We start from the raw sequence: 54403 nt of genomic DNA on the forward strand, positions 1-54403 counted from the left end.
CAGGGCCGCGGTCACGCGGGCCTGCAGCTCGGTGTAGTAGCCGCGGCGCGCGGCGGTGGCGGCGCTGGCGCTGGCCGTGCCGGTGGCCGCGGCAGCCGGCGCGGACCCGGCGTCCGGCGCCTCGGGCCGCATCAGCATGAAGGCCGCCTGCGAGGTGTAGCGCACCACGATGCCGCTGCCCGCGAGCAGCTCGCGCAGCGCGGCCTCGGGCGTGCGCTCGCCCTGCAGCGGGCCGGCCATGCGGCCCTCGGCGATCGCGTCGTCGTAGAGCAGCGACTGGCCGGTCTGCGCATGGAAGCGGCTCAGCGCGGCGGCCAGCGGCAGGCGCGGGATGTCGAAGCGCATCGGCGCCGCGGGGTCGGCCACGGGGTCGGCCGCGGTGGTGCGCGGCGCGTCGGCGCGCGCGGCCGGCATGCCGCTCAGGAGCACCGCCACCGCCATCAGTCCCGCCGCGAGCTGTGAACCCGCTGCGGGCATGCCGGATCGAGGATGGAGGTGCGGGGAAGGTGCATGCGCGGCGAGTTCGAAAGGGGCCGGGCCGCGGACATCGGGACCATCGCAGCCTGGGCGAGCCGGATGGTGACCGCGCGAGATGACGAAATCGTGTCCGAACGATGACGGCCGGCCCCGCGCCGGACCGGCCGGCGCGGGCTCAGCCGCCGGAACGCGCGGCGGCGAGCTGCCGTTCCAGGGCCTCGCGGGCCCGGCGCGCCGCCTCGGCATCGACCTGTGCCTCCAGCACCCGGACCAGTTGCTCGAGCTGTGTCGCGCCGAGCCCGACGTTCATCGCGATGCGCAGGTGGGCCTGGAGTTGCGGCTCGACGCCCGCGAGCGCCGACAGCATGCCGATGGTGGCGAGCTCGCGGCTTTGCCAGTCGAGGTTGTCGCGCTCGAACAGGTCGCCGAACAGATGGGTCTTGAGGAACTCGTCGATGGCCGGGGCGAAGTCGAACAGCGGGCCCCGGACCGGTCCGCCCGAGAGCTTCGTCTGGTTGGCGGTGCCGGCCGCGAGCAGGGCATCGCCCCGCGGAACGGGCCGCGACGGCAGCGGTCCTTCGCGGTCCCGCAGGCCGCGTTGCCGACGCGCCTCGAGCACCTTCATCAGCTCGCCCAGCGCATTGAGGCTGCGCGGAAAGCCCGCATAGGCGTAGACCTGCACCAGGAGCTCCTTGAGCTCGTTGACGCCCAGGCCGGCGTCGAGGCCCCGCTGCAGCGCGGCGGACAGGCGCGCGATGTCGCCGCTCGCGGCGAAAGCCGCGATCGGAACGATCGCCTGCTGGCGCGCGCTCAGGGATCCGGTGCCGGCGGGCGCGGCGTTCACGGGCGCGGCATGGCAGGCGGCGGCCAGGCCCAGGGCGGAGGCGAGCGCGCTCCTGCGGGACCGGTCAACGCTGGGGGTATTGCGCATCGGACACCTTCTCGAGCCATTCGACGTTCCTGCCATCGACCGTGCCGGTGACGGCCAGGTGCGTCATCGCGGTGCCGGGCGCCGCGCCGTGCCAGTGCTTGACGCCCGGCGGGCACCAGACGACATCGCCGGGCCGGATCTCCCGCACCGGCCGGCCCCACTCCTGGGTCAGGCCGACGCCCGAGGTCACGACCAGGCGCTGCCCGGCCGGGTGCATGTGCCAGGCCGAGCGCGCGCCGGGCTCGAAGGTGACGAGGCCACCGGAGGCGTTGAGGGTCTCGCTGGCCGGCCAGACCGGATCGATGCGCACGCGGCCGGTGAAGTACTCGGCGGGCCCGGCCACCGAGGCCTGGCTGCCGGCGCGCGCGATCTGCTGGGCCTCGGCAACGGCTGGCGCGTTTTCGACGGCGCCGGCACTCAGGCCGTGGAGTGCCGCCAGGCAGAAGGCGGCTTGGAGGGGACGATGGCACATGGAGAGTTCCTGGGAAATGGACCGATGCCCGAACTCTAGGAAGCGCGCCATTGGTTGAGAAGACTGCAAAATCGGGATGCACTTGTGAATCCAGTTCACCAATTCATCCGTGACCACCGAGAACCTCAACGACCTGCAAGCCTTCGTCGTCGTCGCGCGCGAACGCAGCTTCACGCGCGCGGCCGCGCAGATCGGCGTCTCGCGCTCGGCGCTCAGCCATTCGATGCTGGCGCTCGAAGCCCGGCTCGGCGTGCGGCTGCTGACGCGCACCACGCGCAGCGTCTCGGTGACCGATGCCGGCGCGCGGCTGCTGAACACGCTGGCGCCGCGGCTGCAGGAGATCGCGCAGGAGCTCGAATCGCTGAGCGCGATGCGCGACAAGCCGGCCGGCACGGTGCGCATCACGGCGCACGACCATGCCATTGCCACGGTCCTGTGGCCGCGGCTGCTGCCGCTGCTGCGGGAGCATCCCGACATCGAGATCGAGTTCAGCGTGGACTACGCGCTGACCGACATCGCGGCCCGGCGCTTCGACGCGGGCGTGCGCCTGGGCAGCAGCGTCGACAAGGACATGGTGGCCGTGGCGATCGCGCCGCCGCTGCGCATGGCGGTGGCCGCCTCGCCCGGCTACCTGGCCGGCAAGCCGCTGCCGCTGGTGCCCGGCGACCTCACGGCGCACCGCTGCGTGAACCTGCGGCTGGCCACGCACGGCGGCCTGTATGCGTGGGACTTCGAGAAGGACGGCGAGGCGCTCGGCGTCCGGGTGCGCGGACAGGCGACGTTCAACAACACCTACCTGATGCTCCAGGCGGCGCTGGACGGCCTGGGCTTCGCCTGCGTGCCCCTCGACATCATGGCGCCGCACATCGCGCAGGGAACGCTGGTGCCGGTGCTGCGGGACTGGTGGCCGACCTTCCCCGGCTATCACCTCTACCACGCCAACCGTCGCCAGCTGTCGCCGGCACTGGCGCTGGTGATCGAGGCCCTGCGCTACCGGGCACCGCGCGGCAGTTGAGGCCGCGCGGGCGCTCAGCCCAGCCTGCGCCGGCCGCGCACGCGCTCGTAGCGGTAGACGCGAAAGCCCTCGTCCTGCACGAAGCCCACGGGCTCCCAGCCGCGCGTGAGCGCGCAGTCGGTGATCTGGGCCATCTGCACGCCCAGGTAATCCTGCAGCCCGTCGTCGACCGCGAGCTCGAACTTGCGCAGCTCGCGGTCCAGCGCCTCGATGGCCGCGATCGCGGCTTCGACGCTGGCGAAGGGCCGGCGCCGCGCGAGGCCGGTGGCGGGCGCCGCGGGCGCGGCCGCGCGGCGCGGCTTGGGACCGAAGTCCACGCTGATGCCGCCCTCGACGCTGTCGAGGCTGCCCATCAAGGTGACGTGGCCCATGATGTTCATGCCATGAACCCGACGTTGCGCGGATACGCGATGCCATTCGCCGTGCGTCCGAAGTTCTTCAGGTTCGGCAGGATCTCGTCGAGCTGGCTGTCGGGCACGCCGAACCAGCGCGCGAGCGTGGCGGCGTACTGGTCGACCGAGGTGGTGGGCAGCAGCCGGCCCTGCCCCACGTGCCACTGGTCGGCATCGGCCGCGGTGTTGCCGATGCTCACGGGCGGCGGCGTGCCGTAGATCGCCCTGCCCTTGACCGCGCCGCCGACCACGAAGTGGTGGCCGCCCCAGCCGTGGTCGGAGCCGTCGCTGTTGTACGAGAGCGTGCGGCCGAAGTCGGAGGCCGTGAAGGCCGTGACCTGCTCGGCCAGGCCCAGCGCCGCCATCTGGCGATGGAAGGCGGCCATCGCGTCGGACAGCCGCTGCATCAGGCCGGGCTGGTTGGCGATCAGGCTGTCGTGCAGGTCGAAGCCGCCCATCGAGACGAAGAACACCTGGCGCTTCACGCCCAGCGAGGCGCGGCCGCGGATCAGGCGCGCGACCATCTTGAGCTGGCTCGCGAGGCCGTTGTTGGCCGGGAAGGCGCCGGCGGGAAAGTCGCTCTGGATCGCCGCCGTGACCTGGCCCTCGGCCTTGACCGCGCGCCGCACCACCTTGCTGTACTCCTCCTCGAGCGTGTGACCGCGCGACTGCTGCGCGAGCTGCTGCATCGCGGCCTTGACGGTGTCGGAGCCGAACAGGTTGCCGGTGTTGTCGCCCACGCTGTAGATGCGCACCGCGCCGCCGGTGCCGACCTGGTACTGCAGCGCCCGGTCGCCCGAGAGGAACACGGCATTGCCCGCGACCGACATGCAGGTGAACAGCGCGCCGGTGTTGCCCGACAGCACGAGGTCGCCGATGTTGCCGCCCCAGCCCACGGTCGAGCCCTCGGGCGAGGACGACTGCCAGACCGACTGCTGGTCGTTGTGCGAGAACAGCTTGGGCGGCACCGGCCAGGCCTTGCGGTTGCCGCTGTCGTACTGGGCGCGCGTGATCGGCGCGATCAGCGGGCCGACGTTGAGCTGCACCGCCACCTTGCCTTCGCCGTGGAACAGGTCGGCCAGCGCGGTCATCGACGGATGCAGCGCGTACTGCCGCCCGCCCGGCAAGGCCTGCGTGGGCGCGAGCAAGGTGGGCAGCAGCTGGGCGCGCGGGATCGCGATGCCGCCGCCGGCATCGCCGTTGCCGCCGCGGATCTGGCTGTACTTGCCGTAGCTGTCGGTGTCGCAAGTGACGACCGTGTTGGCGTAGTCGTTGCCGCCGTAGAGGAAGACGCAGACCAGCGCCTTGTAATCGTCGCCGGGCGCGGCCTGGGCCGCGGCCTCGCCCATGGTCGCGAGGTTGAGCGCGAACGGCAGCGCGGTGCCGGCCATCGCGAGCTGGCCCGAGCGGCGCAGGAAGGCGCGCCGGGTGTGGCGCGCGGGATCGATCAGATGCATGGGCGCCGCTCCTGGCTGGCCGTGTTCGTCGGGGTCATGGGGTTCATTTCTGCACCAGGTATTCGGGCGCGCCCATCACCAGCATCACGGCGGCGCAGACGCGGTTGAGCCGGGCGCCCTCGCTGCTGCTGGCGTTGAGCGCGGGCGTGGCGAGCGCATTGACGATCAGGCTCACGGTGGCGTTCGAGAGCTGGTTGCCGGTCAGCAGCAGGTCGAGCCGCTTCACGAGCGCCGCGGGATCGAGCGCCAGCGCCTTCTCGGCCGCGTAGGCGGCGCGCACGTCGCCGTTGTCGATGCCGTAGGGCAGCGCGTTCTGCAGGAAGTTGAGGTAGCCGCCCACGCTGGACTCGTTGACGATCTGGAACTCGGGCGCCACCAGCTTGCGCTCGGCGATGGCGGTGGCCGGCGGCACGTAGCCGGGCCTGAAGTAGTTGAAGACCGAAGGCGAGCGCAGCGGGCTCTGGCCCAGCCCGTAGCTGGCATTGCTCTGGTCGCCGATGCGCCAGGTGCCCTTGGTGGAGCTCACGCCGAAGCTGCGGCCCCATTGCGCCAGCCGCAGCATCGGTTCGCGCAGGCGGCCGAAGTCGGGGCTGGCCAGGCCGGCCGGCCCGCGTGCCTCGTCGTCGATCAGCACGGCGGCGAACACCGCCTTCATGTCGCCGCGCACGCCCGCGCCGTTGTCGGCGAAGGCCGCGGCCACGCGCTTCACATAGGCCGGGCTCGGGTTGCTCGTGACCAGCCGCTGGATCAGTTGCCGCCCGATGAAGGGGCCGACGTTCGGGTGGTTGAACAGCGTGTCGAGCGCGATCTTGAGCGCGGCGGCGCCGGGCGTGTTGGCGGGCACGGTGGCGCCGAGGAACTTCGCCTCGAGCATCGAGTGGCGGCTCGCGTCGAGCACCATCGGCCGGGTGGTCCAGTCCCTGGTCTCGACGGTGTAGCTCGCACCCGGCGGGCGGAAGCCGTTCTGCTCGCCGGGCTTGATGTCGAGGTCGTAGCCGGTGAACACGCGCGCGAGCTGGCTCACGTCGTTCTGCGTGTAGCTGTCGAGCGGCTGGCCGTCGGCGCCGGTCTTCGGCGTGCCGTCGGCCTCGAGCTGCTGCAGGCCGATGCTCATGAGCTGCATGACCTCGCGCGCATAGTTCTCGTCGGGCTGGCGGCCGCGGTTGTTCTCCTTCTGGTTGCCGCGCGTGTTGAGGTAGAAGCCCATCGCGGGATTGAGCGTCACGGCCTCGAGCAGCTGGCGGAAGTTGCCGGTGGCGCCGGCGGCCAGCATGTCCCAGTACTGGGCCATCATGTGCGTCGGCCAGCTCGAGCCGATGTCGTTGGCCGAGACCACGAAGATCTCGCTGAGCGCGAGCGCCATGCGCTTGCGCACCGCGTCGCCCGACAGCATGAGCTGGCGCCAGACGGTGGCGTCGATGTCGGTGCCGTTGTAGGGCTGGCTCTCGACCCATTCCCAGGCGGTCTGGGTGCGCGGCGCGTTGAACTGCTGCTCGAGCCAGGGCAGGTAGCCGAGGCTGCGCACCGTGGCGATCTCCGCCTCGGAGGCCGAGAACTGTGCCTGCAGCAGGAAGCGCGCGGCTTCCGCGTCGCTCCTGGCTTGCAGGTAGTGGTAGGGACCCGTGTCGGCGGGCGCGGACGTATCGGGCTGCGGATTGCCGCCGCCAGCCGCGCCGGGGAAGATGCCGCCGCCCGCGCCACCGCCGCCTCCTCCACCGCCACAGCCCGCGATCAGCGCCGGCATCGCGAACAGCGCGAAGCCCTTCAGCGCCCCGGCCGATCCTTCGGCGCCGGGCGTGCCGTCGCCGTCCCGCGCCAGCGGCGCATCCTCCATCCCATGAGCCGCTGCCTGCTGGCCGGCTTCTTCCGTGTCGAACATGACCCTCGCTCCTGCGGCGCCCGCGCGCCGATGGAGGTCAGGAGGCAAGGCTCATGCCCTACCGGTTTCCGTGGATCGAGGGGCCGAAATCGACGGACTTTCGGCTTAGAAATGTGAACTTGTGTGACTTTTTCGTCGCTCAGGAAACATAATTTGACAATTCCTGCCCTGAATTGTCTTCAGCAAGCGCTCAGGAGGACACTGCGCGTGTCAGTCGTCGTCCCCGTCGTCGTTGGGCGCGCGGTACGGGTAGCCGGGACCGTAGTAGAGCCGGCCCGGCGGCGGCGCGATCAGCGGTGCCGGCCGGTAGTACACGGGCGGCGGCGGGCGGTAATACACCGGCGGTGGCGGCGCGTAGTAGATCGGCGCGGGCTCGTAGTAGACCGGCGGCGGCGCGTAGTACGGCGGCGGATAGCCCGCGCCGGGCGTGCCGATCTCGATCGACCAGTGGCCGCGCGCGTTCGCGGCACCGGCCGCGCACAGCGAGGCGAGCGCCACGGCGGCGAGCGCGGCCACGTGCAGGCCGCGCGACGAAAAGGAAGAAGGCTTGAGGTTCACTGAGGGCTCCCGGTGCGGGCTGGCTGGAAACGACCGCCAACGGCGGTCCTATGCACGAGCAACGCCCGGCCCCCGCGCGCCGTGCACGTCCGGCCACCGCTTCTGGTAGCCAAACGTGACGGGGCCGGCGCCGTTCAGCCGACCGTGCGGCGCGACAGCAGCACGTCGCCGCCCATGGTGTTGAAGGCGATGGTGGGCGCGCTGAAATCGCTGAGCGGCGCGCCGAGGCCGATCTCGCCGCTGCCGTGCAGCACGCACTCCTCGCGCCGCAGCGCGATCTCGCTGCTGGGCCCGGCGTTGCCGTGGAAGCGCACCCAGGTGCCGTAGGTGCTGAGGTCGGTCAGCACGCAGCTGCCCTGGCGCAGCTCGATGCGCGCGTGCAGCCGCGACACGCGCGGATCGTTGACCACGAACTCGGCGTCGTCGACGCGGCCCAGGTGGATCGGCAGCTGCTCGGTGCGGAACATCGAGCGCACGTCGAGCCAGCTCAGCTCGATCTGGCCGAAGTTCGAATCGGCATGGCGCCCCGCCATCAGCGCGGCCGGGACGGTCAGCGAGGCGGTGACGTCCTCCTGCCAGTCGATGCGGTGCACCACCGACAGCTCGCTGCGGCCGCGGATGTTGATCGGGCCGAGGTCGCGGTGATGGACCGCGCCTTCGCGCAACTGGACGATCACCGATTCGGTGGCCCAGATCTGGCTCGGCCCCGCGAGATCGCTCAGGCGCGAGGCCAGGTTGACCGCGTCGCCGAAGCAGTCGCCGTCGACCTCGAGCACCTCGTCGCTGGCCACGCCGATCTGCAGCTCCATGCGCAGCGGCGCGGGCCAGGCCAGCAGGCGCTTCTGGTGCTGGCGCTGCAGCTCGATCACCGACTGGATCGCGCCCGCGCCCTCGGCGAACAGCGCGAGCACGCCATCGCCGAGCGACTTGACCACGCGGCCGCCATGCTTCTCGCACACCGCCCCGATCCATTGCGTCAGGCGCGTCACCGTCTCCGTGGCCCGGGCATTGCCCATGGCCTCGAAGACCCGGGTACTGCCGGTCAGGTCCGCAAACACCACAGTGGAGTTGACAACCATGTTCTGAATCCGGCCTCACCGCCGTTGTTTTGTGTTGTATCTATCTCCGACCGGACACGGAGAACGCCGAAATCCGGTCATCCCTGGACGGGTTTGTACCGTCAAATCCTTCACCAAGTCGCACTATTCTGAAGAGGAAGAGTGAGGCGTCGGACAAATACTGCGAGCACTGTAGGAATAATCCCGCAATTGCATTAATACTTAAGAAAACACTCTTCAGTTTTTGCTCGAACTGCTACGTAAAGTGTGTTGTTTTCAAACAAGAAACAATGTTCCACAACTTGTCTCTTGATCACCGCCCGATTAAGGTAACCGCCAATCCTGTTCTCGGTGTTACGTAACTCGCCATGACGATCCTCCGCCGCCTGCTTCGTCTGCTGCACCTGTCGGGTGCCGGCAACGCACGCACCAAGGACCTTCAGCTCGGCCGCATCCGCAGCGCGATGCTGTCGCTGCTCCCCTCGCAAGGCGGCCACTCCGTGCAGCGCGTGAGCCAGCGCGTGCGCTTCGCCGCCGATGTCGAAACCCTCTGGTACCTGCGCCAGGACGTGATGACCGCGCTCAGCGCGATCGACGGCGAAACCGCCGCGCGCCGCAAGATGAAGGGCATCAACAGCATGTTCGAAGGCGGCCTGCCAGGCTCGATGGGACCGCGCGCGCACCAGCGCATTCCCCACCACTGATGTGACGGATGGCAGGCGGTCGCGAGCTGCCTGCCGTTCGCTTCGAGGCGGCCTCCGGGCTGCCTTTTTTTTGCGCCGCGCGGGCGCGCTTCAGTGGTCGTGGCCGTGGTCGTGCGCGTGATGCGCATGGCCGTGATCGTGGCCATGGGACCGCGCGCCGCCGTGCGGATGGTGGCCCCAGACCATGAACACGTCGCGCCCGTCGGCCGCGAGCTCGACCTTCGCGCCCACCGGCAGCAGCACCTTGGTCGGCACATGGCCGAACGGCAGGCCCGCGATCACCTGCACCTTGCGCAATTGCGCGCGCAGCCGGTCGATCACCGTGTCGAGGCCGAAGCCGCGGTCGTAGCCCGGCACCTTGCGCATGCCGGTGAACTGGCCGAAGACGATGGCGCGCTGGCGGCCGAGCACGCCGGCCATGCGCAACTGCTCGAGCATGCGCTCGATGCGGTAGGGATGCTCGTTGATGTCCTCGATGAACAGCACGCCCTGGTCGACCGCCGGAAAGTACGGCGTGCCGAGCAGGCTGGTCAGCACGCAGAGGTTGCCGCCCCACAGCACCGCATCGTGCACGGGCTTGAACTTGAGCGCCGCGTCGCGCACCGGCATGCGCCAGCCCGTGCCCTCGCCCTGTCCGCTCGCGAGGTCGTCGAAGCAGGCTTCCATGATGTCGTCGGGCCCGGCCTCGGCGCCGAAATCCTCGCCCACCGCGGGGCCGGCCCAGGTCACGGCGCCGGTCTTGGCGAGCAGCGCGTTCTGCAGCGCGGTGAAGTCGCTGAGGCCGACGAACTCGGTGCCGCGCTCGATGGCCTTGGCCAGCTTCTTGAACGGCACGCCGTCGAGGATGCGCGTGAGGCCGTAGCCGCCGCGCGCGATCAGCGCGATGTCGGCTCCGCTCGCGGCCGCGCGCGCGATGGCCGCGAGGCGCGTCGCGTCGTCGCCGGCGAAGCGCTGGTGGAAGGACAGCGCGGCCTCGTCGACCTCGACCTCGTGGCCCAGGGCCTTCAGGCGCGCCACGCCGCGCCGGAACGCGGCCTTGTCGCGCACCGCGCTGGAGGGGGAATAGATGTAGATGTGCTTGTTGCTCACGGCGTCGAGTATCCCATCGCGGCCCGCGCCGCCTCTGCCAGTGCCAGCGCCTGCGCGCGGTCCGGCCCCGAGGACCGGGCCAGCGGGCCGAGCGCGCGCAGCGCGGCCTCGAAGCCGCGGTCGGGGAACGGCGCGCGCCAGGCATCGCGCACGCGCTCGCCGCCATCGGGCGCGGCCAGCAGCGCCGCGAAGCGGCCCGCGGGCGCGGCCGCATGCAGGGCCGCCGCCAGGTTCGCGCCGGCCTGCGAATGCACGAGCAGCATCGGCGAAGGCGGCAGCCGGTCCAGCCATTCGAGCAGCACGTCGCGATGCCATTCGAGGCTGTGCGCGGCTTCGCGCTTGGGCTTGTCGCTCTTCCCGAAGCCGATCAGGTCGGGCACCCGCACGCGCAGCCCGGGCAGGCCCACGAGGTGGCGGAAGGCATAGCCCCATTCGCCGGGACCGTGCAGGCACAGGCAGGCCACGCCGTCGGCCGGCCCTTCGTCCACGTAGTGCAGGCGCCAGCCGCGCTGCGACGGCAGGTCCTGCACGTGGTGCGGCGCGAAGGCATAGTCGGCCAGCGCCGCGAAGCGCTCGGGCGACGTGCGCAGCGCGTCGTCGCGCAGCGGCTGCGCCTGCTCGCGCGCGGCCGCGCGCCGTTGCTGGAAGAAGTCCTGCAGCAGCGCCGCGCAGTCGGCCGCCAGCACGCCGCCCTGCACCTGCGTCTGGTGGTTGAGCCGGGGCAGCGCGAACAGGTCGAGCACCGAACCCGCAGCGCCGGTCTTGGGATCGGCGGCGCCATAGACCACGCGCGCGAGCCGCGCATGCAGCATCGCGCCCGCGCACATCGCGCAGGGCTCGAGCGTGACGAACAGCTCGCAGCCCTCGAGTCGGTAGTTGCGCAGCGCCTCGGCGCCGGCGCGCAGCGCGTTGATCTCGGCATGGCCGCTGGGATCGTGGCCGCCCACGGGCGTGTTGCGGCCGGTGGCGATCACGCGGCCGTCCTTCACCAGCACCGCGCCCACGGGCACCTCGCCGGCCTCGGCCGCGCGCCGCGCCTCGGCGAGCGCGAGCGCCATGAAGCCGTCGTCGGTCAAGGGCTCACTCGTCATCGGGCATCTTGCGTTGCGACTGCTGCATCGCGGCGTCGAGGGCCTGCCTGTACTGGTCCTGCACCTGGCGGGCCTGGTCGCGCACCGGGGCCGGGGCCGTCGAGCCATCGGCGGAGACGGGCGCGGCCGTGCCGGCGAACTGCTTCTTCGCGACCAGCGCGACGATTGCGAGCGCGATCACGAGGCCGATCAGTCCGAGGCCGCGCATCTCAGCGGCCTTTCGCGCGGGCGGTGGTGTCGACGGAAAGCGGCATGGCGGAGTCTCGGGCAGCAAAAGCCCGATTCTCCCTCGCAACTAGCGCGCGCCCGCGGCCCTCAGTTGATCGGCCATCGCCGTATAGCCGCGCGCCACCGCGAGCTGCAGCGGCGTGCGCCCCTGCCGGTCGGCCAGCGAGAGATTCGCGCCCGCGCCGATCAGCGCGGCCAGCGTGCGCTGGTGCCGCTCGCCGCCATCGCCCAGCACCACCGCCTCGATGGCGGCGGTCCAGTGCAGGTTGTTGACATGGTCGAGCGGCGCGCCGGCCGCGATCAGCTGGCGCACCACCTCGTCGTGGCCCAGGTGCGCGGCCGCGATCAGCGCGGTGCCGTCGTAGCGGCTCGTGACCTGCTTCGCGCTCGCGCCCAGCGACAGCAGCAGCGCCAGCGTGGCCGGGTCGTCGGCCACCGCGGCGATGGTCACGGCGTCGTAGCGGTCGTCCTCGAGCACGTCGAGCGAAGCACCGGCCTGCGCCAGCAGGCGGATCGCCTCGCGCTGGCGCGCATGCGTGGCCACCTGCAGCGCCGTGCGGCCGCGTGCATCGCGCGCATCGAGCCTGGCGCCGCCCGCGACCAGCGTGCGCAGCCGCGGCAGGTCGCCCTGCCAGGCCGCGCGGTGCAGGCCCTCGTAGGCCTTGGCCTCGGCCACGGTGGGCGCGACCTGGGCCCCGGCCGCGCCCGGCACGCCCGCGACCAGCGCGAGCGCCAGACCGGCGGCGAGCCGAAGCGCGCGCGCCGTTCTCATCCCAGCAGGCCCTTGACCTTCTCGAGCGCGGCGTTCGCGCACTGTTCGTCGAGGTGGCCGCCGGGCGCGCCGCCCACGCCCACCGCGCCGATCACCTCGTTGCCCGACTTCACTGGCACGCCGCCGCCCAGCAGCAGGAAGCCCGGCAGGTAGACCAGGTTCGCGGCGCCGGGGTTCTTCTGCGCGTTCTCCATCATGGCCTGCGTGGGGCTCTTGGCCGAGGCCGAGGTCCAGGCCTTGCGCTCGCTCGAGGCCAGCGTGTGCGGACCGGCGTTGTCGGCGCGCTGCACGGCGCGCACGGTGCCGGCGCGGTCGACCACGGTGGCGGCCACGTTGTAGCCGTTGGCGGCGCAGGCGGCGACGGCCTCGGCGGCGATCTGGTTGGCCAGCGCGAGCGAGATGTTGCGCTCGGTGCGCACCGCGGCGGGCGCGGCGGTCTGGGCCTGGGCCAGGGTGGATGCGGCCAGGCCGACGACGGCGGCAGCGAGGGTGGCGAGGCGAAGCGACGAATGCATGAAGGGGTCTCCAGTGAGTGGCGCCGGCCCGTTGCCGGCGGCTGCGCCACTGTAGGAAAGGCGCGTCGGCGCGGCCATTCGTACGGCTGCGGGGCGCGCTCCGTAGTTCTACGGAGCCTCGCTATCGACCAGCAGCGCGTAGCGCCGGATCAGTTGCGCCAGCGAATCGCTCTCGAGCTTGGCGAACAGGTTCGCGCGATGCGTCTCCACCGTGCGCGGCGACAGCGCGAGCTCGCGCGCGATCTCCTTGTTGGTGAGGCCGGCGACGATGAAGGCCAGCACCTCGCGCTCGCGCTCCGACAGTTGCGCCACCCGCTCGCGCGCCGCCTGGTCGGCCTGCGAACGCTCGCGCGAGCGCACGTGCTGGCGCACTGCCTGCTGCAGCGCCTCGAGCAGTTGTTCGTCGTCGACCGGCTTCTCGAGGAACTCGGCCGCGCCGGCCTTGAAGGCACGGCGGCACATCTCGACCGTGCCATGGCCGGTCAGCATGATCACGGGCTGGTCCACGCCCTGCGCCACCAGCCGGTCGAGCACGGTCAGTCCGCCGATGCCGGGCATGCGCACGTCGAGCACGATCGCGCCGATGCCCGTGCGGTCGAAGCCCGCGAGGAAGGCCTGCGGATCGGCCCAGGCCTGCACGCGCAGGCCCACGGTGCCGATCAGCAGCGCGAGGCTCTCGCGCACGGCCTGGTCGTCGTCGATCAGGTGCACCAGCGGGGATTGGGGCTGGACGTTCATCGGGCGCTTTCTTCCAGCCGCAGCCGCAGGGTGAAGCGCGCGCCGCGCGGCAGCGCATGGGCGGCCTCGAGGCTGCCGCCCATGCCGCTGGCCAGCGTCTCGCTGAGGCTCAGGCCCAGTCCCAGGCCGCCTTCGCGCGTGCTGAAGAAGGGTTCGAACAGCCGCGGCAAGGCCTCGGGCGCGATGCCCCGGCCGCTGTCGACGATGGCCAGCGTGCCTTCCTGGCCCTGGCGCGCGAGCTCGACCTCGATGCGCCGTTCGCCCGCCGGCACGCCCTCGAGCGCCTGCAGCGCGTTCATCAGCAGGTTGTGCACGATCTGCTCGAGCGCCACCGGCTCGCCGAGCACGCGCAGCGGCGGCTGGGCCGCGGCATCGAAGCGCACGGCGACGCCGCGCTGCTCGAACTCGGGCGCCAGCAGGTGCATCGCATCGCGCACCACCTCGTGCAGCGCCAGCGGGCGCAGTTCGCCGCCGGCCTCGGGCCGCTCGATCACGCGCCGCAGCCGCCCCACCACGCCGGCGGCGCGCCGCGCCTGTTCGACCGCCTGGCCCATGGCGCCACGCGCGGTGGCGATGTCGGGCGGATCCTCGTCGAGCAGCCGGCGCGCGGCCTGCGCATTGGCGAGCACGGCCGTCAGCGGCTGGTTGAGTTCGTGCGCGAGGCCGGCCGACAGCTCGCCGAGCGCATTGAGCCGCGCGACCTGGCCCAGGCGCAGCAGTTCTTCCGCGCGGCGGCGCGCCACGCGCTGGCGCCTTGCGGTCCACAGGCCCGCGACCAGCAGCGCCATCGCCAGCGTCCACAGCGCGATCGCGCGCCAGGGCAGCTCGGACCAGCCCACCTGGCGCTGCGCGACGAGGTCGAAGGGCTGGCTCGGCGAGGCCAGCACCTTGGTGAAGTCGAAGCGCCAGCCGCCCTCGCCGATGCGCCCCGGCTGCAGCACCAGTTGCTGGCCATCGCGCTGCAGGCTCAATCGCACGGGGCTTTGCTGCGGGTTCATGGGCCAGTCGCGCCAGGGCACCGTGCCCGCGAGGTCGATGGCCAGCGCATAGCTCACCGGGTCGGCGCCGATCGCCAGCAGGTAGCGCCCGTGCGGCAGGTCGAGCGCCGCGAACTCTGCGCGATGCAGTTCGCGCGAGCGCGCCTCGGCCCGCGCCAGCGCCTCGGCCTGCGGCCCCGGCGGCCAGGCCTCGCCGCGCGCGCGCCGCTGCACGCCGAGGATCGACGAGTACACGGCGGGCAGCCGCTGCTCTGGACGGTCGGCGCCACCGCCGCTCGCGGGCTCGAGCAATGCGAGCGTGGCCAGCACCGCGTCGTACTGCACCACCTGCTGGCTCATCAGGCGGTGCGCGATGCGCGCGTCGGTGTCGAAGGCTTGGTGCAGCCGCTCGATCTCCGCGCGCGCGAGCCAGACCGCGCCCATGGCCGACAGCGCCAGCCAGGCCAGCCACCATCCGCCGCGGGTGCGCAACCACTGTTTCATGGCGCGGATTGTGCCCGGCAGGCAGGCGCCGGCCGGGCGAGAATGCGCGCCCGAGGCATCAGTGCAATGCAGGACCATCTTTTCCCCGACCTCCCCGGATCTCCCCCTTCGGCGCCGCCCGCGCCCGCGGACGATGCGCCGGCTCCGAAGAAATCGCGCGGCGGCACCGTGCAGCCGGCGCCCGCCGATCCCGCGCTGGTCGACCTCGCGCTGCAGCTGCCGCCGCAGTTGCGCTTCGGCGGCTCGTCGTGGAACTACCCGGGATGGGCCGGCCTCGTGTGGGACGGCGAGTACGCCGAGGCCGTGCTGTCGAAGAACGGGCTCGCGGCCTATGGCCAGCATCCGCTGTTCCGCACCGTGAGCCTGGACCGCAACTTCTACCGCGCGCTCACCGCGAGCCAGTACGCGCGCTATGCCGCGATGGTGCCCGACGACTTCCGCTTCGTGGTGAAGGCGCCGAGCGTGGTGACCGATGCCACGGTGCGCGACGAGAGCGGCCGCGGCACGCAGATCAATCCGGCCTTCCTCAGCGCCGAGCTCGCGGTACGCGAATTCGCCGAGCCCGCGCTGCAGGGCCTGGGCCACCGCATCGGCGCGCTGGTGTTCCAGCTGAGCCCGCTGCCGCGGCCCGTGCTGGCCGACGTGCCGCTGCTGCTCGAGCGCCTCGCCGCGATGATCGCCGCGCTGCCGCCGCTCACGCCGACCGCGCCCGACGCGGTGGTCGCGGTCGAGGTGCGCGACCCGCAGCTCATGACGCCCGAGTTCGCCGCCATGCTGCGCAGCGTGGGCGCCACCTGGTGCCTGGGCCTGCACGCGAAGATGCCGCCGATCGAGGACCAGCTGCCGATGCTGCGCGCGCTGTGGCCGCGCCCGCTGGTGTGCCGCTGGAACCTGCACCGGCGCCACGGCCGCTACGGCTACGAGGACGCCGAGAAGCTCTACGGCCCGTTCGACAAGATCGTCGACCCCGATCCCGAGACGCGCCAGGCGCTGGCGCGCGTGATCGCGGGCACCGTGAAGGCCGGGCAGAACGCCTTCGTCACCGTGAGCAACAACGCCGAGGGCTGCGCGCCGCGCACCGTGGCGACCCTGGCGCAGGAAGTGGCGGACCTGCTGCTGCGCTGAGTCAGTCGACCGCGACGGTCATCTCGACCTCGACCGTCGCGTTCTTCGGCAGCGCATAGACGCCGACCGCCGTGCGTACATGCACGCCCGCGTCGCCGAACACCTCGTGCAGCAGGTCCGAGGCCGCGTCGGCCACCTCGCTGTGCAGCGTGAAGTCGGCGCTGCACTGCACGAACACGCCCACGCGCAGCACCTGGCGCACCGCGTCGAGCGAGCCGAGCTCGCGGCGCAGGATCGCGAGCGCGCGCAGCGCGCAGATCTGCGCGCCCTCGCGCGCCTGCTCGAGCGACACGGTATCGCCCGCGCGGCCCTTGACCATCACCGTGGTGCCCACGCGCGGCACCTGGCCGCTGATGTAGACGGTGTTGCCGTCGCGCACGGCCGACGCATAGTGGCCGCCGACGCGGATCTCGCCCTCGAAGCTGTGGCCGAGCTCGGCGGCGATGCGGTCGGCGGTCTGTTGGCGATGGGCGGAGGCGGTCATGGGCGGAATTTCCAGCTGAAAGAAAAGGCGCCATCTTCGCCGCACCGGCGCGCCGCGAACAGATACAGAGCCCGCGAAATGCAGCCGCAACAGAGGCCGCGCGCAAGCCCTGGTCCGAGGCTTCGAGGGGCTTGCCAAGGCCCTCGCTTTCACTCGTGCGAGACTCGCCGCTGAAGGAGAGTTACAGATGAATACATTTCTATTCGTGGTCGTTCTGGCGACCCTCGCCCTGCTCCTGGTCGTGCTGATCGCGCAGAAGCGCAACGACAGCCGCGGCGGTTTCGTCGAACGCCCGCGTCCGCGCGCGCCGCTCAACGAACGCCAGCAGGCCATGTACCACCGCCTGGTGCAGACGCTGCCCGACCTCGTGGTACTGCCGCAGGTGAGCTTCGGCGCCCTGCTCACCGCGCGCACCCGCGCCGCGCGCAGCGGCTTCGGCCGCAAGATCGCCGACTTCGTCATCTGCGACCGCAACTTCGAGGTGGTGGCCGTGGTCGGACTCGACGAGAAGGCCGGCCGCAAGGAACGCGCGCTGCGCGAGGCCCACGATGCGCTGCTGGTCGATGCCGGCTACCGCGTGCTGCGCTATGCGCGCGTGCCCGACGTGGGCCGCGTCGAGGCCGACTTCGATCCCTCGCTGGCCACGCCGCGGCTGCAGCTCGGCCCGCGCTTCCTCGAGGCGATGGCGCTCGAGCGGCCGGCCTTCAAGGCCTCGACGCACCAGTGGCATCCGTCGAAGGCCAGGCGCCGGCGCCGCGAGCGCCAGCTGCCCGCCGCCGTTCAGGCCTCGAACGCGAGGTAGACCCGCCCGTCCTCGATCTTCACCGGGTAGCTGCGCAGGTCCTCGGTGAGCGGCGCGCACATCGCCTTGCCGCTGCGCACGTCGAAGCGGCCCTGGTGCAGCGGGCACTCGATCTCGTGGCCCTCGAGGAAGCCGTCGCACAGCCGCGCATGGCCGTGGGTGCAGATGTTGTCGGTGGCATGGATGCCGTCCTCGGTGCCGTAGAGCGCGATGTCGCGGCCCTGCACGTCGATGCCGATCACGTCGTCGGCGGGGACGTCGTCCACCGCCGCGGCGTCGATCCAGGTGATCGTGGTCATGTTCTTTTCCTTCGTGGCGTGGGTGGCTGTCAGTCGGGCTTGAGGCCCGTGCGCTCGATCACCGGCTTCCAGCGCCGCAGTTCCTCGCCCATGAACTTCGAGAGCGCCTCGGGCGTGCTGCCCACGGGATCGAAGTACGCGGTCTGCAGGCGCTTTAGCACCTCGGGGTCCTTGAGCACCGCGGCGATCTCGCGGCTCATGCGCTGCACGATCGCATCGGGCGTGCCCTTGGGCGCCATGTAGGCGAACCACGGCACGGCCTGGATGTCGGGCAGGCCCGATTCGCGCAGGGTCGGCAGCTCGGGCAGCAGCCCCGAGCGCTCGGCCGAGGTCACGGCGATGGCCTTGAGCCGGCCGGCCTTGGCCTGCGGCATCACCGACACCGGCGGCAGGCAGGCGAACTGCACGTCGCCCTGGATGATCGCGGTGACGGCCTGGCCCGAGGACGCATAGGGAATGTGGACCGCGAAGGACCGGGTCTTGAGCTTGATGAGTTCCACGCCCAGGTGCGAGATCGAGCCGTTGCCGGTCGAGGCGAAGTTGAACTGGCCGGGGTTGCGCTTCAGCGCCTCGAGCCAGGACTTGACCGAGTCGACGTTCATGCCGTTCGACACCGCGCACACATTGGGCGTGGTGGCCGCGAGCGACACCGGCACCAGGTCCTTGAACGGGTCGTAGGGCAGGTTCTTGTAGAGGATGGTGTTGTAGACCAGCGGCGCGTTGACCGAGAGCAGGAAGGTGTAGCCGTCGGGCGCGGCCTTCGAGGCCTGGTCGGTGCCGCTGTTGCCGCCCGCGCCGGGCTTGTTCTCCACGATCAGCGGCTGGCCGATGCGCGAGGCGAGCTTGTCGTTGACGATGCGCGCGAGGATGTCGGGCGAGGCGCCCGCGGCGAAGGGCACGATCACGCGCACGGGGCGCTGCGGCCAGTCCTGGGCCTGGGCCGTGATGGCGATGGCGGCCGTGGCCGCGAACACGAGCAAGGTTTTCATGGCCGCGCCTCCACGTCCATCATGCCCAGGTGATCCTGCTGCTCGCGCGCGATGAAGCCCGCGATCAATGCGCGGTAGGCGGCCTCCACCACCTCGGGATAGGCGCCCTCCTGCTCGGCCAGCGCCCTTACCTTGTCGATCACTTCCTGCTGGCGCTGGGGCGCCGAGACCTGGAAGGCATCGCGCTTGAAGCGCGCCGCGTCCTTCACGTAGCGGCCGCGCTCGGCCAGCAGCGCGACGATTTTGCGGTCGAGCGCGTCGATGTTCTCGCGCACCTCGGCGAGGTTGGCGCACAGTGGCCGGTAGGCCGGGTCGGTGAAGCGGCGCAGCGGCGCGCCGTGGGTCTCGGGTTCTTTGTCCTGCATGGCTCAGATCGGATAGATGATGGAATTCGGGATCATTTCGCTGTCGAACACGCACAGGCGCGACGCGAACTTCAGGCCTTCGGGCGTGGACACCACGCGGTCGATGTAGCGGCCCACGTTGAACACGGTCGAGGGCCCGTCGAGCTTGGTGCGGAACACCGCGTAGTTGGCCTCGCTGCGGATGGTGCCGTCGTCGTCGACGCCGTGCACCACCGGCAGCCCGACCACGTGGCGCTGGTAGTAGGGGTCGTGGAACAGCGTCTCCTGGATGCCGTAGACGCGGTCCTCGAGCATGCCGCGGCTCTCGAAGGACAGCGTGGCCAGCGGCAGGCCGCGCTCGTGGTTCTCGCGCGGCTGCAGCCGGTAGCTGCACTGCTCGGTGAAGAAGGCCGGCCACAGGCTCCACTGGCCCGAATCGACCGCATGGGCATAGGCCGCATAGAGCCGGGCCAGCTCGAGGTAGGCGGCGGGGTCGAGCTGCTTCATGCGGCCTCCATCACTTCGCGCCAGTAGCGGTACATGCCGCGGATCAGCGTCTCGGTCACCATGTGGTCGGTGTTCTCGACCTCGTGCCCGCCGAGCTCGGCCAGCGTGCGGTGGTAGGGCTTCTGCTCGAAGCCCTGCTGCGAGAACTCGATCACCTCGCCGTCGTCGGCCGACACGAAGCCCGCCGGCCCGAACAGGTTGGCCTGGCGCAGGCGGCGCTGCGTCATCTCCTCGCTGTCGTCCTCGAAGCCGAAATGGGTCCAGACGAAATCGAAGGCATCGTGGCCCACGGGCTGGATGTGGCGCGTCGACACGCTGTTGACCTGCTGCTGCAGGATCAGGCTCGGGAACAGCGTCATCATCACCGCGGTCGGCCCGCCCCACCAGGGCTCGGGCACGATGTCGAGGAAGCGCGGGTCCTTGAGCTGCATGCTCTCCTTGAAGCTGGAGACCTGCGTCACCTGCGCGGCCTTGCCCGCGCTGCCGCGCGTGGAGATCATCGCGGCGTGGCGCCCGCGCGCATCCATCTTGAGCTCCGACTTGTTGTCGGCGCGCCAGAGCCCGAAGGTCACGAACCAGGTGTGGAGCAGGCCCGGGTGGTACGGGTCCTTGATGTTCTCCTGCATCAGCTTCCAGTTGCCGGGGATGCGCTGGCGGCTGTAGCCGAGGATGGTGAGCTTGCGGCCGTCGAACAACCGGTCGAAGTAGCGCAAGATCTCGGGGCCGAGGAAGTCCTCGAAGGACTCGATGCCATGGTCGAAGGAGGCGAACACCACGCCGCCGCGCCGCGCCACCTTGAGCTTGTTGAGGCCGTTCTCCTCGAGCTTGAAGTCGCCGGGCATGCCGCCGTTGACCTTGCCGTCCTGCTTCACGCCGCGGCGGAACGGCACGCCCTGCAGGTCGCCCTTGAGCGAGTAGTTCCACTGGTGGTAGGGGCAGACGAAATCCTTGCGGTTGCCCTGGCGCTCGCGGCAGAACTGCATGCCGCGGTGCGCGCAGACGTTCTCCACCACGTGGATCTCGCCCTCCATGTCGCGCACCAGGATCACCGAGCGCTCGCCGATGGCGGTGCGCTTGAAGTCGCCGGGGTTCGGGATCTCGGCCTCGAGGCCGACGTAGCACCAGTGCTTCTCGTAGAAGAAGCGCTGCAGCTCCTTCCGGTGCAGTTCCTCGTCGGTGTAGGCCTTGAACGGGATGCGGCTGGTCTGCTCGTTCTCCCAGCGCAGCTCGATGGGGAACACGGCTTGCGTTGTCATCGCGGGTCTCCTTGTCTTTCCGGCAATTCTTCAGGTGCCTTGCAGGTAGAAGGCATCGGCATGGATCTGCTCGGGCGCGAGGCCGCGGCCGCGCACCAGTTGCGTCACGGCCTCGACCATCGGCGGCGAGCCGCAGAGGTAGGCGCGCCAGCCCTCGAGGCTGCCGGGCCAGTCGGCGCGGATCGCGTCGGTGATCAGGCCCAGGCGCTGGCCGGCCTCGGCCGGGCCGGCGACCACCACCACCTGCACCGTCAGGCGGGGATGCAGCGCCTGCAATTCGCGCAGCTCGGCGAGGCCATAGACGTCGGCCCCCGAGCGCACGCCGAGGTAGAGGTGGATCGATTGCTGCGTGAGCCCGGCCTCGATGGCGCCGCGCACGATCGACAGGATCGGCGCCAGTCCGGTGCCGCCGGCCGCGCAGAGCATCGGCCCGCGGTGCTTCGTGCGCAGGTAGGCGGTGCCCAGCGGCCCGCTGACGCGCACCGCGTCGCCCACGCGCAGTTGCTCGAACACATGCGCGGTGACGCGCCCGCCGGGCACGCGGCGCACGTGGAACTCGAGTTCGTCGTCGCGGCTCAGGCCCGCCATCGAATACGGCCGCGCGAGTCCCGGCGCGAACTGCAATTGCGCGTACTGGCCCGGCGAGAACTCGAGCGGCTTGTTGGGCTTGAGGCGCAGGCGACGGATGTCGTGGGTCAGCGTCTCGATGCCAGTCACCGTGGCCTTGAGCACCCGCGCCGGATGCACCACCACCTCGTCGGGCTCGGGGATCTCGATCGCGCAGCTCTCGGTCAGGGTGGCCTGGCAGGCCAGCACGTAGCGCTCGCCCTGGCCATCGGGACGGATGGCGTCCTGGCCCGCGTCGAGCACCTGGCCCGACACCAGCTTGCAGCGGCAGGTGCCGCAGCGCCCGGCCATGCAGCTGTACGACACCGGCACATGGTGATCGCGCAGCACCTCGAGCAGGTTCGCGCCGGGGCGAACCTCGAGCGTGCGGGCCAGGGGGTGGATGTGCAGGTCCATCGGATGTTCTTCTCGTGGGCGGGCGCGGTGCGCCGGTTGTCTCGGGGACGGATGATGCGCGGCCGTCGCCGATTGACCAATAGAATTCCGTGAATCCTCTTCATCACCGAAATGAATAAAGGTCTGGCATGCAGCTCAAGGACATCGACCTCAACCTGTTGCTGGTGTTCGACCGCATGCTGGCCGAGAAGCGCGTGTCGGCCGTGGCCGCCTCGCTGGGCCTGTCGCAGCCCGCGATCAGCAACGCGCTCGCGCGGCTGCGCAAGCTGCTGGGCGACGAGCTGTTCCTGCGCACCGCGCGCGGCATGGAGCCCACGCCCTTCGCGCTGCAGCTGGCCGAGCCGGTGGCCTATGCGATGGGCGCGCTGCACACCGCGCTCAACCAGCAGGTGGTGTTCGACCCCGCCACCAGCACGCGGGCCTTCGCGCTCGCGATGACCGACATCGGCGAGATCTACTTCACGCCGAAGCTGATGGCCGCGCTGTCCGCGGTCGCGCCGGGCGTGACCATCAGCACCGTGCGCAACAACACGGCCACCAACCTGCGCGAGGAGCTCGAGGCCGGCCATGTCGACCTGGCGATCGGGCTGCTGCCGCAGCTCAAGTCGGGCGTGTTCCAGCGCCGGTTGTTCCGCCAGCGCTACGTGTGCCTGTTCGCCGGCAGCCACCCGCTCGCGAAGAAGCGCAGCGTGTCGCTCAAGGACTTCGTCGCGGCCGACCACGTGCTGGTGCAGGCCGCGGGCACCGGCCACGGCAAGGCCGACGACGTGATGGCCGCGCAGGGCATCCAGCGGCGCATCCGGCTGCGCGTGCCGCACTTCGTGGCCATCGGCCACATCCTGCGTTCGGGCGACATGATCGCCACCGTGCCCGAGCGGCTCGCGCAGAGCATCGCCGAGCCCTTCGGGCTGGTGTGGCGACCGCACCCGGTGGCGCTGCCGCAGATCGCGATCAACCTGTTCTGGCACGCCAAGCTGCACCGCGATCCGGGCAACCAGTGGCTGCGCGGCCTGCTGTTCGACCAGTTCGCCGACGGCGACTGAGCACGGTCTTCGGGTTCGGCGTACAAACACGGCCACCGCCCTTTTCCGCATCACGATGGCGCCCTCCCCCCGCATCCGGATCGCCCCCGGCACCGAAGGCATCGAACGCCTCGAGGCCCACCTGCACGGCCAGGCCTTCTCGCCGCACCGCCACGACACCTACGCGATCGGCATCACGCTCGCGGGCGTGCAACGCTTTCGCTACCGCGGCACGCAGCAGCAGTGCCTGCCGGGCCAGTGCCACGTGCTGCACCCCGACGAGTTGCACGATGGCGGCGCGGGCACCGACGACGGCTTCGGCTACCGCATCCTTTACGTCGATCCCGCGCTGGTGCAGAACGCGCTGCATGGCAGGCCGCTGCCCTTCGTGGCGCAGCCGGTGCTCGATGCGGCGCGGCTGCGGGCTCTCGGCGGCGCGCGCGAGATTTGGGACTTCGATGCCGCGATCGACGACGAGGTGCTGCGCACCGAACTGGCGGTCGCGGTGGCGCAGTTGCTGGCCAATGCCGCCTCGGGTCAGCCCCGGGCGCCCGGTTCGCTCGAGCTCGCCGGCCTCGGACGAGTGCGCGACCACATCGCCGCCACGCCGACCGAACGCCCAGAGATGGCGGCGCTCGAGCGGCTCTCCGGCCTCGACCGCTGGTCGCTCGCGCGCCAGTTCCGCGCGGCCTTCGGCACCAGTCCGAGCCGCTTCCGCACGCTGCGCCAGCTCGACGCGGTGCGCCGGCTGCTGCGGCGCGGCAGCTCGCTGGCCGATGCGGCCGACGCGGCCGGCTTCGCCGACCAGAGCCACATGTCGCGCCAGTTCAAGCAGGCCTACGGCCTCACGCCCGCGCGCTGGAGCGCGGCGCTGGGCTGATCAGCGCGCGCCCGCATCGGTGCGCGCCTCGATCGCGCGCACCACGGCCGCCATGTCGAGCGCGCCCAGGCCCAGCGCCTGCGTCTCGCCATAGAGCGCATGGCAGGCATCGAGCAGCGGCGAGGCCACGCCGGCCGCGCGCGCCGCCTCGGCCACCAGCCGGTTGTTCTTGAGCACGTCGACGATCGAGGCCTGCACCTCGAAGTCCCGCGCGAGCAGCTTCTGCGCCTTCACGCGCGACACGGCGCTGGCCATCGGCCCGGCCTCGAGCACCGACACCAGCTTGCGCGTGTCGAGCCCGTGGCGGTCGGCGAAATGGAAGGCCTCCGCAAGGCCCGTGACCATGGTGATCAGGAACAGGTTGACCGAGAGCTTCATCAGCAGCGCCTGCGGCACCGGGCCGCAGACCACGGTCTCGTGGCACATGGGCTTGAGCAGTGGCCGCACCGCATCCACCGCGTCGGCGTCGCCGGCCAGCATCGCCACCAGTTGCCCGGCCTCGGCCGGCTTGCGCGAACCCGAGACCGGCGCCTCGACATAGCGCCCGCCCGCGGCGCGGACCGCGTCGGCCAGCCCCTGCGAATACGCGGCCGAGGTGGTGCCCATGTGGACGATGGTGCGCCCCGCCACGTTGTCGGCGAAGGCCGGCGTGCCGCGGCCCAGCGCCTCGTCGATCGCCTCGCCGTGGGCCAGCATCAGGATCGCGATGCGCGTGCGGCGCAGTACCTGCGCGGGCGTGTCGGCGACCTGCGCGCCGGCTTCGCGCAAGGGCTCTGCGCGCGCGGGCGAGCGGTTCCACACGACGAGCGGCGTGCCCGCGCGCGCGAGGTTGAGCGCCATGGGCTGGCCCATGACGCCGAGTCCGATGAATCCGAGGGGTCCGATGTCAGTCAACCGTGTCTCCGTGAATGCATGAATGGGTGGGGAATGGCGTGGCACCTTAGCCCTCGGTGCAGGCCGCGTCTTGAAGCTTTGTGCGGCGGCCACCTTCACGAAGCCTTCAGGGGAGGCGCAGCCTTTCTTCAGGCTCGGTTTCGAGAATGAACGCAACCACCGGCGCACCGCGTGCCGCCGTTGGCTCCCTTCTTTTTCATCCCACTTTTCCAGGCATTCCATGCATTCGAACCCCGCCTCGCTTCCGAAGACCTCGTCCCTGCGCACCACCCTTCTCCTGTCCGCCCTGCTGCTGGGCGCCGCCGCGTCGATGAAGGCCGGCGCCGCCGAGTACGGCAAGGAACCCACGCGCCTGTACGTCGGCGGCGCCATCGGCCGCTCGAGCTACAGCCTGCCCTCGTCCTCGCGCGTGCCCGTGCCCTGGGGCGGCGAGAAGAACAGCAAGAGCGGCACTGCGTTCAAGGTCTATGGCGGCTACCGCTTCACCGACACCTTCGGCGTGGAAGGCGGCTATGCGCGGCTGGGCCGCGTGAAGCAGTGGAACACCAGCTACAGCGTGTTCGGCGCGAACTCGGTGCTCGAGAACGGCACCGGCCAGGTGTTCTACGCGGCCGCCACCGCGCGGCTGCCGCTGGGCGAATCGTTCGCGCTCAACGGCCGGCTCGGCGTGGCGCATGGCCGGGTCTCGGCCGGCAACAACCACCGCCTGTTCGGCGGCGAGAGCATCGGCGGCAACGGCACGGGCCTGATGGCCGGCTTCGGCGCCGAGTACGCGGTGACGCGCAATCTCTCGATCACCGCCGACTACGACTACTTCGGCAAGGTCTCGAAGCACGCCAAGGCCGGCCTGCTGACCGTGGGCATGCGCGCGAACTTCTGACGCCGGCGTCAGCCCGGCAGCGCCCAGCGGCCCAGCACCTCGTGCACGCCCTCGGCGCGCCGGCTGTCGATCAGCGCGAAGCTCGCGGCGGTCCAGCGCACCGGCTCGACCGTGGCCGGTTCCATCGCGCCGCGCAGGTACGACACCGTCAGGTGCGGCGTGAAGGCGCGCTTGGGCGCGAAGCCCGCGTCGGCCAGCACCTCGCCCAGGCGCTGCCTGAAGGCCGCGAGCGCGGCCACTTCGCCGTTGTCGCCACCGAGCAGCACGCAGGCGCCCTTGGCGAAGCGCATCACGCCGTCGAACGCCACCTCGAAGCGCGGCAGGTGCAGCCGCGAGGCGGCCGCGATCGCGAGCTCGACCCTGTCGCGCGGCAGCTCGTCGTGCTCACCCAGGTCATGCAGCGTGACATGCAGCCGGTCGGGCTCCACATGCATGGCGCGGAGGTCCCGTTCCGCATGCCATTGCGCGCTCCAGGCCGCGATGCGCGCGGCATCTTCTTCGCCGGGATGGAGCGCGAAGAACAGCACATGCGCCGGCGGCGGCTTGCGCGGCGCGCGTTGGCCGGGCGTGGCGCGCTCACGCGTGCGCAGCGGTGGCGGCGGTGCGTCGATGCCGGGCAGCAGCAACTGCTCGGGCGCGGGGGCGGTGCGGCGGGACTTCATGCGCGTCGACCCTCGTGCGGGGACGTGGGCGCGCGGCGGCGGGTGTGGCGGATGGCGGCAGTCAAGCGTGGGGGCACGTGCGGTGGCGGTCGAGGACCGCACGGCGGATGGCATTCGTGGGAGGGGCTGAATGGTACAGATGCCCGGCGCGATCCGGGGCCGCCGCGCGAAGAAATTTCAGCGGGCCGCGTCGATCGCCGGGCTCGTCCATTCGCGCACGAAGGCTTCGGGCGCGTGGCGCTCGGGCGCGCGCGTCGCCTCCTTCGGCGTGCCGACGTAGAGGAAGCCCAGCAGCCGGTCCGACTCGCCCAGGCCCAGCGCGCCACGCACATTCGGGTCGTAGCTGTTGAGCCCGGTGGCCCAGAAGCCGCCATAGCCCAGCAGGTGCAACGCATTGAGCATGTTCATCGCGGCGGCGCCGACCGCGAGCACCTGTTCGGACTCGGGGATCTTGTGCGGCGCCAGCACGCGCGCGCAGAGCGCGATCAGCAGCGGCGCGGCCATCGCCTTGTTGCGGAAGCGCTCGCCGTCTTCTTCGGGATCGCGTTGCCGCGCGGCTCGTGCGAACACCTCGCCGAGCGCGATGCGGGCATCGCCGCGGATGGTGATGAAGCGCCAGGGTTGCAATTGGCCGTGGTCGGGCGCGCGCAGCGCGGCCTGGAAGACGAGGTCGAGCTCCCGTTGCGGCGGTGCGGGATCGGTCAGCGGCCAGGGGGAATGGCGTTGCAGCAGCAGGTCGAGGGCTTCGCGCCGGCTCGGGCGAAGCATGGCGGTATCCGGGTGCATCTCGGCGTCCTTTGACTTTGAAACGAGGGGATCGCCGCGCCGATGGCAGATGCTGAAGGGCTTCAGGGGCGGGCTGGCTCGCGACGGGTGCGAGGTGGCTGGCATCGGGCGCTTCGCGCGGGACGGCGGGAGCGCTGCACCATCGTTCGACGGGGCGACGAACAGGCGGTCATCGTATCGGCGGCGCATTGCCCGCGCACGGGGTGCGTGTAAGGCGGCTTGCTTCAGTCCTCGTCCAGCGCCGCGAAACGCTCCGCCAGGAAGTCCACCAGCGCCCGCACCGCCGGCAGCAGCCCGCGCCGCGAAGCGAACACCGCATGGATGATCTCGCGCCGCGGCGCCCAGCCCGGAATCACGTGGATCAGCTCGCCGCGCGCGATCTGCTCGCGCACCATCATCGAGGGCAGTTGCACGACGCCCACGCCCGCGAGGGCCGCGGCGCGCAGCGCGAGCATGCCGCGCGTGACGAGGCGCGGCTGGTGGCGGACGGCGGCCTGCGCGCCATCAGGGCCGATCAGGGTCCACACGTGCTCGTGCTGCGGCAGGCCGAGGTCCATGCTCGGCAGGCCCGCGAGGTCCGCTGGCACGCGAGGGATGCCGCCCGACAGCAGCTGCGGATGCGCCACCAGGCACTGCCCGCGCTCGGCGAGCACGCGCATCACCAGTTCGCTGTCCTCGATCGGCGGCGGCCGCACGCGGATGGCGACGTCGACGCCCTCGCCCACCACGTCCACGCGGCGGTTGGTTTCCTCGAGGTGGATCTGCACGCGCGGGTGCGCAACCATGAAGGCCGCCACCATGTCGCCGACGTGCGTGTCGAGCAGCGCCACCGGGCAGGTCATGCGCACCACGCCGCGCGGCTCGGCCTGGGTCAGCGCGATGGCCTCGTCGGCCGCCTCGGCCTCGACCAGCATCGCCTTGCAGTGGCCGTAGTAGGTCTGGCCCGGCTCGGTGACGGCGAAGCGCCGCGTCGAGCGCTGGATCAGGCGCGTGCCCAGGCGCTCCTCGAGCAGCGCGATGCGCCGGCTGAGCTTGGACTTGGGCATGCCCAGCGCGCGGCCCGCGGGCGCGAAGCCGCCGTGGTCCACCACCTGCACGTAGTAGTAGAGGTCGTTCAGGTCCTTCATCGTTCGCGCCCTCATCGTTCACGAAATAGAACGCTGATGGCAAATATCGCCATCTACCGCATCCATCGTTCAACCCATATTCTCTATCCATCGGCCAGGACCCTCGTCCTGGCGACGCAAGGAGATGAAGATGAAGAAGGTTCTCGGTGTCTACAGCGCCCCTCGCACGCACTGGGTGGGCGACGGTTTTCCGGTGCGCTCGCTGTTCGGCTACGACGGCCTGGGCAAGCACCTGAGCCCGTTCCTGCTGCTCGACCATGCGGCGCCGACCGCCTTCGAACCGGCCGTCCGCCCGCGCGGCGTGGGCCAGCATCCGCACCGCGGTTTCGAGACCGTGACCATCGTCTACCAGGGCGAGGTCGAGCATCGCGACTCCACCGGCGCGGGTGGCCTGATCGGCCCGGGCGACGTGCAATGGATGACCGCCGGCGGCGGCATCCTGCACGAGGAGTTCCACTCGCGTGCCTTCACCGAGCGCGGCGGCACGATGGAGATGGTGCAGCTCTGGGTCAACCTGCCCGCGAAGGACAAGATGGCCGAGCCCGGCTACCAGACCCTGCTCGACGCGCAGATCCCGTCGGTGGACTTGCCCGAGGGCGCGGGCCGGGTGCGCGTGATCGCCGGCGCATTCGACGGCCAGCGCGGCCCGGCACGCACCTTCACGCCGATGGACGTGTGGGACCTTCGCATCGCCCAGGGCCGCGTCGGCCGCTTCGAGGCGAAGGAAGGCCGCACGCTGGCGCTGGTGGTGCTGCGCGGCACGGTGCTGGTCAACGGCGAGACGGTCGCGCGCGAGGGGCAGCTGGTGCATCTGGACACCGCCGGCAGCGGCGTGGAGATCGAGGCCAACAGCGACGCGACGGTGCTGTGGCTGTCGGGCGAGCCGATCGACGAGCCCGTGGTGGGCTACGGCCCATTCGTGATGAACAGCGAGGCCGAGATCCGCCAGGCCATGGCCGACTTCAACGGCGGCCGCTTCGGCCGCATGCCGGCCTGAGCGATCGAGCCCCCGCGTTTCGAAAAGACGCGGGGGCTTTTTTCATTCAGGGGCCGTCGCCGGCCCGCAGATCCGACTCGCGCGTCACCGTCTTGGCCAGCAGCCGCAAGGTGCTCGCGCAGGCCGCGACCGCTTCGGACAGCACGCCGCTGCGCCGGTAGGCCAGCCCCAGGTCCATCGACGGCACCGCGCCCGCCATCGCCGTGCGGCGAATGCGCCCGCCGTCGTGCGACCACGGGCGGAACACCAGGTCCGACAGGATCGTCACGCCGACGTTCTGCGCGACCAGGCTGCGCACGGCCTCGATCGACTTGGTACGGAACACGACCTTGGGCTCGAGCTTGGCCGCGCCCCAGTAGCGGCCCACGGTCTCCACATGCTCGTCCATGTCGAGCAGCACGAAGGGCAGCTCCGCGATCTCCTTCAATGACACCGACTGCCCGGTCGCCAATGGATGGTCGAGCGAGGTCCACAGGCGCCGCTGCGACTTCAGCAGGTTCTCTCGCCGGATGTCGGGCGCCTGCAAGAGGTTCGAGACCAGCACCACGGCGAGGTCGAACTCGCCGCTGCGCAGCCCCGCCTCGATCTCTTCGCGGTTGCGTTCGACCGGTTCGAACTCGATCAGCGGCAGTTGCCGCCGCATGGCGCCGATGATCTTCGGCAGCATGTATTCGGACACCGTGTCCGTGATGGCGATGCGCACGCGCCCTTCGACGGAAGACGCCGAACCGTGGGTCTCCTCCACCGCCACTTCGAGCGTGCGCAGGATGTGCTGCGCGTGGCGCAGGAAGCCTTCGCCATGCACCGTGAGCCGCAGCCCGTCGGAGTGCCGCGTGAAGAGCTGGACCTTCAGCGCGGTCTCGAGATTGCGTAGCGAAGTCGTCAACGAAGGCTGGCTCACATAACAGCGCTGCGCCGCGCGCGAGACTTGGCCCGTGTGGGCCGTGGCGACGAAGTGCTGCAGCTGCTTGATCGTGATCGACATAGATCGATCCTATATCACTCTATTGATATTCAATATTTGAATTGGCTCCGGTGTTCGCCCATAGTCGCCCCGCACGACATTCCGGGCGCGAAAGACGCCCCAGGCCCAGCCACTGGAGACACCATGCCTTCGACATCGAGAACAGCCCCCGGGCAAGACGCCCTGCGCCCTTCCGCCGCGCACCCCGGCCCCGCGGGTCCCGGCCTCCTGAGCCGACTGGGCCTGCGCTTCACCGCCTGGGCCGAGCGCTGGTTCCCCGATGCCTACGTGTTCGCGGCCATCGCGGCGGCGGTGGTCGCGGTCGCGGCGCTGCTCAATGGATCGAGCCCGCTGGTCGTGGCCAAGTCCTTCGGCGACGGCTTCTGGAGCCTGATCGTCTTCACGATGCAGATGGCACTGGTGGCGATCGGCGGCTACGTGGTCGCGACCTCGCCGCCGGCCGCGCGCTTCATCGGCCGCCTGGCCGCGGTGCCCGTCTCGGGGCGCCAGGCCATCGCCTACGTGGCGGCGATCAGCATGATCCTGTCGCTGTTCAACTGGGGCATCTCGCTGATCTTCAGCGCGCTCTACGTGCGCGCCCTGGCGCGCCGGACCGAACTGCGCATGGACTACCGCGCCGCCGGTGCGGCGGCCTATCTCGGGCTGGGCGCGACCTGGGCACTCGGCCTGAGCTCCTCGGCGGCGCAGCTGCAGGCGAACGCCGCCAGCCTGCCCAAGAGCATCCTCGACATCACCGGCGTGATCCCGTTCAGCCAGACCATCTTCCTGTGGCAGTCGATGGTGATGGCGCTGGTGCTGATCACCGTCTCGGTCGCGATCGCGCTGTGGTCCGCCCCCACGGCCGAGAGCGCTGTCACGGCGCAGGACCTGGGCATCGACCTGGCCGAGGCCAAGCCGGCGACGGACGCAACCGCCGCGCGGCGCCCCGGCGAATGGCTCGAGCGCAGCCCGCTGCTCACGCTGCTGCTGTGCGCGCTGGGCTTCGGCTGGCTCGCGCAGGAGTTCATGGCCAAGAGCCCGCTGATCGCGATCGCGGGGCTCAACACCTACAACCTGCTGTTCCTGATGATCGGCATGTTGCTGCACTGGCGCCCGCGCAGCTTTCTCGACGCCGTGTCGCGCTCGGTGCCCTCGACCGCGGGCGTGATCATCCAGTTTCCGCTCTACGGCGCCATCGCGGCCATGCTGACCGCCGCCAAGGGCGACGGCGGCCACACGCTGTCGGACCGCATCGCGCACCTGTTCGTGAGCATCTCCAGCGTCGACAGCTTCGCGGTGGTGATGGGCGCGTACTCCGCCATCCTGGGCTTCTTCATTCCCTCGGGCGGCGGCAAGTGGATCATCGAGGCGCCCTACGTCATGCAGGCGGCCAACGAGCTCAAGGTCCACCTCGGATGGGCCGTGCAGGTCTACAACGCGGCCGAGGCGCTGCCCAACCTGATCAACCCGTTCTGGATGCTGCCGCTGCTGGGCGTGCTTTCGCTGAAGGCGCGCGACATCGTCGGCTTCACCTTCCTGCAGTTGCTGGTCCACGCGCCGTTGGTGCTGTTCATGCTGTGGTTCCTGGGCCGCACGCTGAGCTACATGCCCCCCGTGATGCCTTGAGCGGACCGGGTATTCGAATGGACGCGGCCACGACGCAAACAAAGCCCGGCTACTGCACGCTCTGCCGCTCGCGCTGCGGCACGCTCAACGAGGTGCGCGGCGACATGCTGGTGTCGGTGCGCCCCGACACGGCGCACCCGACCGGCCAGGCGATGTGCATGAAGGGCAAGGCCGCGCCCGAACTCGTGCACAGCCCGCATCGCGTGCTGCATCCGATGCGCCGCACGCGGCCCAAGGGCGACCCGGATCCGGGCTGGGTGCGCATCGGCTGGGAAGAGGCGCTGGCCGAGACCGCGCAACGCCTGGACGCCATCAAGGCCGAGAGCGGCGCCGAATCGGTGGTGTTCGCGGTCACCACGCCGAGCGGCACCCCGCTGTCCGACAGCATCGACTGGATCGAGCGCTTCGTGCGCCTCTTCGGCAGCCCCAACATCTGCTACGCGACCGAGGTCTGCAACTGGCACAAGGACTTCGCCCATGCCTTCACCTTCGGCTGCGGCATGCCGCCGGCCGACTATGCGCAGGCCGAACTGATCGTGCTGTGGGGCCACAACCCCACCAACACCTGGCTGGCCCAGGCCAACGCCATCGCGAAGGGCCGCGCGAAAGGCGCGCGGATGATCGTGGTCGATCCGCGTCCCACCGCGCTGGCACGCCAGGCCGAGGTGTGGCTGCCGGTGCGGCCCGGCACCGATGCGGCGCTCGCGCTCGGGCTGATCCGCCTGTTGATCGAGGACGAGCGCTTCGACGAGGCCTTCGTGCGCGACTGGACCAACGCGCCGCTGCTGGTGCGCGACGACAACGGGCATCTGCTGCGCGAGCGCGATCTGCGGCCCGATGCTGAGGGCGACCGCTTCCTGGTCTGGAGCGACGCGGACCAGGGGGCCGTGCCCTACGACACGGCTCAGGCCGCACGAGCTCAAGGCTCGGCCCACTTCCGCCTGCGCGGTGCGGTCGAAGTGACGGCGAAGAACGGCCACCGCCTCGCGTGCCGCCCGGCCTTCGACCTGCTCGCGCAGGCCTGCAACGCCTGGACACCACGGGAGGTGGAACGCATCACCGGCGTGCCCGAAGCCCCGCTGCGCGCCGCGGCCGAGCTGTTCGGCGGCGGGCACCGCACGGCCTATCACGCCTGGACCGGCATCGGCCAGCACACGAACGCGACCCAGTCGGAGCGCGCGGTCGCCACCCTGTACGCGCTGTGCGGCAGCTTCGACCGCATCGGCGGCAACCGCGTGCGCACCGGCCCGCGCGTCAACGCGGTCAATGCGCTCTCGCTGCTGCCCGCTGCGCAGCGCGCCAAGGCGCTCGGCTTGAAGGAACGGCCGATCGGGCCGCCTGCCCATGGCTGGGTGACCGCGCGCGACACCTATCGCGCGATCGTCGAGGGCGAGCCGTACAAGGTGCGCGCGATGATGGCCTTCGGCACCAACCTGCCGGTCTCGCAGGCCGACACCGCGCTCGCGCGGCAGGCGCTGGCGCAGCTCGAATTCCACGTGCATTGCGACCTGTTCGAAACGCCAGCCGCGCGCTACGCCGACATCCTGCTGCCGATCGACACGCCCTGGGAGCGCGAGGGCCTGCGCATCGGCTTCGAGATCGACGACCGCGCGGCCGGCTGGGTGCAGTTGCGCCAGCGCATGGTGGCGCCGCGCGGGGAATCGCGCTCCGACAACGAGGTGCTGTTCGACCTCGCGCAACGCCTCGGCATGGGCGACGCATTCTTCGGCGGCAGCCTGGAGGCCGGGTGGAACCACATCCTCGAGCCGCTGGGTCTCACGGTGGCGCAGTTGCGCGAGCGGCCCGAAGGCATGGCCTGCGACATCGACGCGGGCGAGCGGAAGTACGCGCGCGAAACGCCCACCGGAGTGCGCGGCTTCGACACGCCCACGCGCCGCGTCGAGCTCTATTCCGAAACCCTGCTGCGCCACGCCCAGCCGCCCGTGGCGAGCTTCGTCGAGCCCGCCGACACGCCACGCGACGCCAGGGCGACCGGACAGGGCCGCTTCCCCTACGTGCTGAGCTCGGCCAAGAACGGCCTCTACTGCCACAGCCAGCATCGCAGCCTGCCCTCGCTGCGCAGGCGCGCACCCGAGCCGGTGGCCGAGCTGAGCCCCGCGCTCGCGAAGGCCAAGCACATCGTCGACGGCGACTGGCTGCGCATCCGCACGCGCGTGGGCGCGGCCCGCTTCGTCGCGCGCATCACGCCCGGTTTGGCCGACGATGTCGTCGTGGCCGAGTTCGGCTGGTGGCAGGGCTGCAGCGAGCTGGACCGCGAGGGCCTGCCGGTCGACGGTGCGCTGAGCAGCAATTTCAATGCGCTGATCTCGGCCGACCATTGCGATCCAGTCAGCGGCTCGGTGCCGCACCGCTCCTTTCTCTGCGACATCGAGCGCGATCCCGCCACGGCGTTGCGACAGCGCGCATGGACGGGCATGCGCCGCTTTCGCATCCACGAGCTGCGGCCCGAGGCCGAAGGTGTGCTGGGCATCCACTTCGAGCCCGTCGACGGCGGCGCCCTGCCCGACTACCGGCCCGGCCAGCATGTCGAACTCAAGCTCGACCTCGGCGATGGCACGCCGGTCTCGCGAGCCTATTCGCTCACCGGTGCGGCCGAGCAAGAGGATCGGCGCGGCTACAGCATCGCGGTGCGACACCAGCGCGGTCGAGCGGCCGACGGGACGCCGTACCAGGGCCGCATGTCGGGCCACCTGCACCGCGAGCTGAAGCTCGGCGACACGGTCGAGCTGCGGGCACCGTCGGGCGGCTTCGTGATTCCGCGCCGTTCGCCCCAGCCGCTGGTGCTGTTCGCGGGCGGCATCGGCATCACGCCGTTCATCAGCCTGCTCGAGTCGCTGCCCGATGGCGCCGAAGGCCCCGCGATCGAGCTCTACTACGCCAACCAGAACAGCGCGACGCATGCCTTTCGCGAACGCGTCGCGCAGCACCGTGCGCGCCTGCCCCGGCTGCGGGTGATCGACCACTACAACGCGCCGCTGCCCGGGGACCGCCTCGGCATCGACTACCAGTCGGACCGCTACATCGATGCCGGCGTGGTGGACGACGCGCTGATCGCGCAGCGGGCCCGCTTCTACCTGTGCGGCCCGCCCGCCATGATGGACAGCGTCATCGCGGGACTGGTGGCGCGCGGCGTTCCGCGCTTCGACATCTTCAGCGAGGTGTTCCGCTCGCCCGCCGCGCCGCCAACGGATGGTCTGCAGCAGTTCGATGTCCGCTTCGCGCGCTCGGACCGCGGGCCGGCCACGTGGACGCCCAGGCAGGGCACGCTGCTGAGCTTCGGCGAATCGCTGGGCCTGCAACTGCCCAGCGGCTGCCGCGTAGGGCAATGCGAAAGCTGCGCCGTGCGCGTGATCGCCGGCAAGGTCGCGCACCTGCATGGCCGTGAACCCGAAGACCCGACCGTGTGCCTGACATGCCAAGCCGTGCCGCTCGAAGACCTCGTGCTCGATGCATGAGCCCCGCCCTCCGTTTCCACCCCACCGCCCCATGAGAACCATCGATACCGAAACCACCCGTCGCGCCCTGCGCTTCGAGCGCCTGATCCCCGCGCTGCGCGACATGTTCGTCGCCGGCTGCGAAGTGCCGTTGCGGCATGTGCATGCGCTTCCGGGCCAGGCCGCGCAACCGGGCGGGACCGTGCTGATCATGCCGGCGTGGCAGGAGGGCCGCTACCTGGGCATCAAGACGGTGAACATCTTCCCGGGCAATGCCGAACGCGGCCTGCCCGGTCTGTTCTCGACCTACACGCTCTACGACGCGCGCACCGGCGAGCCGCTGGCGCAGATCGATGGCAACGAGATCACCTCGCGCCGTACCGCCGCCGCATCGGCCCTCGCCGCCTCCTACCTCGCACCCGTGGAAACGCGTAGCCTGCTCATCGTCGGTTGCGGCCGTGTCGGTGGCCTGGTTCCCGAGGCGTTTCGCACCGTGCGGCCGATCGAGCGCGTGGCGGTCTGGGATCGCAACGAAGTGGCGGCGAAGGAACTCGCCGCGCGCCTCCACGCGCAAGATATCGATGCGTTCGTCGCCACCGACCTCGCCCAGGCCGCGAGCGAGGCCGACATCGTGAGCTGCGCCACGCTCGCGACGCAGCCGGTGATCGAGGGAGCGTGGCTGCGGCCGCGCAGCCACCTCGACCTGATCGGCAGCTTCACGCCGCAGATGCGCGAGGCCGACGACACCGCGTTCGTCGGCGCGAAGCTTTTCATCGACACGCGGGAGGCGCTGCAGAAGAGCGGCGAACTGCTCGGGCCGATGTCGCGCGGTGTGTTCACTGCCACGGACGTGGCGGGAGAACTGGCCGACCTCGCCGCCGGCCGGATCCAGGGTCGAACCGAGACCGATGGACGAACCGTCTTCAAGGCCGTGGGCACGGCGCTCGAGGACCTCGCGGCGGCGATCCTCGTCTACGAGAGCGCTGAAACCACGTGAGGAGTGCAGTCTTGACCTTCGGATCAAATTGACAAAATAGATCAATACTGTAAAGTTCGACGCCTGTCTTCGCAGATTGGCGACCGAGCTTCGTGGCGCGTCGATCGGCGGGGCCTTGAACACCCACCCTCATCGCCGAACTCACCCATGTCTTCGCTGTCCCCGATCTCCTTCGGCCCCGCCGGAGCGCCCCGCTGATGGCCCCCACCCCCGACCGGCGCGTCGCGATCATGGAAGCCGCCATCGGCGTCTTCCTGCGCTACGGCTACCGCAAGACCTCGATGGACGACCTCGCGCGCGCCGCCGGCATCTCGCGCCAGGGCCTCTACCTGCACTTCAGCGCGAAGGACGAACTCTTCAAGCAGGCCGTCACCTGGTTCGCGGAACGCGGCCTCGCGGCCATGCGGGCCGCGCTGGCGCGCGAGGAGCTGCCGATCGAGGAGCGCCTGGTCGGCGCCTTCGCGGCGCTGCATGCGCAGAACGACGGTTCGCAGATGTCGCTCGAGCACATGAACGAGATCGTCGCGACCGCGCGCGAGCTGGTCGGCCCGGTGCTCGAGGAGTTCGACCAGGCCGTTCCCAAGGAGCTGGCGCGCGCCATCCAGTCCAGCGGCGACGCCGTGCCCTGGCGCGGCGCCGGCCTCACGGCCAAGGCGCTCGCGCAGCACCTGTATGCCGCCTCGCACGGCCTCAAGCACTACGCCCGCACGCCGGCCGAGTACCAGGCCGGCATCCGCACCGCCGTGCGCCTCGTCTGCGGCCGTCCCGGCCCGGCGGCCGGCGCCTGAGCCCCTTCCACCTGTTCACGAACGGAGTTCTCGCCATGTCCACCTTCTCGCTTTGCGCCTGCGGTTCGCGACCCACGGCCCATCCCCAGTCGCCGCAGCAGCGCGACGGCGTCTATCGCAACGTCGTGCCGCGCGCGCCGATGGGTTTCCTGAAGACCGTGGCGATCGGCTGGCGGGTCCTGACCGGCAAGAGCGACACCACCGTGCCGAGCACGCCGATCCCGGTGCGGCCGCTGACCACCGCGGCACTGCTGGCGGCGCCGGACCGCAGCCTCTACCGCCTCGGCCATTCGACCCTGCTGCTCAAGCTCGACGGCGAGTTCTGGCTCACCGACCCCGTGTTCTCCGAGCGTGCGTCGCCGGTGCAATGGGCGGGCCCCAAGCGCTTCCATGCGCCGCCGATCGGCATCGACGACCTGCCGCCGATCAAGGGCGTGATCCTCTCGCACGACCACTTCGACCACCTGGACCGCGCCGCCATCGCGCGGCTCGCGCCGAAGGTCGAGGTGTTCGTCACCCCGCTCGGCGTGGGCGATCGCCTGATCGGCTGGGGCGTCGACCCGGCGCGGGTGCGGCAGCTCGACTGGTGGGACGAGACCACCGTCGGCGGCATCCGCCTCGCGGCCGTGCCCGCGCAGCACTTCTCGGGCCGCACCCTGCTCGACGAAGACCGCACCCTGTGGGCTTCATGGGTGATCCTGGCCGGCGACCTGCGGCTCTTCTTCAGCGGCGACACCGGCTACCACGCCGACTTCAAGACCATCGGCGATCGCTACGGTCCCTTCGACGTGACCCTGCTCGAGACCGGTGCCTACGACAGGCAATGGGCCGACGTCCACATGCAGCCCGAGCAGACGCTGCAGGCCCACCTGGACCTGCGCGGGCGCTGGCTGCTGCCGGTGCACAACGGCACCTTCGACCTGGCGATGCATGCCTGGAACGAGCCATTCGAGCGGATCCAGGCGCTGGCACAGGCGCGCGATGTGAAGCTGGCCACGCCGGTGATGGGGGAACGGGTGGCGCTGGAGGCGCCGCGCACGGGGCGTGCGTGGTGGGTGGCCGGCGGGAACTGAGGGGCATCGCGGCGTCGGCATTGGGATATCGGTAAATTCCGATACGATCGGCGCATGGAACTGCTCGAAGTCTTCAAGGCCCTCTCGAACCGGACGCGCCTCGACATCCTCAAGGGCTTGAAGGATCCCGCGAAGAACTTCCCGCCGCAGGACGAAGGCGACGTCCAGACGGTGGGCGTCTGCGTCAGCAGCATCCAGGAAGGCGTCGGGTTGTCGCAGTCGACGGTGTCGGACTACCTGGCGACCCTGCAGCGAGCGGGCCTCGTCGAAGTCCGGCGCATCGGCCAGTGGACCTACTACAAGCGCAACGAGGCAACCATCAGCGCCCTTGCCGAGATCATCGGCAAGGAGCTTTGACCCTTTTTTACCCCAATACATCGGAAATTCCCGATATCCCTTTTTACAGAAATGAAGGACATGCCATGAAAGCCCTGAGACTCACATCGTTCGGTGGCCCCGAAGCGCTCGAACTGTGCGACCTGCCCCGCCCTGTGCCCCAGGCGGGACAGGTCCTGGTCCGGGTCCACGCGACCTCCATCAATCCCTTGGACTACCAGGTCCGACGTGGCGACTATCCCGACCTGGTGCCACTGCCGACCATCACCGGCCACGACGTATCGGGCGTGGTCGAAGAAGTCGGGCCGGGCGTGACGGCCTTCTCTCCCGGAGACGAGGTCTGGTACACGCCGCAAATCTTCGACGGGCCGGGCAGCTATGCCGAGTACCACGTGGCCGCCCAAGGCATCGTCGGGAAGAAACCTCCCTCGCTGAGCCATCTCGAGGCGGCGAGCCTGACTTTGGTGGGTGGCACGGCGTGGGAAGCGCTGGTCGTGCGCGCAGCGCTCAGGGTGGGCGAAAGCATCCTCGTGCACGGCGGCGCGGGAGGCGTCGGCCATGTGGCGATCCAGCTCGCCAGAGCCATCGGAGCCCGGGTGTTCACCACCGTGCGCCAAGCCAACTTTGAGTTCGCACGCAGCCTGGGTGCCGATGTGCTCATCGACTACGAGAAGGAGGACTACGTCGACGCCGTCCTGCGCGAGACGGGTGGCCGCGGCGTCGATGTCGTGTTCGACACCATCGGCGGCGACACCCTGTCGCGCAGCCCCGACGCGCTGGCCCAGCTCGGCCGCGTCGTCAGCATCGTGGACATCGCCCGGCCGCAGAACCTCGTTCAGGCCTGGGGCAAGAACGCGAGCTACCACTTCGTCTTCACGCGACAGAACCGCGGCAAGCTCGACGAGTTGAGCGCCTTGATCGAGCGCGGGCAGCTACGGCCGCATGTGGGTGCCGTCTATTCGCTGGCCGACATTCCGCTTGCCCATGCGCGGCTGGAAAGTCCCAACAACGGGGTGCGGGGAAAGATCGCGATCGAGGTCGGGCCGTCGGGCTCCTGAAGGCCGCCTCGCTCAAGCCTGCCGCGCATCCAACGCGTTTGGATGGGCCTTGATCAGTACCGCGGCAAGCACACAGACTTCGTCGCTCCGGACGCTCCATGAATGAACGGTGCCGCGCTGCACCAGGACATCGCCTGCCTTGAGCAGGGTCTCGCCGGTATCGAGCATCGCGTGGATCTCGCCCTTGAGGATGATGATGTAGTCGATGGTGTCGGTCCTGTGCCGCATGGGGTCTTCGGAATCGCCGACGGGCGCGTGCGGCGCGCCGATGGATTCGAAAGCAGCGGTGGCGTCCGCACCACGCCAGGCGCTGTCCGGCGGGAACTCGACGATGCGAAAGATGCTGCCATTGCCGGGCGGCTCGAGCCGTACCGGTCGCGCCACTGCATCGGCGCTGCCGCTGTTGTCGGCTGGCGCCGACGCTGTCTCCCAAAGGTCGGTAAGCACCACGCCCGGCATCGAGGCCACTTCCTGCACGCAGGTGCCCAAGCCATCGAAAAGAAAGGTGGAGCGGCCTGCGTCGTCCAGCCCCGTGACGACGCGGCGGATCTTGTGGAATGTCATGGCTGTTCCGCCTCTCTGTTGAATGAAGAACTGTCGGTGCGCGCCACGAGGCGGTTGCGAAGCACGCCCAGCCCCTGAACCTCGAGTTCGACCACATCGCCCACCGAGAGGAACCGACCCTGCTCCAGTCCGCATCCGTCGCCGACGGTGCCCGACCCGAAGAACTCGCCTGGGTGAAGGGTCTCGTCTCGCGAGACGTGGACCAGGATGTCCTCGAAGCGGTGATGCATCGTGCTGCTCGACCCTGTCCCCCAGGTCTCCCCATTGACCCGCGCTGTCATCGTGAGCGCGTAGGGATCTGCGATCTCGTCGGCGGTGACCAGCCACGGCCCCAGCACATTGCCGGTATCGAAGTCCTTGCTCTTGGTCGGTCCCAACGTGCCTTGCATCTCGCGCATCTGTTGATCGCGCGCGCTGAAGTCGTTGAAGATGGTGTAGCCAAAGATGTGCCTGCGCGCATCCTCGCGCGCGATATCGCGGCCGCCCAGACCGAGCACGATGCCGAACTCGAGTTCGAAATCCAGCATTCGCGTGAACGACGGAATGACGACGTTCGCCTCCGGCCCGACGACCGAGAAGCGGTTGCCTTTGTAGTAGATGGGCTCCTCGTACCAGATGGCCGGAATCTGAATCTTGGCCGGGTCGCGCTCCGCGCCCTCCAGCGCGCCGATCACCGCGCCGTTGGCGCGCGACTGGCGGAAGTGCTTCTCGAAGCAGAGGAAATCGCGCATCTGGCGCGGACGCGGCAGCGGAGCGAGTAGCCGCGCCTGTCCCGAGGAGTGAACCACGTCGCGCCGGTTGAAGAGGTCGCCGGCATGCGCCAGTGCCGCTTCTCCACCGTCGATGAGCGCCAGCATCGAGCGCATGGCCGGGGCGCCGCTCGCGGCGCTGAAGTCGACGATGGCGCCATCGTCGAGGACAGCACCGATGTGCGGTGCCGATCTGACGGGCGAGCAGAAGGTAACGAGTTTCATGGTTGGTCGGGTTGGGGGGAAAGCAGGCTGCAGAACTTCCATTCGCCGATGGCCACGAGGTGCGCGGCAGCCTCGAAAACGAGGCTGCGAAAGGCTCGCGCCGCCAGCGAGAGTCCGAAATTCCGGGCATGGACGAAGGACCAGTCGATCCAGAGACCGTCGATGGGCGCGGCACGCACCCGGCCTTCCGCCAGCGCCCAATGGACGGAGGAATACGGGACGACGGCATGCAGGCCGTTGAGCGAGATGCAGCCGAGCATGACCGCGACATCGTTGACCTCGAAGGCCACCGGCGTCGATGTTTCGATGTCGGCCGCGGCGCGATCTATCCGCCTGCGAAGCGGACTGTTCCCACCCGTGGTGGCCAATGGCTGGGCCAGGGCCTGGGCGATCGAAACCGGCTTCTCCATCGACAGGTCGCTCGTGCGCGGCCCCACGTACAGCAGCGGCTCGCGGACATAGGGCTCGGCGATCAGCGGCTCGTCCGCGTCCACCTCGAACAGCAAGGCGCAATCCAGGGAGCCGAGCTTCACGTCCTCGACAAGCGGCCCCGTGATCCCCTCGCGTACATGCAGACTCACCCGGGGATAGCGCTGAAGGTAGCGGCTGACCACGGGCACCGTGACGATGTCTCGCGCGGAGATTCCCATTCCCACCATCAGAGGTCCACCGGGCTCCTGGGTGGCGCATGCCTGCAGGTCGTTGCGCAGAGACGCGATTTCCTCGAGCACATGCGGGGCGCGAGCGTGCAGCAACTCGCCCGCGTCGGTCAGCTTGACGCCACGGTCGGAGCGGATGAACAGCGCGGTGCCGAGCTCCTCCTCCAGCAGGCGCATCTGCTTGGACAGCGCCGGCTGCGAGACGTAGAGCGCATTGGCCGCATTGGTGAAGCTGCGCAGTTGCGCGATCTTCAGGAAGTAGGTGATCTGACGCAGGTTCATGAGGCTCTCGAATTGACCGTGGCTCCGAGCGAGGGGCGCGCTGTACGGGCGCTTCAATCCGCCCGTATATCGTTGTCCTTGACCACCTTGGCCCAGACCCTGGCGTCGTCCACCATGAACTTCTGGAATTCGGCAGGGCTCTCGTGCACCGGCATCAGTCCCAACTCGCGCGACCTGGCCTGGAATTCGGTCGAGCCCAGGATCTCCTGCGAAAGGGCCGCAATCCTGTCGATGACAGCCGGCGGGGTACCTTTGGGCGCGAGCAGCCCCTGCCACGAGTTCGCCTCGAAGCCGGGCAGCCATTCGGCCACGGTGGGCACGTTCGGCAGCACGGGAAGACGCCCCGTACCCGTGACAGCCAGGCCACGCAACCTCCCCGCGGCAATCTGCGGTATCGCCGTGGTGCTGGGCTCGAAGGATGCGGCCACCCTTCCGGAGATGAGGTCCGGAATGCCTCCATCCTTGTAAGGGACATGGGTCATGCGGGCGTCGGCCGCCTGAAGGAAACGCGCCATCACCACCTGGGTGGTCTGGCCCACGCCATGGCTGGCGTAGTTCAGCTTGCCCGGCGTCTTTCTTGCCGCGCTGACCAGTTCGGCAGTCGAACCAAAGGGCGACGCCGCCGACACGACGAGCACATAGGGCACGGTCACGGTCCGCACCACGCCCACGAAGTCCTCGAACCTGTAGGGCAGCTTCGGGTAGACCGCCGGATTGATGGAGGTCGTGCTGCCCACCGTGTACAGGAAGGTGTATCCATCGGCCGGCGCCGTCGCGACCATTTGAGCGCCGATGATCGTGGCCGCACCCGGCCGGTTGTCGATCACGACCGGCTGGCCCAGCGCGCGGCCGAGCTTGTTGGCCCAAATCCGTGCGATCACATCGGGAGAGGATCCCGCCGGGCTCGGAATCACCACGCGAACCGGGCGCGTGGGGTAGTCGGCATTGGGCCACGCCAAGGATGCCGCCCCGCATGCGGCGGCGAACAGCAAGCCGGCGCGCAGGCGCTCGAAGAACCTCCTGGCAGTGCGACCGACCGACGGTGAAGCCAGCCCGGGCAGGAGCATCGAAGGCAAGAGATCGGCGGCGGCACTCGCGCCGGTGTCCGGCACCTCCCGTTCGCTGAATGACGTAGTCGTCACGGCATGGTCTCCTTTTGTCTCAACTTTTTCTAGTTGCAGTCAGGATATCCAGCGCCGGACGGCCGGACCAATACCGTTGCCTCATGCGTCCGATGAGAAACGGTTATGCCGCGAGACGCGGCATTGGTCCGTCGAATATCGGCCCGCGACATCCGGGTCGGAGACGCGGGCGAGACGCTCCGTGGCGTTGGCGGTCTGATCGACTTCGTCTTGTTGGACGGCGCGTTCAGCCTCTACTTGCCGGTGCTCAAGCTACTCGAATCCTGGACCTGCGCAGGCGTTGGCTGCTGCCGGTGCGTAACGGCACCTTCGAGCTGGCCGAAATTCATTGGCTAGAAGTACGGGCTGCCCAATTGGCGAGAAATTGGGTAATCCTCTCCTCGATTCCGCTTTCAACTGTCCTGAGGCGCAACAACGGAATATTGCTCTTCTCCAAGATACTGTTCTTCAACGCATCTCGCCGGGCCTGTTCAGGCTTGTCATGTGAGCCTCCATCGACCTCGATCACACCCAGTGGCATCTTCCCTACTTTGAAATAAACCACGAAATCACAACTTGCGCCATTTCCCATGAACGCCTGCTCCTGCGGAGTCAAGGCTGTATTGGTCGATGAGGCCACTTGGTTCAGCAAGATTTGGTAGTGAAACTTGAGCGCTCGGAGTGAGGTGTGAGATATCGCGTCGCGCAGCAGTTGGGCCACGATCTGCTCAGATTTAAAGCTTGAATCTGTGGGGCGTAGTCTGGCATTGAGCCGCGCCAGAGATTCGTCGAACTCTTGGTACAGCAGATCGAATGCCGAAACGACGGGTGCACGCAGGATCTGCTTTTGGTCCGCGTAGTACTCGACGTAGCGCAACAGCGCGGCAATGGGGCCGTTGTTCGCTACGAACACATCGTCGCCGGTCACCAGAGTGAACTTTTTCTTGGCCCTCGATACCGCCACATTGACCATACGCGCGTTATCCACGAAATCCAACCGAGCCAGACTTCCCCGCTTCTTGTCCAGTACTGTAGAGAAGACGATTTCATCGCATTCTCTGCCTTGGAACTTGTGCACGGTGTCCTTCACGAAATCCTCAGGAAGACATTCCCCCGAGAGAACGACCTGCGCTTTGAAAGGAGCGATAAACCCCCTGCCATCATCCCCAAGCTCAACGGATTCTCCTTCATGAGTGAGCACTTTGCACAGCGAATCCAGCTCTCTCAGATTGGTGTATCCCCGCGTATGGTTTCCCTTCGCGGTGACGAGCAGGCTCAAGGCCTTTTCTCCCTGGTCCTGCGTCATCGGAATCAGTTCGTTCTCATAGAAAAGCTGATTACAGAACTGAATGATTTTGGGGTGGCATCTGTAGTGCTCTTTAAGCAATGTCTTCGGTAGCGATTGCTTGAAGACGCCAATGCACGAGTCGAGAAGGCTGTACTTCTCGCAATCGTATGCATCATCAGGCGCCTCCAGACCCAGCTTCACGGGGATATGTGCCAACTGCTTTCGATCGCCGACGATAACCAGATTTTTTGCACAGCCGAGCGCCAGTATCCCTGGAACAACGTCTTGCTGGGATGCCTCGTCAATGATGACGTAGTCGAGCAGCGCTCCCGTCTTCATTGAGTTGACAATGGAATGCGTACTGCTACCAATGATCGGAAATCTCTTCAAGAATGCATCGAAATCATTGAGATATGTCGCCTCTCCAAATGAATTAGATCCGGCAATACTTTCTTGAAGATAGCGCTTTAAGTACCCCATTGAATCTGCTGTCGATGTCTCGAGCAATCTCGCGAATTGTCCGCGCTCCAACGATTCTTGGCATACAGCCAAAGCCGCGCTCTTCTCTCCCAGCAGCTTCTCGTAGTAGTGCAACTGCAGCGCGTGAAAGACGGCCCGACGCCTTTGCCCGTCTCTGATGGGCTTGGTTCGAAATATCTTGAAGTTGACCAGCAACTCAATCCTGTCCTTGAGGCCAACGCGCCGCTGTGCAAGGTGTGATAGATAGGCCATCAGATCGGCCGTCTTTCGCGGGGACAAGCCATATTTTTTCAACGGCACAGGACTCTGCATTCCATTCTCCTGTTGCCACAGCAAGAGATGGCGTTGCTCCACTCGCAGTTCATCGATCTCGGCGCGAAGTTGCGCAGCCATGCTCTGAGCGCGCAGATGCTGTTTCAGCGTCGCCAGAGTCGCCTGAAGCGCCTCCATCGTCGGCGCTACCTCAAGCTCGCCCTCAGGCAGGGCCGGAATGTTGGCGAAAAAGCTTTTTCGGTTGTCCCTGCTCCCCAGTCGGGCGACCAGGTAGTTCAGGCCACTTCCTTCCAGCTTCTCATAGACATTCTTCACCGCGGCATTGTTGTTGGACAGTACCGCGACAGTTTCGCCGCGCAGAAGAGCGTTTGCGATGATGTTCAAGATCGTCTGCGTCTTGCCTGTTCCAGGCGGCCCCTCGATCAAGCTGATCTGCGCATTGAAAGCCTGCTCGACCGCTGCAAGCTGGCTTTCATTGACACCAAAGGGATAGATCAACGGCCCCGCCGGCTCTCGCCGGGCATTGATACCCGTGCAATAGGCATGCAATGCAGTACCCGGACGATCAGGCAGTTTCTCCAATTGCCGCAGTACATTGCTTGCGATCTTCTGATCGTCCAGCTTCCCTTTACTTACCCTCGCCTCCGCCACGGCAACGAAGTAGCGGAATATCGAACCGCTCTTCATCCCCGCCTTTGGTACAAGCTCGATGTCATCAAGTTTCCTGATGTAGGCTTTGGAGCCCTCGGGGTACTGGATAACGGCGTACTTATCGCCGTAGATCACGGCCTTCTCGAGGCGCTCGACGACCGAACTTCCTTTTTCTTTCAGAAAGAGATCGCTCAGCTCCCGAGTAGGGTCGATCCTGCAATCAATGAGCGGGCGAGTGAATTTTTTATTGGAGAGAAAGTGGCAGGTCAGCGCCAAAACTTTCCCATCTTGCACCCAATGAATGGTCCAGTCCCTGATTTGCCGGGTCTTGTCTTCGCCACAGACATGAATGGAAACCAGGGATATCACTTACACCCCCGATCTCACTCCCACTCGATCGTCGCCGGCGGCTTGCTCGACACGTCGTAAGTCACCCGATTGATCCCCCGCACCTCGTTGATGATCCGCCCCGACACCTTCTTAAGCAGCGCATACGGCAGCTCGGCCCAGTCTGCGGTCATGAAGTCGCTGGTCTGCACGGCGCGCAGCGCGACGACGTAGTCGTAGGTGCGGCCGTCGCCCATCACGCCGACGCTCTTCACCGGCAGGAACACGGTGAAGGCCTGGCTCGTGAGGTCGTACCAGGTCTTGCCGGTCTCGGCGTCGGTGAAGTTGCGCAGTTCCTCGATGAAGATCGCATCGGCGCGGCGCAGCAGGTCGGCGTATTCCTTCTTCACTTCGCCGAGGATGCGCACGCCCAGGCCCGGGCCGGGGAACGGATGGCGGTAGACCATCTCGGGCGGCAGGCCGAGCGCGACGCCGAGTTCGCGCACCTCGTCCTTGAACAGGTCGCGCAGCGGCTCGAGCAGCTTCAGGCCGAGTTGCTCGGGCAGGCCACCGACGTTGTGGTGGCTCTTGATGGTGACGGCCTTCTTGCTCTTGGCACCGCCGCTCTCGATGACGTCGGGGTAGATGGTGCCTTGCGCGAGGAAGGTGGCGCCCTTGTGGCCGCCGCCGCCGGCCTTGAGCTTGGCGGCTTCCTGCTTGAACACGGTGACGAACTCGCCGCCGATGATCTTGCGCTTGGCTTCGGGGTCGCTCACGCCGGCGAGCTTGCCGAGGAACAGCTCGCTCGCATCGACGCGGATGACCTTGGCGTGCAGCTTGCCCTCGAACATCTCCATGACCATGTCGCCTTCGTTGAGGCGCAGCAGGCCGTGGTCGACGAAGACGCAGGTGAGCTGGTCGCCGATGGCGCGGTGGATCAGCGCGGCGGCCACGCTCGAATCGACGCCACCCGAGAGGCCGAGGATGACCTCCTCGTCGCCCACCTGCTCGCGGATCTTCTGCACGGCCTCGGCGATGTGGTCGCGCATGACCCAGTCGGGCTTCGCTTCGCAGATGCCGAGCACGAAGCGCTCGAGGATGGCCTTGCCCTGCACGGTGTGGGTGACCTCGGGATGGAACTGCACGGCGTAGTAGCGGCGCGCCTCGTCGGCCATGCCGGCGATGGGGCAGCTGTCGGTGCTGGCCATGAGCTTGAAGCCCGGCGGCAGCTCGGTCACCTTGTCGCCGTGGCTCATCCACACGTTGAGCATGCCGTGGCCTTCGGGCGTGGCGAAGTCGGCGATCTCCTTGAGCAGCGCGGTGTGGCCGTGGGCACGCACGGCGGCGAAGCCGAACTCGCGCTTGTGGCCGCCCTCGACCTTGCCGCCGAGCTGGTGCGCCATGGTCTGCATGCCGTAGCAGATGCCGAGCACGGGAATGCCGAGGTCGAACACGGCCTGCGGGCACTTGTCGGTGGTCTCCTCGTACACGCTGGCATGGCTGCCCGAGAGGATCACGCCCTTGAGGTGGCCGTCGGCCGCGTACTCGCGCACCCACTCGTCGCTGACGTCGCAGGGATGCACTTCGCTGAGCACATGGGCCTCGCGCACGCGGCGCGCGATGAGCTGGGTGACCTGCGAGCCGAAATCGAGGATGAGGATCTTGTCGTGTTGCATGGGCTGGGACTCAGAGCGTTGAAATGTCGAACAGCCGGACGCCCGCTTGCGGCGCCGCCTGGATGAGTTGCTCGTCGAAGGTGGCGAGCGGAAGACCGAGCGAGCGCGCGAGCCAGAGATAGCCCGCGGCATAGAGCGACACGCCGGCATCGATGGCGACGGCGAGCACGGCCTTGTGCTGTGCCGGCGCGAGCTCGTGCAGCTCGACGCGATGGCGGATGGCATCGAGCACGCTCCACAGGCCCTCGACGGCCGAGGACGGAATGCGGCCGCTGCGCACGCCGTTGGCGATGACGTTGGCGCACTCCCACTGCCAGGCATTGGGCGCCTGCGGCTCGACCTCGTCGCGGCGGATGGCGGCGTAGAGCCTGCGCGTGTGTTCGTTGGCGTGGTCGGGCAGCAGCCAGGCGGCGGTGACCGAGGCGTCCATAACGAAGGCGGTCATGGCTGGCGGCCCTGGTTCAGCAGCGCGCCGGCCGGGGTGCCCGGCAGGATGGCGGCATGCAGCGCATCGATCTGGCCCAGTTCGCGCGCGATCTGCTCGTCGGTGATGACCGGCTTGCGCCGCACCGGCAGCATGCGCACCACCTCCTTGCCGTGGCGGGTGATGCGCACCTCCTCGCCCTTCTCGACCGAGTCGATCAGGGCCGAGAAGTTGTTCTTGGCTTCAGCGATGCCGATGGATTGCATTGGGGCCAGAAAATTTGAATCTGGCCCGAATTCTAAACCTGATCTGGCCCGACTTTCAAGGTCTGGCCAGAATCAGGTTCGGACACCGCGTTTACTCGGCGCGGTAGTTCGGCGCTTCCTTCGTGATCTGCACGTCGTGGACGTGGCTCTCGCGGATGCCGGCGGTGGTGATCTCGACGAACTCGGCCTTGTTCTTCATCTCTTCGATGGTGCCGCAGCCGCAGTAGCCCATGCTGGCGCGAACGCCGCCGGCCATCTGGTAGATGATCGAGACGATCGAGCCCTTGTAGGGCACGCGGCCCTCGATGCCCTCGGGCACGAGCTTGTCGGTGTTGGGATTGCCGGTGGTCGATTCCTGGAAGTACCGGTCGGCACTGCCCTGCTGCATCGCGCCGATGGAGCCCATGCCGCGGTAGCTCTTGTAGCTGCGGCCCTGGTACAGCACGATCTCGCCGGGCGCCTCTTCGGTGCCGGCGAACATGCTGCCCATCATCACGGTGCTGGCGCCGGCCGCGATGGCCTTGGCGATGTCGCCCGAGTAGCGCACGCCGCCGTCGGAGATCAGCGGCACGCCCGTGCCCTGCAGCGCGGTGGCGACGCTGTCGACCGCCATGATCTGCGGCACACCCACGCCGGCCACGATGCGGGTGGTGCAGATCGAGCCCGGGCCGATGCCGACCTTGACCGCGTCGGCACCGGCCTCGGCCAGCGCGCGCGCGGCGTCGCCGGTGGCGATGTTGCCGCCGATCACGTCGATCTGCGGATAGTTCTGCTTGACCCAGCGCACGCGGTCGATCACGCCCTTGCTGTGGCCGTGCGCGGTGTCGACCACGATGGCGTCGACGCCGGCCTTGACCAGTGCCTCGACACGCTCCTCGGTGCCCTCGCCCACGCCGACCGCCGCACCCACGCGCAGGCGGCCCGAGGGGTCGCGCGCGGCATTGGGGAAGGTGGTCTGCTTGGTGATGTCCTTGACGGTGATCAGGCCCTTGAGCTCCCAGTCGCTGTTGATCACCAGCAGGCGCTCGAGCTTGTGCTTGTTGAGCAGCGCCTTGGCCTCGGCCAGCGTGGTGCCGTCGGGCACGGTGATCAGCTTCTCGCGCTGCGTCATGATCTCGCTCACGGGCACGTCGTAGCGGCTCTCGAAGCGCAGGTCGCGCCCGGTCACGATGCCCACGACCTTGCCGGCGTCGACCACCGGGAAGCCCGAGATGCCGAGCTGGTCTGACAGCGCCATCACCTGCCGCACCGAGTGCGTCGGCGTGATCACCACCGGGTCGCGCAGCACGCCCGACTCGTAGCGCTTGACCTTGGCCACTTCGGCGGCCTGCTGCTGCGCGGTGAGGTTCTTGTGCACGATCCCGATGCCGCCTTCCTGCGCGATGGCGATCGCGAGGCGGGCTTCGGTCACGGTGTCCATCGCCGCCGAGACGAGCGGGATGTTCAGCGTGATGTTTCGGGAGAATTTGGTGGCGAGGGAGGTGTCCTTGGGCAGGACCTGGGAGAACGCTGGCACCAGCAACACATCGTCGAAGGTGAGCGCTTTGCCGAGAAGGCGCATGGGTGAGGCTCCAAAAGACGGATTGTAACGAGGCGGCGGGGTATGCTGCCGGGCTCAGCGCGGCTCGGCCCCGCGCGGTGCGGGCCTATCGCCCGGCCGTCGCATCCCGCGTCGCCATTTGCCCACTGCCCGCTGCCCGGTCTGCGGACCGCGGCGAAAACCAATCACTGCCTGTTGCAAAACGTAAGGCATCGCTAGACTTGCGCCCCATGAAGTTCCTGCTCAGCCTCCTGCTCGGATCGATCTGCCTGCTGCCCCTGGCCGCGGATGCCCAGTGGCAATGGATCGACAAAAACGGCAAGAAGGTCTTCAGCGACCAGCCGCCGCCGACCGACATTCCCGAGAAGAACATCGTGCGCCGCGCCGGCCCGCCGGCGCGCACCGGCTCGGGCGTGGCGGCGCCCGAGGGCACGGCCACCACCGACAAGCCGGCCGAAGCCCCCGCCGCGCCGGCCACCCCGAAGGCGCCGACGGTCGACAAGGACCTCGAGGAAAAGACGAAGAAGGCCGAGGCCGACGAGAAGGCGAAGCAGGCCGCCGAAGCCGCGAAGCTCGCCAAGGCCAAGGCCGAGAACTGCAGCCGCGCCCGCGAGAGCAAGGCCACCATGGACAGCGGCATGCGCATCGCGCGTGTCAACGCCAAGGGCGAGCGCGAGATCCTCGACGACAACCAGCGCGTGGCCGAGCAGCGCCGGCTGCAGTCGGTGATCGACAGCGACTGCAAGTAAGCCGCGCCGAGCGGCTCAGTACCCCGCCTTGCCGCCCTGGCGCCGGTTGGCGAACAACCCGGTGCCGCGCGCGCCCTGCCGCTGGAAACGCTCGCGCCGCGCCACCTTCGGATCGACCTCGAGCGCGCGGCACAGCTCGACGCGATCGCCGTCTTCGAGGGCATCGTCCCAGTCGGCGCTGCGGCCCCAGATGCCGGGCGTCATCGTCTCGCGCCAATCGAGCGCGGGAAAACGCTGCGCCAGGGTGCTGGCGCGGATCGCATCGTTCACGGTGGCGCCGGCGGCGAGGCGCAGCGGCTCCTCGAACACCTCGCGCGGCGCCGGCGAGCAGCTCAGGGTCACCTCGATCATCGGTGGCTCAAGACGCGCCGTAGACCTGCTCGGCGCGCTTGACGAAGGCCTCGACCAGGCTCGAGGCGATGGTGTCGAACACCGGGCCCACGAGGGCCTGCAGCGCGAAGTTGCTGAAGCCGTAGCTCAGGTGCAGCTCGACGCGGCAGGCGCGTTCGCCGCCCTCGCCCACCGGCACGAATTTCCAGTTGCCGTCGAGGTTGGAGAACGGCCCGTCGACCAGCTTGAGCTGCACCTCGCGGCCGGGCACGTGGGTGTTGCGCGTGGTGAAGCTCTGGTGCAGGCCCGCGAAGGCCAGGCCGACCTCGGCGGTCATGCCGGCCTCGTCCTGCTCGATGACGCGCGCCTTGTCGCACCAGGGCAGGAACTGGGGGTACTTCGCCACATCGGTGACCAGCGCGTACATCTCTTCGGCGCTGTACCAGATGAGAACGGACTTGTTGACTGTTTTCATTGAATCGGATCGAGAGACCGATTCATTGTAGGGAGCCTCCGTGGCTCCCTCCTCTCGCCGGACGAGAGCCCGCCACCTCAACCCGACCGCGACCAGGCCGCCATCAGCGTGTTCGATGGCAGCGTCTCGTTGAGCAGCTTGCGCGCGGTTTCGACGCCGGCCACCGGCAGGCCCTTCGGATCGAGCAGTCCCACCTGCACCAGCACGCTGGCCTGGTCCCAGTAGATGTGCTCGTGGTAGAGCTTGTCGCCGCGGAACTTCACGATCGCCACCAGCGGAATCTCCACCGGCCTGCCCGTGGGCGCCACGCCCGGCAGCAGCCAGTCGATCTCGCAGGTATGGGTGAAGCTGAACAGGATCTCGTCGACGATCTGCGTCGCGCCCACGGTGCGCGAGATCGGCACCAGCCGCGTGTCGGGCGGATTGCTGTTCACGAAATGGTGCTGGTAGAAGCGGCTCAGCATCGCGTGCCCCACGCCGCCGGTCATGGTCGGGATGTGGTTGACGTAGGGCTCGGCCACCATGGTGGCCATGGTGTCGGCCACGTTGCGGGTGGCGAACTCGTACTCGCAGTGCTTGTCCCACAGCGCCGAGAAGTCGTAGTGCGGCCCCATCTCGCGGCGGAACGCGGCCACGCTGCGCTCGTGCGCCATCAGCGCCGAGGGCTTGTGGTAGTGGTCGCCGCCCAGCCGTGCGAAGGCATGGGCGACGCCCGGATAGACGTAGAGCTCGCACCCGGACCGCGCTCCAAGCGTCTCGACGATGCGCGAGCGCGCCTCGGGCGGGCAGAAGCCGTCGAGCTCGGGGATGTGCAGCACCAGCCGGCCCTGGATGCGGTCGGCCTCCTCGAGCCGCTGCTCGATGCCCACGCCGTAGTAGCCCACGCAGACGTCGGCGTCGGTGCGGCAGGCCGCGAGGTAGGCGAGCTTGCCGCCCATGCAGAAGCCCAGCACGCCGGCCTTGCCCTGCTGCTCGGGCAACGAGCGCAGCAACGCCAGCGAAGCGGCCACGTCCTCGGTGCCCTTGTCCTCGTCGAAGCCCTGGTAGAGCGCGAAGGCCTTCTGCCAGTCGTCGGGTGCATAGCCGAGCTCGACCTCGGGCTGCTGGCGCCAGAACAGGTCGGGCGCGAGCACCACGTAGCCTTCCTCCGCGTAGTAGTCGGCCACCTGCCGCATGGTGGCGTTGACGCCGAAGATCTCCTGCGCCAGCACGATGCCGGGGCCCTTGCCCGAGGCCGGGGTGGCGAGGTAGGCGCGGAAGCTGCCGCTGCCGTCGATGGCCGGCACCTGCAGCCAGCGGCCCTTCTGAGCTGTCATGTCTTTCTCCTTGTTCCGAATCTCTGGATCGTGGGGTGGTACGGCCGGCGCTCAGGCCGGCACGCACTCGTCGCGCAGGGTGGTGAACTGGCCGCAGGCATAGAGCAGCGGCAGCCCCTGCGCATCGGTGATGCGCGCGGCCTTGACCTCGCCGATCAGCATCGCGTGGCTGTGCGCCACCATCATCTCGTCGACCACGCAGTCGAACACCGCGAGCGCGCCGCGCAGCACGGGCGCGCCGGTCACCAGCGTCTCCCAGCGCGCGGGATCGAAGCGCTCGCCGGCCTCGCCCTGGCGCGAGAAGGCCAGCGCCAGCGCCGACTGGTCGAGCGCGAGCAGGTTGACCGCCATGCGGCGGCTCTGCGCGATGGTGCGGAAGCTGCTGCCCTGCAGGTTGACGCAGGCCAGGATGCGCGCGGGCTCGGCCGAGAACGAGGTCACGGCCGTGGCCGTGAGGCCCACGGGCGTCTGCCCGTCGGTGCTCGTGACCACGGTCACGGCGCCGACCAGGCAGCGCATGGCGCGCCGGAAGTCGCCCGCGCCCACGTTGGGCTCGCAGCGCAGCGACTCGATGGCCCGGAACTCGCCGCGCATGGTCAGGCCGCCTCCGGTTGCGGCGCCAGCGAGCGCAGGTAGGCGCTGCTCGCGTCAGGCGTCATGAAGAACTCGGCGTAGTCGCGCGGATCGTTGAAGCCGTTGACGAAGCGCCGTGCCACGGCCGCGTTGCCCTGGGCCGCGCCCAGCACCTCGAGCACGTGCGGGGGCGGCGGCTGCAGCATCGCGTTGGTCCACTCGACGACGTGGCGCGCATAGCGCCAGTAGCCGTCGAAGGCCGACTGCATGAAGTCCGCGTCGAAGGCGCCCTCGCCCTGCGCGAGGATGGCGCGCAGATAGGCATCGGCGCACTTGGCGGCGTTGTTCGAGCCCTGGCCGGTGATCGGGTCGTTGAGGCACACCACGTCGCCCATGCCGAGCACGGCGCGGCCCGAGGGCAGCCGCCCGACCGGCTTGCGCACCGTGGGCGCGAAGCGGCCGGCCAGGATGCCGTTGTCGTCGGTCAGGCGCACGTCGCGGCAACGCTCGGCCTCCCAGGGCGTGAAGGTGTCGAGGATCGACAGCGAGCGCTCGAGGTGCTGCGCGGGCGTCTTCACGTCGCCCCAGCAGTCCATCGGGCCGCCGGGCACGCCCTCGAACACCATGATCTCGCACGGCCCCGTCACGGTCAGCGCGGGGAACACGAAGTACTCGCCGACGCCGGGGATCAGGTTGAAGTTGACGGCCGAATGCTCGGGGCGCGGCGTCATGCCGTGCACATAGGTCAGGGCCAGCGCGCGCTGCGGCTTGTCGTAGGGCGAGCGCTGCGCGTCGCGTTCGAACATCTGCGCGATCTCGCCCTTGCCGGCGGCCACGATCACGAGGTCGTGCGACTGGGTCCAGCGCTCGAGGTCCTCGATGCCCGCGTCCTGGAACAGGATCTGTCCGCCGCGTTCCTCGAAGGTCTTCATCCAGGCCGGCACCTTCACGCGCTGGTCGACCGAACGCGCGGGCGCGTCGAGGCGGTGCGACCAGCCGAGCAGCTTCTCGCCGGGCTTCTCGGGATGCGGCACGGCGAAGCCGATGCCCTCGACCGGCGGGCAAGCGTCGGCCCACTGGTCGATGCCGAGGTCGCGTTCGATCTGCAGGCTGGCGTCGAACATGCACTGGCTCGACATCACGCGGCCGGTTGCGATGTCCTCGGCGCTGCGGTTCGAGACCACGGTCACCTCGTGGCCCTCGC

At 69.1% G+C, this 54403-nt stretch carries 57 protein-coding genes (2 of these 57 running past the window's edge); 16 read left to right on the forward strand and 41 right to left on the reverse strand.

Annotated features, from left to right (window positions below):
• The 3 genes from KV106_RS01385 to KV106_RS01395 form a co-directional block, all read right to left on the reverse strand.
• Positions 1-477, reverse strand: partial view of an STN domain-containing protein gene (locus tag KV106_RS01385; RefSeq protein WP_261205785.1) — the 5' portion only. It extends 246 nt beyond the left edge of the window; only the first 477 of its 723 coding nucleotides appear in the window; the start codon lies at positions 475-477; the stop codon falls past the left edge of the window.
• A 175-nt stretch (positions 478-652) separates the two neighbouring features.
• On the reverse strand, positions 653-1408 hold the full coding sequence (locus KV106_RS01390; RefSeq protein WP_261205786.1) for a carboxymuconolactone decarboxylase family protein: 756 nt from the start codon (positions 1406-1408) through the stop codon (positions 653-655).
• Positions 1386-1880: a (R)-mandelonitrile lyase gene (locus tag KV106_RS01395; RefSeq protein ID WP_261205787.1), complete on the reverse strand. Its 495-nt coding sequence runs from the start codon at positions 1878-1880 to the stop codon at positions 1386-1388. The genes KV106_RS01390 and KV106_RS01395 overlap by 23 nt, the downstream gene beginning before the upstream one ends.
• 109 nt (positions 1881-1989) lie before the next feature.
• On the opposite strand from KV106_RS01395, the gene KV106_RS01400 reads away from it, so the two are divergent.
• Positions 1990-2895: a LysR family transcriptional regulator gene (locus KV106_RS01400; protein ID WP_057594964.1), complete on the forward strand. Its 906-nt coding sequence runs from the start codon at positions 1990-1992 to the stop codon at positions 2893-2895.
• A gap of 14 nt (positions 2896-2909) precedes the next feature.
• Here KV106_RS01400 and KV106_RS01405 read toward each other — a convergent pair whose 3' ends face one another.
• From KV106_RS01405 to KV106_RS01425, 5 genes are all read right to left on the reverse strand, one after another.
• Complete coding sequence (locus KV106_RS01405) at positions 2910-3266, reverse strand: hypothetical protein (RefSeq protein WP_261205788.1); 357 nt, start codon at positions 3264-3266, stop codon at positions 2910-2912.
• A gap of 5 nt (positions 3267-3271) precedes the next feature.
• Entirely contained in the window at positions 3272-4744 is a 1473-nt protein-coding gene (locus KV106_RS01410) for a DUF1501 domain-containing protein (RefSeq protein WP_261205789.1), read from the reverse strand.
• Between the two features lie 43 nt (positions 4745-4787).
• Entirely contained in the window at positions 4788-6623 is a 1836-nt protein-coding gene (locus tag KV106_RS01415) for a DUF1800 domain-containing protein (RefSeq protein ID WP_261205790.1), read from the reverse strand.
• A gap of 210 nt (positions 6624-6833) precedes the next feature.
• Positions 6834-7181 carry a hypothetical protein gene (locus KV106_RS01420; RefSeq protein WP_261205791.1) on the reverse strand — a complete coding sequence of 116 codons (348 nt, stop codon included), beginning with the start codon at positions 7179-7181 and terminating at the stop codon, positions 6834-6836.
• A 134-nt stretch (positions 7182-7315) separates the two neighbouring features.
• Positions 7316-8260: an adenylate/guanylate cyclase domain-containing protein gene (locus tag KV106_RS01425; protein ID WP_261205792.1), complete on the reverse strand. Its 945-nt coding sequence runs from the start codon at positions 8258-8260 to the stop codon at positions 7316-7318.
• 347 nt (positions 8261-8607) lie between these two features.
• Here KV106_RS01425 and KV106_RS01430 point away from each other — a divergent pair, with 347 nt between their 5' ends.
• On the forward strand, positions 8608-8943 hold the full coding sequence (locus tag KV106_RS01430) for a hypothetical protein (protein WP_057594959.1): 336 nt from the start codon (positions 8608-8610) through the stop codon (positions 8941-8943).
• Between the two features lie 90 nt (positions 8944-9033).
• On the opposite strand, the gene KV106_RS01435 is transcribed toward KV106_RS01430, so the two are convergent.
• From KV106_RS01435 to KV106_RS01465, 7 genes are all read right to left on the reverse strand, one after another.
• The gene (locus KV106_RS01435) at positions 9034-10032 is read right to left on the reverse strand and encodes an LD-carboxypeptidase (protein WP_261205793.1); all 999 of its coding nucleotides are present in this window, start codon (positions 10030-10032) and stop codon (positions 9034-9036) included.
• Positions 10029-11123, reverse strand: coding sequence for a tRNA adenosine(34) deaminase TadA (tadA, locus tag KV106_RS01440; RefSeq protein ID WP_261205794.1), 1095 nt, complete (start codon positions 11121-11123; stop codon positions 10029-10031). The genes KV106_RS01435 and tadA overlap by 4 nt, the downstream gene beginning before the upstream one ends.
• Entirely contained in the window at positions 11113-11331 is a 219-nt protein-coding gene (locus tag KV106_RS01445; protein WP_057594956.1) for a hypothetical protein, read from the reverse strand. Before KV106_RS01445 ends, tadA begins: the two co-directional genes overlap by 11 nt.
• 87 nt (positions 11332-11418) lie before the next feature.
• On the reverse strand, positions 11419-12123 hold the full coding sequence (locus KV106_RS01450; protein ID WP_261205795.1) for an ankyrin repeat domain-containing protein: 705 nt from the start codon (positions 12121-12123) through the stop codon (positions 11419-11421).
• On the reverse strand, positions 12120-12638 hold the full coding sequence (locus KV106_RS01455; RefSeq protein WP_261205797.1) for a GlcG/HbpS family heme-binding protein: 519 nt from the start codon (positions 12636-12638) through the stop codon (positions 12120-12122). Before KV106_RS01455 ends, KV106_RS01450 begins: the two co-directional genes overlap by 4 nt.
• A gap of 108 nt (positions 12639-12746) precedes the next feature.
• Positions 12747-13376, reverse strand: a complete 630-nt coding sequence (locus KV106_RS01460; protein ID WP_057594954.1) for a response regulator transcription factor — start codon at positions 13374-13376, stop codon at positions 12747-12749.
• Positions 13373-14857: a sensor histidine kinase gene (locus KV106_RS01465; RefSeq protein ID WP_261205798.1), complete on the reverse strand. Its 1485-nt coding sequence runs from the start codon at positions 14855-14857 to the stop codon at positions 13373-13375. Before KV106_RS01465 ends, KV106_RS01460 begins: the two co-directional genes overlap by 4 nt.
• Positions 14858-14923: 66 nt before the next feature.
• Between KV106_RS01465 and KV106_RS01470 the strand changes: the two genes are divergently transcribed.
• On the forward strand, positions 14924-15982 hold the full coding sequence (locus tag KV106_RS01470; RefSeq protein ID WP_261205799.1) for a DUF72 domain-containing protein: 1059 nt from the start codon (positions 14924-14926) through the stop codon (positions 15980-15982).
• Position 15983: 1 nt separating this feature from the next.
• Here KV106_RS01470 and KV106_RS01475 read toward each other — a convergent pair whose 3' ends face one another.
• Complete coding sequence (locus KV106_RS01475) at positions 15984-16466, reverse strand: RidA family protein (RefSeq protein ID WP_261205800.1); 483 nt, start codon at positions 16464-16466, stop codon at positions 15984-15986.
• Positions 16467-16653: 187 nt separating this feature from the next.
• Between KV106_RS01475 and KV106_RS01480 the strand changes: the two genes are divergently transcribed.
• Positions 16654-17268, forward strand: coding sequence for a DUF2726 domain-containing protein (locus KV106_RS01480; protein WP_261205801.1), 615 nt, complete (start codon positions 16654-16656; stop codon positions 17266-17268).
• Here the strand turns inward: KV106_RS01480 and KV106_RS01485 are convergent.
• The 6 genes from KV106_RS01485 to KV106_RS01510 are packed head-to-tail and all read right to left on the reverse strand — an operon-like array spanning position 17247 to position 21686.
• Complete coding sequence (locus KV106_RS01485) at positions 17247-17567, reverse strand: non-heme iron oxygenase ferredoxin subunit (RefSeq protein WP_261205802.1); 321 nt, start codon at positions 17565-17567, stop codon at positions 17247-17249. The genes KV106_RS01480 and KV106_RS01485 overlap by 22 nt on opposite strands.
• A 29-nt stretch (positions 17568-17596) precedes the next feature.
• Positions 17597-18556, reverse strand: coding sequence for a Bug family tripartite tricarboxylate transporter substrate binding protein (locus KV106_RS01490; protein ID WP_261205803.1), 960 nt, complete (start codon positions 18554-18556; stop codon positions 17597-17599).
• Positions 18553-18921, reverse strand: a complete 369-nt coding sequence (locus KV106_RS01495; protein ID WP_261205805.1) for a chorismate mutase — start codon at positions 18919-18921, stop codon at positions 18553-18555. The genes KV106_RS01490 and KV106_RS01495 overlap by 4 nt, the downstream gene beginning before the upstream one ends.
• A 3-nt stretch (positions 18922-18924) precedes the next feature.
• Entirely contained in the window at positions 18925-19407 is a 483-nt protein-coding gene (locus KV106_RS01500) for an aromatic-ring-hydroxylating dioxygenase subunit beta (protein WP_057594947.1), read from the reverse strand.
• Positions 19404-20663: an aromatic ring-hydroxylating dioxygenase subunit alpha gene (locus tag KV106_RS01505; protein WP_261205806.1), complete on the reverse strand. Its 1260-nt coding sequence runs from the start codon at positions 20661-20663 to the stop codon at positions 19404-19406. Before KV106_RS01505 ends, KV106_RS01500 begins: the two co-directional genes overlap by 4 nt.
• 30 nt (positions 20664-20693) lie before the next feature.
• Positions 20694-21686, reverse strand: coding sequence for a 2Fe-2S iron-sulfur cluster-binding protein (locus KV106_RS01510; RefSeq protein ID WP_261205807.1), 993 nt, complete (start codon positions 21684-21686; stop codon positions 20694-20696).
• A gap of 128 nt (positions 21687-21814) precedes the next feature.
• Between KV106_RS01510 and KV106_RS01515 the strand changes: the two genes are divergently transcribed.
• Positions 21815-22729 (forward strand): LysR family transcriptional regulator, encoded by a 915-nt coding sequence (locus KV106_RS01515; RefSeq protein ID WP_093341826.1) that lies wholly within the window; start codon positions 21815-21817, stop codon positions 22727-22729.
• A 55-nt stretch (positions 22730-22784) separates the two neighbouring features.
• The gene (locus KV106_RS01520) at positions 22785-23588 is read left to right on the forward strand and encodes an AraC family transcriptional regulator (protein WP_261205808.1); all 804 of its coding nucleotides are present in this window, start codon (positions 22785-22787) and stop codon (positions 23586-23588) included.
• Here the strand turns inward: KV106_RS01520 and KV106_RS01525 are convergent, their stop codons facing one another.
• The gene (locus KV106_RS01525) at positions 23589-24482 is read right to left on the reverse strand and encodes an NAD(P)-dependent oxidoreductase (protein WP_261205809.1); all 894 of its coding nucleotides are present in this window, start codon (positions 24480-24482) and stop codon (positions 23589-23591) included.
• A 220-nt stretch (positions 24483-24702) separates the two neighbouring features.
• On the opposite strand from KV106_RS01525, the gene KV106_RS01530 reads away from it, so the two are divergent.
• On the forward strand, positions 24703-25362 hold the full coding sequence (locus tag KV106_RS01530) for an outer membrane beta-barrel protein (RefSeq protein WP_261205810.1): 660 nt from the start codon (positions 24703-24705) through the stop codon (positions 25360-25362).
• 8 nt (positions 25363-25370) lie between these two features.
• Here KV106_RS01530 and KV106_RS01535 read toward each other — a convergent pair whose 3' ends face one another.
• The 3 genes from KV106_RS01535 to KV106_RS01545 all read right to left on the reverse strand — a co-directional run bounded on the left by KV106_RS01535 (position 25371) and on the right by KV106_RS01545 (position 27937).
• On the reverse strand, positions 25371-26024 hold the full coding sequence (locus KV106_RS01535; RefSeq protein ID WP_261205812.1) for a 2'-5' RNA ligase family protein: 654 nt from the start codon (positions 26022-26024) through the stop codon (positions 25371-25373).
• Between the two features lie 177 nt (positions 26025-26201).
• Positions 26202-26810, reverse strand: a complete 609-nt coding sequence (locus tag KV106_RS01540; RefSeq protein WP_409976468.1) for a nitroreductase family protein — start codon at positions 26808-26810, stop codon at positions 26202-26204.
• Between the two features lie 224 nt (positions 26811-27034).
• Positions 27035-27937, reverse strand: a complete 903-nt coding sequence (locus KV106_RS01545) for a LysR family transcriptional regulator (RefSeq protein ID WP_261205815.1) — start codon at positions 27935-27937, stop codon at positions 27035-27037.
• 130 nt (positions 27938-28067) lie between these two features.
• Here KV106_RS01545 and KV106_RS01550 point away from each other — a divergent pair, with 130 nt between their 5' ends.
• Positions 28068-28934, forward strand: coding sequence for a pirin family protein (locus KV106_RS01550; RefSeq protein ID WP_261205816.1), 867 nt, complete (start codon positions 28068-28070; stop codon positions 28932-28934).
• A 46-nt stretch (positions 28935-28980) separates the two neighbouring features.
• Here the strand turns inward: KV106_RS01550 and KV106_RS01555 are convergent, their stop codons facing one another.
• Complete coding sequence (locus tag KV106_RS01555) at positions 28981-29919, reverse strand: LysR family transcriptional regulator (RefSeq protein ID WP_261205817.1); 939 nt, start codon at positions 29917-29919, stop codon at positions 28981-28983.
• Between the two features lie 123 nt (positions 29920-30042).
• On the opposite strand from KV106_RS01555, the gene KV106_RS01560 reads away from it, so the two are divergent.
• The 7 genes from KV106_RS01560 to KV106_RS01590 all read left to right on the forward strand — a co-directional run bounded on the left by KV106_RS01560 (position 30043) and on the right by KV106_RS01590 (position 39231).
• Complete coding sequence (locus tag KV106_RS01560) at positions 30043-31524, forward strand: short-chain fatty acid transporter (protein WP_409976469.1); 1482 nt, start codon at positions 30043-30045, stop codon at positions 31522-31524.
• Between the two features lie 17 nt (positions 31525-31541).
• A complete protein-coding gene (locus KV106_RS01565; RefSeq protein ID WP_261205818.1) occupies positions 31542-35000 on the forward strand; it encodes a molybdopterin-dependent oxidoreductase in 3459 nt (1152 codons plus the stop codon).
• Positions 35001-35031: 31 nt separating this feature from the next.
• Positions 35032-35976: a bifunctional Delta(1)-pyrroline-2-carboxylate/Delta(1)-piperideine-2-carboxylate reductase gene (gene lhpI / locus KV106_RS01570; RefSeq protein ID WP_261205819.1), complete on the forward strand. Its 945-nt coding sequence runs from the start codon at positions 35032-35034 to the stop codon at positions 35974-35976.
• Positions 35977-36173: 197 nt separating this feature from the next.
• Entirely contained in the window at positions 36174-36764 is a 591-nt protein-coding gene (locus KV106_RS01575) for a TetR/AcrR family transcriptional regulator (RefSeq protein ID WP_057591691.1), read from the forward strand.
• Between the two features lie 35 nt (positions 36765-36799).
• Positions 36800-37837 (forward strand): MBL fold metallo-hydrolase, encoded by a 1038-nt coding sequence (locus tag KV106_RS01580; protein ID WP_261205821.1) that lies wholly within the window; start codon positions 36800-36802, stop codon positions 37835-37837.
• Positions 37838-37891: 54 nt separating this feature from the next.
• On the forward strand, positions 37892-38194 hold the full coding sequence (locus KV106_RS01585) for an ArsR/SmtB family transcription factor (RefSeq protein WP_057591693.1): 303 nt from the start codon (positions 37892-37894) through the stop codon (positions 38192-38194).
• 65 nt (positions 38195-38259) lie between these two features.
• The gene (locus KV106_RS01590) at positions 38260-39231 is read left to right on the forward strand and encodes a zinc-dependent alcohol dehydrogenase family protein (protein ID WP_261205822.1); all 972 of its coding nucleotides are present in this window, start codon (positions 38260-38262) and stop codon (positions 39229-39231) included.
• 12 nt (positions 39232-39243) lie between these two features.
• Here the strand turns inward: KV106_RS01590 and KV106_RS01595 are convergent, their stop codons facing one another.
• From KV106_RS01595 to guaB, 9 genes are all read right to left on the reverse strand, one after another.
• Positions 39244-39795 carry a cupin domain-containing protein gene (locus tag KV106_RS01595; RefSeq protein WP_261205823.1) on the reverse strand — a complete coding sequence of 184 codons (552 nt, stop codon included), beginning with the start codon at positions 39793-39795 and terminating at the stop codon, positions 39244-39246.
• Positions 39792-40769 carry a fumarylacetoacetate hydrolase family protein gene (locus KV106_RS01600; protein ID WP_261205824.1) on the reverse strand — a complete coding sequence of 326 codons (978 nt, stop codon included), beginning with the start codon at positions 40767-40769 and terminating at the stop codon, positions 39792-39794. The genes KV106_RS01595 and KV106_RS01600 overlap by 4 nt, the downstream gene beginning before the upstream one ends.
• Entirely contained in the window at positions 40766-41710 is a 945-nt protein-coding gene (locus KV106_RS01605; protein WP_261205825.1) for a LysR family transcriptional regulator, read from the reverse strand. The genes KV106_RS01600 and KV106_RS01605 overlap by 4 nt, the downstream gene beginning before the upstream one ends.
• 53 nt (positions 41711-41763) lie before the next feature.
• Positions 41764-42852: a Bug family tripartite tricarboxylate transporter substrate binding protein gene (locus KV106_RS01610; RefSeq protein WP_261205826.1), complete on the reverse strand. Its 1089-nt coding sequence runs from the start codon at positions 42850-42852 to the stop codon at positions 41764-41766.
• A gap of 325 nt (positions 42853-43177) precedes the next feature.
• Positions 43178-45892: an AAA domain-containing protein gene (locus tag KV106_RS01615; RefSeq protein ID WP_261205827.1), complete on the reverse strand. Its 2715-nt coding sequence runs from the start codon at positions 45890-45892 to the stop codon at positions 43178-43180.
• Positions 45893-45906: 14 nt separating this feature from the next.
• Positions 45907-47526 carry a glutamine-hydrolyzing GMP synthase gene (guaA, locus tag KV106_RS01620; RefSeq protein ID WP_057591695.1) on the reverse strand — a complete coding sequence of 540 codons (1620 nt, stop codon included), beginning with the start codon at positions 47524-47526 and terminating at the stop codon, positions 45907-45909.
• Between the two features lie 10 nt (positions 47527-47536).
• Positions 47537-47971 carry a type II toxin-antitoxin system VapC family toxin gene (locus KV106_RS01625; RefSeq protein WP_057591696.1) on the reverse strand — a complete coding sequence of 145 codons (435 nt, stop codon included), beginning with the start codon at positions 47969-47971 and terminating at the stop codon, positions 47537-47539.
• Entirely contained in the window at positions 47968-48216 is a 249-nt protein-coding gene (locus KV106_RS01630; RefSeq protein ID WP_209545025.1) for a type II toxin-antitoxin system Phd/YefM family antitoxin, read from the reverse strand. Before KV106_RS01630 ends, KV106_RS01625 begins: the two co-directional genes overlap by 4 nt.
• Positions 48217-48307: 91 nt before the next feature.
• A complete protein-coding gene (gene guaB, locus KV106_RS01635) occupies positions 48308-49777 on the reverse strand; it encodes an IMP dehydrogenase (RefSeq protein WP_261205829.1) in 1470 nt (489 codons plus the stop codon).
• 209 nt (positions 49778-49986) lie between these two features.
• On the opposite strand from guaB, the gene KV106_RS01640 reads away from it, so the two are divergent.
• A complete protein-coding gene (locus KV106_RS01640) occupies positions 49987-50505 on the forward strand; it encodes a DUF4124 domain-containing protein (protein WP_261205830.1) in 519 nt (172 codons plus the stop codon).
• A gap of 15 nt (positions 50506-50520) precedes the next feature.
• On the opposite strand, the gene KV106_RS01645 is transcribed toward KV106_RS01640, so the two are convergent.
• The 5 genes from KV106_RS01645 to KV106_RS01665 all read right to left on the reverse strand — a co-directional run.
• Positions 50521-50856, reverse strand: coding sequence for an RnfH family protein (locus tag KV106_RS01645; RefSeq protein WP_261205831.1), 336 nt, complete (start codon positions 50854-50856; stop codon positions 50521-50523).
• A gap of 7 nt (positions 50857-50863) precedes the next feature.
• Entirely contained in the window at positions 50864-51310 is a 447-nt protein-coding gene (locus KV106_RS01650) for a type II toxin-antitoxin system RatA family toxin (RefSeq protein WP_057591701.1), read from the reverse strand.
• A 77-nt stretch (positions 51311-51387) separates the two neighbouring features.
• The gene (locus KV106_RS01655) at positions 51388-52626 is read right to left on the reverse strand and encodes a dienelactone hydrolase family protein (RefSeq protein ID WP_261205832.1); all 1239 of its coding nucleotides are present in this window, start codon (positions 52624-52626) and stop codon (positions 51388-51390) included.
• Between the two features lie 51 nt (positions 52627-52677).
• Positions 52678-53220 (reverse strand): flavin reductase family protein, encoded by a 543-nt coding sequence (locus tag KV106_RS01660; RefSeq protein WP_261205833.1) that lies wholly within the window; start codon positions 53218-53220, stop codon positions 52678-52680.
• Between the two features lie 2 nt (positions 53221-53222).
• Positions 53223-54403: the 3' portion of a styrene monooxygenase/indole monooxygenase family protein gene (locus KV106_RS01665; RefSeq protein WP_261205834.1), read on the reverse strand. The gene runs 94 nt beyond the window's last position; 1181 of the gene's 1275 nt are visible here — the last part of the coding sequence; its start codon lies off the right edge, out of view; it ends in the stop codon at positions 53223-53225.

The sequence above is a fragment of the Variovorax endophyticus genome, assembly GCF_025376855.1.
Taxonomy (GTDB): domain Bacteria; phylum Pseudomonadota; class Gammaproteobacteria; order Burkholderiales; family Burkholderiaceae_C; genus Variovorax.

Excerpts from the sequence above, each read along its gene's own strand:
- guaA (WP_057591695.1), bottom strand. The coding sequence starts at position 47,526 with ATGCAACACGACAAGATCCTCATCCTCGATTTCGGCTCGCAGGTCACC.
- KV106_RS01390 (WP_261205786.1), bottom strand. The coding sequence starts at position 1,408 with ATGCGCAATACCCCCAGCGTTGACCGGTCCCGCAGGAGCGCGCTCGCC.
- KV106_RS01640 (WP_261205830.1), top strand. The coding sequence starts at position 49,987 with ATGAAGTTCCTGCTCAGCCTCCTGCTCGGATCGATCTGCCTGCTGCCC.
- KV106_RS01505 (WP_261205806.1), bottom strand. The coding sequence starts at position 20,663 with ATGACAACGCAAGCCGTGTTCCCCATCGAGCTGCGCTGGGAGAACGAG.
- KV106_RS01560 (WP_409976469.1), top strand. The coding sequence starts at position 30,043 with ATGCCTTCGACATCGAGAACAGCCCCCGGGCAAGACGCCCTGCGCCCT.
- KV106_RS01550 (WP_261205816.1), top strand. The coding sequence starts at position 28,068 with ATGAAGAAGGTTCTCGGTGTCTACAGCGCCCCTCGCACGCACTGGGTG.
- KV106_RS01540 (WP_409976468.1), bottom strand. The coding sequence starts at position 26,810 with ATGCACCCGGATACCGCCATGCTTCGCCCGAGCCGGCGCGAAGCCCTC.
- KV106_RS01585 (WP_057591693.1), top strand. The coding sequence starts at position 37,892 with ATGGAACTGCTCGAAGTCTTCAAGGCCCTCTCGAACCGGACGCGCCTC.
- KV106_RS01555 (WP_261205817.1), bottom strand. The coding sequence starts at position 29,919 with ATGTCGATCACGATCAAGCAGCTGCAGCACTTCGTCGCCACGGCCCAC.
- KV106_RS01480 (WP_261205801.1), top strand. The coding sequence starts at position 16,654 with ATGAATACATTTCTATTCGTGGTCGTTCTGGCGACCCTCGCCCTGCTC.
- KV106_RS01455 (WP_261205797.1), bottom strand. The coding sequence starts at position 12,638 with ATGCATTCGTCGCTTCGCCTCGCCACCCTCGCTGCCGCCGTCGTCGGC.
- KV106_RS01425 (WP_261205792.1), bottom strand. The coding sequence starts at position 8,260 with ATGGTTGTCAACTCCACTGTGGTGTTTGCGGACCTGACCGGCAGTACC.
- KV106_RS01415 (WP_261205790.1), bottom strand. The coding sequence starts at position 6,623 with ATGTTCGACACGGAAGAAGCCGGCCAGCAGGCAGCGGCTCATGGGATG.
- KV106_RS01545 (WP_261205815.1), bottom strand. The coding sequence starts at position 27,937 with ATGAAGGACCTGAACGACCTCTACTACTACGTGCAGGTGGTGGACCAC.
- KV106_RS01395 (WP_261205787.1), bottom strand. The coding sequence starts at position 1,880 with ATGTGCCATCGTCCCCTCCAAGCCGCCTTCTGCCTGGCGGCACTCCAC.
- KV106_RS01405 (WP_261205788.1), bottom strand. The coding sequence starts at position 3,266 with ATGGGCCACGTCACCTTGATGGGCAGCCTCGACAGCGTCGAGGGCGGC.
- guaB (WP_261205829.1), bottom strand. The coding sequence starts at position 49,777 with ATGCGCCTTCTCGGCAAAGCGCTCACCTTCGACGATGTGTTGCTGGTG.
- lhpI (WP_261205819.1), top strand. The coding sequence starts at position 35,032 with ATGAGAACCATCGATACCGAAACCACCCGTCGCGCCCTGCGCTTCGAG.
- KV106_RS01495 (WP_261205805.1), bottom strand. The coding sequence starts at position 18,921 with ATGCAGGACAAAGAACCCGAGACCCACGGCGCGCCGCTGCGCCGCTTC.
- KV106_RS01535 (WP_261205812.1), bottom strand. The coding sequence starts at position 26,024 with ATGAAGTCCCGCCGCACCGCCCCCGCGCCCGAGCAGTTGCTGCTGCCC.
- KV106_RS01600 (WP_261205824.1), bottom strand. The coding sequence starts at position 40,769 with ATGAAACTCGTTACCTTCTGCTCGCCCGTCAGATCGGCACCGCACATC.
- KV106_RS01500 (WP_057594947.1), bottom strand. The coding sequence starts at position 19,407 with ATGAAGCAGCTCGACCCCGCCGCCTACCTCGAGCTGGCCCGGCTCTAT.
- KV106_RS01625 (WP_057591696.1), bottom strand. The coding sequence starts at position 47,971 with ATGACCGCCTTCGTTATGGACGCCTCGGTCACCGCCGCCTGGCTGCTG.
- KV106_RS01580 (WP_261205821.1), top strand. The coding sequence starts at position 36,800 with ATGTCCACCTTCTCGCTTTGCGCCTGCGGTTCGCGACCCACGGCCCAT.
- KV106_RS01605 (WP_261205825.1), bottom strand. The coding sequence starts at position 41,710 with ATGAACCTGCGTCAGATCACCTACTTCCTGAAGATCGCGCAACTGCGC.
- KV106_RS01490 (WP_261205803.1), bottom strand. The coding sequence starts at position 18,556 with ATGAAAACCTTGCTCGTGTTCGCGGCCACGGCCGCCATCGCCATCACG.
- KV106_RS01650 (WP_057591701.1), bottom strand. The coding sequence starts at position 51,310 with ATGAAAACAGTCAACAAGTCCGTTCTCATCTGGTACAGCGCCGAAGAG.
- KV106_RS01445 (WP_057594956.1), bottom strand. The coding sequence starts at position 11,331 with ATGCGCGGCCTCGGACTGATCGGCCTCGTGATCGCGCTCGCAATCGTC.
- KV106_RS01410 (WP_261205789.1), bottom strand. The coding sequence starts at position 4,744 with ATGCATCTGATCGATCCCGCGCGCCACACCCGGCGCGCCTTCCTGCGC.
- KV106_RS01450 (WP_261205795.1), bottom strand. The coding sequence starts at position 12,123 with ATGAGAACGGCGCGCGCGCTTCGGCTCGCCGCCGGTCTGGCGCTCGCG.
- KV106_RS01645 (WP_261205831.1), bottom strand. The coding sequence starts at position 50,856 with ATGATCGAGGTGACCCTGAGCTGCTCGCCGGCGCCGCGCGAGGTGTTC.
- KV106_RS01430 (WP_057594959.1), top strand. The coding sequence starts at position 8,608 with ATGACGATCCTCCGCCGCCTGCTTCGTCTGCTGCACCTGTCGGGTGCC.
- KV106_RS01575 (WP_057591691.1), top strand. The coding sequence starts at position 36,174 with ATGGCCCCCACCCCCGACCGGCGCGTCGCGATCATGGAAGCCGCCATC.
- KV106_RS01595 (WP_261205823.1), bottom strand. The coding sequence starts at position 39,795 with ATGACATTCCACAAGATCCGCCGCGTCGTCACGGGGCTGGACGACGCA.
- KV106_RS01565 (WP_261205818.1), top strand. The coding sequence starts at position 31,542 with ATGGACGCGGCCACGACGCAAACAAAGCCCGGCTACTGCACGCTCTGC.
- KV106_RS01475 (WP_261205800.1), bottom strand. The coding sequence starts at position 16,466 with ATGACCGCCTCCGCCCATCGCCAACAGACCGCCGACCGCATCGCCGCC.
- KV106_RS01590 (WP_261205822.1), top strand. The coding sequence starts at position 38,260 with ATGAAAGCCCTGAGACTCACATCGTTCGGTGGCCCCGAAGCGCTCGAA.
- KV106_RS01660 (WP_261205833.1), bottom strand. The coding sequence starts at position 53,220 with ATGCGCGGCGAGTTCCGGGCCATCGAGTCGCTGCGCTGCGAGCCCAAC.
- KV106_RS01465 (WP_261205798.1), bottom strand. The coding sequence starts at position 14,857 with ATGAAACAGTGGTTGCGCACCCGCGGCGGATGGTGGCTGGCCTGGCTG.
- KV106_RS01655 (WP_261205832.1), bottom strand. The coding sequence starts at position 52,626 with ATGACAGCTCAGAAGGGCCGCTGGCTGCAGGTGCCGGCCATCGACGGC.
- KV106_RS01520 (WP_261205808.1), top strand. The coding sequence starts at position 22,785 with ATGGCGCCCTCCCCCCGCATCCGGATCGCCCCCGGCACCGAAGGCATC.
- KV106_RS01630 (WP_209545025.1), bottom strand. The coding sequence starts at position 48,216 with ATGCAATCCATCGGCATCGCTGAAGCCAAGAACAACTTCTCGGCCCTG.
- KV106_RS01530 (WP_261205810.1), top strand. The coding sequence starts at position 24,703 with ATGCATTCGAACCCCGCCTCGCTTCCGAAGACCTCGTCCCTGCGCACC.
- tadA (WP_261205794.1), bottom strand. The coding sequence starts at position 11,123 with ATGACGAGTGAGCCCTTGACCGACGACGGCTTCATGGCGCTCGCGCTC.
- KV106_RS01460 (WP_057594954.1), bottom strand. The coding sequence starts at position 13,376 with ATGAACGTCCAGCCCCAATCCCCGCTGGTGCACCTGATCGACGACGAC.
- KV106_RS01485 (WP_261205802.1), bottom strand. The coding sequence starts at position 17,567 with ATGACCACGATCACCTGGATCGACGCCGCGGCGGTGGACGACGTCCCC.
- KV106_RS01510 (WP_261205807.1), bottom strand. The coding sequence starts at position 21,686 with ATGGACCTGCACATCCACCCCCTGGCCCGCACGCTCGAGGTTCGCCCC.
- KV106_RS01515 (WP_093341826.1), top strand. The coding sequence starts at position 21,815 with ATGCAGCTCAAGGACATCGACCTCAACCTGTTGCTGGTGTTCGACCGC.
- KV106_RS01470 (WP_261205799.1), top strand. The coding sequence starts at position 14,924 with ATGCAGGACCATCTTTTCCCCGACCTCCCCGGATCTCCCCCTTCGGCG.